General features: G+C 42.8%; 55 protein-coding genes and 1 pseudogene (2 of these 56 cut by a window edge). 46 read left to right on the top strand and 10 right to left on the bottom strand.

Annotation, left to right across the window (positions count from 1 at the left end):
* On the bottom strand, nucleotides 1–335 hold the start of the coding sequence (locus ASG85_RS17670) for a hypothetical protein (RefSeq protein ID WP_060647288.1). It extends 1,651 nt beyond the left edge of the window; only the first 335 of its 1,986 coding nucleotides appear in the window; its start codon is at nucleotides 333–335; its stop codon lies off the left edge, out of view.
* A 672-nt stretch (nucleotides 336–1,007) separates the two neighbouring features.
* On the opposite strand from ASG85_RS17670, the gene ASG85_RS17680 reads away from it, so the two are divergent.
* The 5 genes from ASG85_RS17680 to ASG85_RS17700 all read left to right on the top strand — a co-directional run bounded on the left by ASG85_RS17680 (nucleotide 1,008) and on the right by ASG85_RS17700 (nucleotide 5,108).
* Nucleotides 1,008–1,547, top strand: a complete 540-nt coding sequence (locus tag ASG85_RS17680; protein WP_060647290.1) for an NAD(P)H-dependent oxidoreductase — start codon at nucleotides 1,008–1,010, stop codon at nucleotides 1,545–1,547.
* Nucleotides 1,548–1,644: 97 nt separating this feature from the next.
* A complete protein-coding gene (locus ASG85_RS17685) occupies nucleotides 1,645–2,382 on the top strand; it encodes an SDR family NAD(P)-dependent oxidoreductase (RefSeq protein WP_060647291.1) in 738 nt (245 codons plus the stop codon).
* 368 nt (nucleotides 2,383–2,750) lie between these two features.
* Nucleotides 2,751–3,524, top strand: coding sequence for a pirin family protein (locus ASG85_RS17690; RefSeq protein WP_060647292.1), 774 nt, complete (start codon nucleotides 2,751–2,753; stop codon nucleotides 3,522–3,524).
* Nucleotides 3,525–3,536: 12 nt separating this feature from the next.
* Nucleotides 3,537–4,022, top strand: a complete 486-nt coding sequence (locus tag ASG85_RS17695) for a MarR family winged helix-turn-helix transcriptional regulator (RefSeq protein ID WP_060647293.1) — start codon at nucleotides 3,537–3,539, stop codon at nucleotides 4,020–4,022.
* Nucleotides 4,023–4,064: 42 nt separating this feature from the next.
* On the top strand, nucleotides 4,065–5,108 hold the full coding sequence (locus ASG85_RS17700) for an LLM class flavin-dependent oxidoreductase (RefSeq protein WP_060647294.1): 1,044 nt from the start codon (nucleotides 4,065–4,067) through the stop codon (nucleotides 5,106–5,108).
* 590 nt (nucleotides 5,109–5,698) lie between these two features.
* On the opposite strand, the gene ASG85_RS17705 is transcribed toward ASG85_RS17700, so the two are convergent.
* The gene (locus ASG85_RS17705) at nucleotides 5,699–6,610 is read right to left on the bottom strand and encodes a LysR family transcriptional regulator (protein WP_060647295.1); all 912 of its coding nucleotides are present in this window, start codon (nucleotides 6,608–6,610) and stop codon (nucleotides 5,699–5,701) included.
* A gap of 286 nt (nucleotides 6,611–6,896) precedes the next feature.
* On the opposite strand from ASG85_RS17705, the gene ilvB reads away from it, so the two are divergent.
* The 10 genes from ilvB (at nucleotide 6,897) to ASG85_RS17755 (ending at nucleotide 15,267) form a co-directional block, all read left to right on the top strand.
* The gene (ilvB, locus tag ASG85_RS17710; RefSeq protein ID WP_060647296.1) at nucleotides 6,897–8,642 is read left to right on the top strand and encodes a biosynthetic-type acetolactate synthase large subunit; all 1,746 of its coding nucleotides are present in this window, start codon (nucleotides 6,897–6,899) and stop codon (nucleotides 8,640–8,642) included.
* Nucleotides 8,639–9,157 (top strand): acetolactate synthase small subunit, encoded by a 519-nt coding sequence (gene ilvN, locus ASG85_RS17715; RefSeq protein ID WP_057302154.1) that lies wholly within the window; start codon nucleotides 8,639–8,641, stop codon nucleotides 9,155–9,157. The genes ilvB and ilvN overlap by 4 nt, the downstream gene beginning before the upstream one ends.
* A gap of 57 nt (nucleotides 9,158–9,214) precedes the next feature.
* The gene (locus ASG85_RS17720; RefSeq protein ID WP_057302153.1) at nucleotides 9,215–9,421 is read left to right on the top strand and encodes a hypothetical protein; all 207 of its coding nucleotides are present in this window, start codon (nucleotides 9,215–9,217) and stop codon (nucleotides 9,419–9,421) included.
* A gap of 317 nt (nucleotides 9,422–9,738) precedes the next feature.
* Nucleotides 9,739–10,722, top strand: coding sequence for an SLAC1 anion channel family protein (locus ASG85_RS17725; RefSeq protein ID WP_057302152.1), 984 nt, complete (start codon nucleotides 9,739–9,741; stop codon nucleotides 10,720–10,722).
* Nucleotides 10,723–10,958: 236 nt separating this feature from the next.
* Nucleotides 10,959–11,501, top strand: coding sequence for an NAD(P)H-dependent oxidoreductase (locus ASG85_RS17730; protein ID WP_057302151.1), 543 nt, complete (start codon nucleotides 10,959–10,961; stop codon nucleotides 11,499–11,501).
* A gap of 259 nt (nucleotides 11,502–11,760) precedes the next feature.
* Complete coding sequence (locus ASG85_RS17735; RefSeq protein ID WP_060647297.1) at nucleotides 11,761–12,438, top strand: DUF7002 family protein; 678 nt, start codon at nucleotides 11,761–11,763, stop codon at nucleotides 12,436–12,438.
* 230 nt (nucleotides 12,439–12,668) lie between these two features.
* Complete coding sequence (locus ASG85_RS17740; RefSeq protein ID WP_057302149.1) at nucleotides 12,669–13,586, top strand: hypothetical protein; 918 nt, start codon at nucleotides 12,669–12,671, stop codon at nucleotides 13,584–13,586.
* Nucleotides 13,587–14,037: 451 nt separating this feature from the next.
* Complete coding sequence (locus ASG85_RS17745; protein ID WP_057302148.1) at nucleotides 14,038–14,469, top strand: DoxX family protein; 432 nt, start codon at nucleotides 14,038–14,040, stop codon at nucleotides 14,467–14,469.
* A gap of 55 nt (nucleotides 14,470–14,524) precedes the next feature.
* The gene (locus ASG85_RS17750; protein WP_057302147.1) at nucleotides 14,525–14,854 is read left to right on the top strand and encodes an ArsR/SmtB family transcription factor; all 330 of its coding nucleotides are present in this window, start codon (nucleotides 14,525–14,527) and stop codon (nucleotides 14,852–14,854) included.
* Nucleotides 14,851–15,267: an SRPBCC family protein gene (locus ASG85_RS17755; RefSeq protein WP_060647298.1), complete on the top strand. Its 417-nt coding sequence runs from the start codon at nucleotides 14,851–14,853 to the stop codon at nucleotides 15,265–15,267. The genes ASG85_RS17750 and ASG85_RS17755 overlap by 4 nt, the downstream gene beginning before the upstream one ends.
* A gap of 254 nt (nucleotides 15,268–15,521) precedes the next feature.
* Here ASG85_RS17755 and ASG85_RS17760 read toward each other — a convergent pair whose 3' ends face one another.
* Complete coding sequence (locus tag ASG85_RS17760) at nucleotides 15,522–16,085, bottom strand: CBO0543 family protein (protein WP_057302145.1); 564 nt, start codon at nucleotides 16,083–16,085, stop codon at nucleotides 15,522–15,524.
* Nucleotides 16,086–16,605: 520 nt separating this feature from the next.
* Here ASG85_RS17760 and ppsA point away from each other — a divergent pair.
* The 6 genes from ppsA to ASG85_RS17790 all read left to right on the top strand — a co-directional run bounded on the left by ppsA (nucleotide 16,606) and on the right by ASG85_RS17790 (nucleotide 25,145).
* Nucleotides 16,606–19,200, top strand: coding sequence for a phosphoenolpyruvate synthase (ppsA, locus tag ASG85_RS17765; RefSeq protein WP_057302144.1), 2,595 nt, complete (start codon nucleotides 16,606–16,608; stop codon nucleotides 19,198–19,200).
* Nucleotides 19,201–19,458: 258 nt separating this feature from the next.
* Entirely contained in the window at nucleotides 19,459–20,949 is a 1,491-nt protein-coding gene (locus ASG85_RS17770) for a glycoside hydrolase family 32 protein (RefSeq protein WP_082588133.1), read from the top strand.
* Complete coding sequence (locus ASG85_RS17775; RefSeq protein WP_082588134.1) at nucleotides 20,898–21,788, top strand: hypothetical protein; 891 nt, start codon at nucleotides 20,898–20,900, stop codon at nucleotides 21,786–21,788. The genes ASG85_RS17770 and ASG85_RS17775 overlap by 52 nt, the downstream gene beginning before the upstream one ends.
* Before the next feature lie 50 nt (nucleotides 21,789–21,838).
* The gene (locus tag ASG85_RS17780; RefSeq protein ID WP_060647300.1) at nucleotides 21,839–22,618 is read left to right on the top strand and encodes an SDR family NAD(P)-dependent oxidoreductase; all 780 of its coding nucleotides are present in this window, start codon (nucleotides 21,839–21,841) and stop codon (nucleotides 22,616–22,618) included.
* A 57-nt stretch (nucleotides 22,619–22,675) separates the two neighbouring features.
* On the top strand, nucleotides 22,676–23,878 hold the full coding sequence (locus ASG85_RS17785) for an enolase C-terminal domain-like protein (RefSeq protein WP_060647301.1): 1,203 nt from the start codon (nucleotides 22,676–22,678) through the stop codon (nucleotides 23,876–23,878).
* Between the two features lie 34 nt (nucleotides 23,879–23,912).
* Nucleotides 23,913–25,145, top strand: a complete 1,233-nt coding sequence (locus ASG85_RS17790; protein WP_060647302.1) for an MFS transporter — start codon at nucleotides 23,913–23,915, stop codon at nucleotides 25,143–25,145.
* Nucleotides 25,146–25,325: 180 nt separating this feature from the next.
* On the opposite strand, the gene ASG85_RS17795 is transcribed toward ASG85_RS17790, so the two are convergent.
* A complete protein-coding gene (locus ASG85_RS17795) occupies nucleotides 25,326–25,871 on the bottom strand; it encodes a TetR/AcrR family transcriptional regulator (RefSeq protein WP_060647303.1) in 546 nt (181 codons plus the stop codon).
* Nucleotides 25,872–26,077: 206 nt separating this feature from the next.
* Between ASG85_RS17795 and ASG85_RS39195 the strand changes: the two genes are divergently transcribed.
* Nucleotides 26,078–26,236: a hypothetical protein gene (locus ASG85_RS39195; RefSeq protein ID WP_235550159.1), complete on the top strand. Its 159-nt coding sequence runs from the start codon at nucleotides 26,078–26,080 to the stop codon at nucleotides 26,234–26,236.
* A 49-nt stretch (nucleotides 26,237–26,285) separates the two neighbouring features.
* Nucleotides 26,286–26,993: an SDR family oxidoreductase gene (locus ASG85_RS17800; RefSeq protein WP_060647304.1), complete on the top strand. Its 708-nt coding sequence runs from the start codon at nucleotides 26,286–26,288 to the stop codon at nucleotides 26,991–26,993.
* 174 nt (nucleotides 26,994–27,167) lie between these two features.
* Here ASG85_RS17800 and ASG85_RS39745 read toward each other — a convergent pair.
* Nucleotides 27,168–27,285: pseudogene (locus ASG85_RS39745) on the bottom strand (TetR/AcrR family transcriptional regulator); the annotation flags it as partial.
* Between the two features lie 174 nt (nucleotides 27,286–27,459).
* Here ASG85_RS39745 and ASG85_RS17805 point away from each other — a divergent pair.
* Nucleotides 27,460–28,509 (top strand): NAD(P)-dependent alcohol dehydrogenase, encoded by a 1,050-nt coding sequence (locus ASG85_RS17805; RefSeq protein ID WP_060647305.1) that lies wholly within the window; start codon nucleotides 27,460–27,462, stop codon nucleotides 28,507–28,509.
* Between the two features lie 420 nt (nucleotides 28,510–28,929).
* Nucleotides 28,930–29,325 (top strand): cupin domain-containing protein, encoded by a 396-nt coding sequence (locus tag ASG85_RS17810; RefSeq protein WP_057302136.1) that lies wholly within the window; start codon nucleotides 28,930–28,932, stop codon nucleotides 29,323–29,325.
* A gap of 458 nt (nucleotides 29,326–29,783) precedes the next feature.
* Here ASG85_RS17810 and ASG85_RS17815 read toward each other — a convergent pair whose 3' ends face one another.
* From ASG85_RS17815 to ASG85_RS17825, 3 genes are all read right to left on the bottom strand, one after another.
* Nucleotides 29,784–30,206, bottom strand: a complete 423-nt coding sequence (locus ASG85_RS17815; RefSeq protein WP_057302135.1) for a DUF1259 domain-containing protein — start codon at nucleotides 30,204–30,206, stop codon at nucleotides 29,784–29,786.
* Between the two features lie 47 nt (nucleotides 30,207–30,253).
* Nucleotides 30,254–30,673 carry a DUF1259 domain-containing protein gene (locus ASG85_RS17820; RefSeq protein WP_057302134.1) on the bottom strand — a complete coding sequence of 140 codons (420 nt, stop codon included), beginning with the start codon at nucleotides 30,671–30,673 and terminating at the stop codon, nucleotides 30,254–30,256.
* Nucleotides 30,674–30,847: 174 nt separating this feature from the next.
* Nucleotides 30,848–32,479, bottom strand: a complete 1,632-nt coding sequence (locus ASG85_RS17825) for a GMC family oxidoreductase (RefSeq protein WP_060647306.1) — start codon at nucleotides 32,477–32,479, stop codon at nucleotides 30,848–30,850.
* Nucleotides 32,480–32,591: 112 nt separating this feature from the next.
* Here ASG85_RS17825 and ASG85_RS17830 point away from each other — a divergent pair, with 112 nt between their 5' ends.
* From ASG85_RS17830 to ilvD, 6 genes are all read left to right on the top strand, one after another.
* The gene (locus ASG85_RS17830; protein WP_060647307.1) at nucleotides 32,592–33,068 is read left to right on the top strand and encodes an NUDIX hydrolase; all 477 of its coding nucleotides are present in this window, start codon (nucleotides 32,592–32,594) and stop codon (nucleotides 33,066–33,068) included.
* Nucleotides 33,069–33,181: 113 nt separating this feature from the next.
* Nucleotides 33,182–33,661, top strand: coding sequence for a DUF4362 domain-containing protein (locus tag ASG85_RS17835; RefSeq protein ID WP_082588135.1), 480 nt, complete (start codon nucleotides 33,182–33,184; stop codon nucleotides 33,659–33,661).
* 22 nt (nucleotides 33,662–33,683) lie between these two features.
* Nucleotides 33,684–33,851, top strand: coding sequence for a hypothetical protein (locus ASG85_RS37975; protein ID WP_156396660.1), 168 nt, complete (start codon nucleotides 33,684–33,686; stop codon nucleotides 33,849–33,851).
* On the top strand, nucleotides 33,820–34,578 hold the full coding sequence (locus tag ASG85_RS17840; protein ID WP_060647309.1) for a cyclase family protein: 759 nt from the start codon (nucleotides 33,820–33,822) through the stop codon (nucleotides 34,576–34,578). The genes ASG85_RS37975 and ASG85_RS17840 overlap by 32 nt, the downstream gene beginning before the upstream one ends.
* Nucleotides 34,579–34,964: 386 nt before the next feature.
* The gene (locus ASG85_RS17845) at nucleotides 34,965–35,630 is read left to right on the top strand and encodes a GntR family transcriptional regulator (protein WP_057302130.1); all 666 of its coding nucleotides are present in this window, start codon (nucleotides 34,965–34,967) and stop codon (nucleotides 35,628–35,630) included.
* Nucleotides 35,631–35,650: 20 nt separating this feature from the next.
* A complete protein-coding gene (gene ilvD, locus ASG85_RS17850) occupies nucleotides 35,651–37,339 on the top strand; it encodes a dihydroxy-acid dehydratase (RefSeq protein ID WP_060647310.1) in 1,689 nt (562 codons plus the stop codon).
* 160 nt (nucleotides 37,340–37,499) lie between these two features.
* Here ilvD and ASG85_RS17855 read toward each other — a convergent pair whose 3' ends face one another.
* Complete coding sequence (locus ASG85_RS17855; RefSeq protein WP_060647311.1) at nucleotides 37,500–39,197, bottom strand: methyl-accepting chemotaxis protein; 1,698 nt, start codon at nucleotides 39,195–39,197, stop codon at nucleotides 37,500–37,502.
* 256 nt (nucleotides 39,198–39,453) lie between these two features.
* Here ASG85_RS17855 and ASG85_RS17860 point away from each other — a divergent pair, with 256 nt between their 5' ends.
* The 10 genes from ASG85_RS17860 to ASG85_RS17905 all read left to right on the top strand — a co-directional run bounded on the left by ASG85_RS17860 (nucleotide 39,454) and on the right by ASG85_RS17905 (nucleotide 52,060).
* On the top strand, nucleotides 39,454–41,055 hold the full coding sequence (locus ASG85_RS17860) for a response regulator (protein WP_060647312.1): 1,602 nt from the start codon (nucleotides 39,454–39,456) through the stop codon (nucleotides 41,053–41,055).
* A 21-nt stretch (nucleotides 41,056–41,076) separates the two neighbouring features.
* A complete protein-coding gene (locus ASG85_RS17865) occupies nucleotides 41,077–42,855 on the top strand; it encodes a sensor histidine kinase (RefSeq protein WP_060647313.1) in 1,779 nt (592 codons plus the stop codon).
* Between the two features lie 201 nt (nucleotides 42,856–43,056).
* Nucleotides 43,057–44,460: an ABC transporter substrate-binding protein gene (locus ASG85_RS17870; protein ID WP_060647314.1), complete on the top strand. Its 1,404-nt coding sequence runs from the start codon at nucleotides 43,057–43,059 to the stop codon at nucleotides 44,458–44,460.
* 137 nt (nucleotides 44,461–44,597) lie between these two features.
* Nucleotides 44,598–45,551 (top strand): carbohydrate ABC transporter permease, encoded by a 954-nt coding sequence (locus ASG85_RS17875; RefSeq protein WP_235550160.1) that lies wholly within the window; start codon nucleotides 44,598–44,600, stop codon nucleotides 45,549–45,551.
* Between the two features lie 14 nt (nucleotides 45,552–45,565).
* Nucleotides 45,566–46,399 carry a carbohydrate ABC transporter permease gene (locus ASG85_RS17880; RefSeq protein ID WP_057302124.1) on the top strand — a complete coding sequence of 278 codons (834 nt, stop codon included), beginning with the start codon at nucleotides 45,566–45,568 and terminating at the stop codon, nucleotides 46,397–46,399.
* Nucleotides 46,400–46,505: 106 nt separating this feature from the next.
* Complete coding sequence (locus tag ASG85_RS17885; RefSeq protein WP_057302123.1) at nucleotides 46,506–47,375, top strand: sugar phosphate isomerase/epimerase family protein; 870 nt, start codon at nucleotides 46,506–46,508, stop codon at nucleotides 47,373–47,375.
* 170 nt (nucleotides 47,376–47,545) lie between these two features.
* On the top strand, nucleotides 47,546–48,535 hold the full coding sequence (locus ASG85_RS17890; RefSeq protein ID WP_060647315.1) for a Gfo/Idh/MocA family protein: 990 nt from the start codon (nucleotides 47,546–47,548) through the stop codon (nucleotides 48,533–48,535).
* Between the two features lie 355 nt (nucleotides 48,536–48,890).
* Nucleotides 48,891–50,930 (top strand): Na+/H+ antiporter, encoded by a 2,040-nt coding sequence (locus ASG85_RS17895; protein ID WP_060647316.1) that lies wholly within the window; start codon nucleotides 48,891–48,893, stop codon nucleotides 50,928–50,930.
* A gap of 2 nt (nucleotides 50,931–50,932) precedes the next feature.
* Nucleotides 50,933–51,268, top strand: coding sequence for a hypothetical protein (locus ASG85_RS17900; RefSeq protein WP_060647317.1), 336 nt, complete (start codon nucleotides 50,933–50,935; stop codon nucleotides 51,266–51,268).
* A 135-nt stretch (nucleotides 51,269–51,403) separates the two neighbouring features.
* On the top strand, nucleotides 51,404–52,060 hold the full coding sequence (locus ASG85_RS17905) for a DJ-1/PfpI family protein (RefSeq protein WP_060647318.1): 657 nt from the start codon (nucleotides 51,404–51,406) through the stop codon (nucleotides 52,058–52,060).
* Between the two features lie 210 nt (nucleotides 52,061–52,270).
* Here ASG85_RS17905 and ASG85_RS17910 read toward each other — a convergent pair whose 3' ends face one another.
* A complete protein-coding gene (locus ASG85_RS17910) occupies nucleotides 52,271–52,918 on the bottom strand; it encodes a hypothetical protein (protein WP_057302118.1) in 648 nt (215 codons plus the stop codon).
* A 508-nt stretch (nucleotides 52,919–53,426) separates the two neighbouring features.
* Here ASG85_RS17910 and ASG85_RS17915 point away from each other — a divergent pair.
* The 5 genes from ASG85_RS17915 to ASG85_RS17935 form a co-directional block, all read left to right on the top strand.
* The gene (locus ASG85_RS17915; protein WP_057302117.1) at nucleotides 53,427–54,128 is read left to right on the top strand and encodes a response regulator transcription factor; all 702 of its coding nucleotides are present in this window, start codon (nucleotides 53,427–53,429) and stop codon (nucleotides 54,126–54,128) included.
* Nucleotides 54,125–55,942 (top strand): ATP-binding protein, encoded by a 1,818-nt coding sequence (locus ASG85_RS17920; RefSeq protein ID WP_057302116.1) that lies wholly within the window; start codon nucleotides 54,125–54,127, stop codon nucleotides 55,940–55,942. The genes ASG85_RS17915 and ASG85_RS17920 overlap by 4 nt, the downstream gene beginning before the upstream one ends.
* A 172-nt stretch (nucleotides 55,943–56,114) precedes the next feature.
* A complete protein-coding gene (locus ASG85_RS17925) occupies nucleotides 56,115–56,606 on the top strand; it encodes an N-acetylmuramoyl-L-alanine amidase family protein (protein WP_060647319.1) in 492 nt (163 codons plus the stop codon).
* Between the two features lie 118 nt (nucleotides 56,607–56,724).
* Nucleotides 56,725–57,396, top strand: coding sequence for a response regulator transcription factor (locus ASG85_RS17930; protein ID WP_060647320.1), 672 nt, complete (start codon nucleotides 56,725–56,727; stop codon nucleotides 57,394–57,396).
* Nucleotides 57,384–57,671 carry the beginning of a sensor histidine kinase gene (locus ASG85_RS17935; protein WP_060647321.1) on the top strand. It continues 819 nt past the right edge of the window, so only the first 288 of its 1,107 coding nucleotides appear in the window; its start codon is at nucleotides 57,384–57,386; its stop codon lies off the right edge, out of view. The genes ASG85_RS17930 and ASG85_RS17935 overlap by 13 nt, the downstream gene beginning before the upstream one ends.

Genomic DNA, 57,671 nt, shown 5'->3' on the forward strand with positions numbered 1-57,671 from the left:
GGCGGGACTTCAATTTGCCATGGAGCGGTTTTGATCCAGCGGTCGCCGATGTCCGTATGTATTTTCCACCAATTTCCTGATGTCATCCAATTGGCCTCGGCTTCAACGACTTCAACCGTTTGCGGCGCGAATGTACCTTCTGGCTGATTACGCAGCGTATTCGGGATGACGTAGTAGGGCATGTTTTCAATAAACGTAAGCTGCTTCGGAATAAAAATTCCATCCACCGGCTCCGTAGGCGTATCCGCATATTCATAGGCGCTTCCTGTTGCGGTTAGCAAACCGAGCTGCATGCCGACTCCGAGCAGTACAAGGATTGAAGCTTTTTTCCACATAAGGTCTACTCCTTCGTTCCTTTATTTTCTATGTCTAGTATATTCTACTAAGAAATAGATCGGAAGTTGTGCTTTCGGCCTCAAATAAGGCTACATTCACCTGTTAGATTTCCTGCAATTTGGATTTAGGTATCTTGTTTTCAGATATAAATTATCATTATTCTGTATTATGCATGATATGTCGAATGTAGTAATATGAACGGGAATGATAGTAACAAAAGCAAAAATACATTAGAAATTAAATAGGGTACGACTCCGTCCGAAGGCGGTATTTTTTAAATATAAAACCTACCTATTAATCGATAAATAAAAGTAGGATGGAGGCAGGAGTTTACAATGTAAGGTGTACGTGATTAAAGGTGGAAGCAGCGGTATTCGATAGAAATTTCAATTTATTAGTAGGAGGAGGTGAAGTGGAGTTGTACGAGCTGTGAATGTATCATGTGAATCCTGGCAATGCGAGCAATTCAAGTTCGGTTCAAAGATCATGTTATCAACTTATTTATAAAGCATGGCATGAAAATGACGCATTTTTGGGAAGATATCGATGGACCATTAGTGAACAACAAGAAAGTATATTTATGAAAAACGTATCATTTTCATTAATAATAGAAATCGTACTAGAAACAGTCATAAATAAAAAACCTATAACTATAAAAAGGAGTAGCTAAAATGAAAACATTAGTAATCGTAACTCACCCGAACATGGAAGCATCCCGCGTGAATAAAGCATGGGTGGAGGAATTGCCAAAGCACGGTGATGTTACAATTCATGAATTATACAAGGTCTACCCTGATGAAAATATAGATGTTTCTAAAGAGCAGCAATTGGTAGAGGCACATGATCGGATTATTTTCCAATTTCCACTTTTTTGGTACAGCACGCCTGCATTACTAAAAAAATGGTTCGATACCGTATTACAATACGGTTGGGCTTATGGGCCTGAAGGAGCCAAAACAGCAGGTAAGGAAATTGGCGTAGCTGTCTCGACGTATGGTTCCGAAGAATCTTATCAACCAACTGGATCCAATCGTTTTACACTGCAAGAAATATTGCGTCCAATTGAAGCTATAGCTCATTTTATCAGTGCTTCTTATCTGCCTCACTTTACACTGAACGATATTTCTAACCTTAACGATCAACGATTGGCACAAAGCAAAGTCGATTACATTCAACATATTAAAAATGTAAAGCCAGTGGTTATTGGTTAATAATGACTTGATAATTGACGTTTTTATAGATACGAGTTGCCCCTGATTTCGCATGGGGGTCATTTATTACCATAAATTAAAAAAAGGGGAGAAATAAATGAGTAACCAAGGAAAAGTATTTGTGATAACTGGCGGAAGCAGCGGTCTTGGGAAAGCTATGGCGATTGAGCTGGTGAATCGAGGAGCGAATGTAGTCATCAATGGACGGCGCGAACAAGCGTTGGTTGAAGCCGCAAAAGAAATTGATTCCACAGGAAAACAAGTTCGTTATGTTGCAGGTGATATTGCAGATCCTAAGATTGCGCAGCGTCTAATCGATGAAGTTTTGGCTAGCTATGGGCGCATCGATACTCTAATTAATAATGCCGGTATCTTCATGTCTAAACCATTCACGGAGTATACAGAAGAGGACTTTACAACATATTTAACTACGAATGTCGTCGGTTTCTTTCACGTTACCCAGCGTGCGGTGGCTGCAATGCTGAAACAAGGAACGGGGCACATCATTAACATTACGACGAGTCTGGTTGACCAACCGTCAGTTGACGTTCCTTCCGTACTTGCCTCATTGACAAAGGGCGGTCTGAAAGCTGCAACAAAATCACTTGCAATTGAGTATGCTTCCAGTGGTATCCGTGTGAATGCCGTTTCACCAGGGGTAATTAAAACACCCATGCATCCAGTTGAAGCTCACGATGCTCTAGCTAAACTGCATCCTATGGGAAGGATGGGCGAGTCGCATGATATCGTAGAAGCAGTTATATATCTGGATTCAGCTAACTTTGTAACTGGTGAAATCTTATATGTTGATGGCGGACAGAATGCTGGTCACTAAGCAAATGCAGCAGCAGATATGAGAATATCGATGTGAAAATTAATTATTGTGATATAAAAGCTCTCCCAATAGGGTGGCAGCCCATTCATGGCTGCTGCCCTATTGGCATGTTTATAACTTGCGAGCAAACAGTTGAAGGACCCCTTGTTGTAGGGGGATTTGGTTTGCGTTCTTTTCGCAGATGTCCTACTTTTTACAGCTTGACACATATAAATACTAATATTATAATAACTAAAGTTAGGATAAATAATTATAGGAATAGTATTAATAAGATATCTTTTCTTTCGACCCGATTGCTGCAGTTTGGTGAATCTGCGGTTATTGTCCATTTGATTTGGAGCAAACCTTTAAGAAAAGGAGTTTTTCAAATGAATATTCAAATATTAGAACCTGAATATCAAGCTAAAGAAGAATTTGACCGCGGCAAAATTCAAGTTCAGAAACCTCTAGGTTTCTCGGGGCAAGGGGCAGCTACGGTCAGGCTCGGTCCTCTTTTTTACTGGTCTTGGGCGCATGCTGCCGCAAAAGGAGGGATCGGGCTTCATCCTCACCAGGGGTTTGAGATTATTTCATATGGTATTGCCGGTCAAGGCTTTCACAAAGACACACTAGGCACCGAAAGCATTCTTGAACAGGGTGATATTCAAGTGATGCAAGCAGGCTCGGGTATTCAACACGCGGAAAGCGTCGAAGCGGGTTACGAGGGTTTTCAAATTTGGCTTGAGCCCTACTTGAATGAAGCAGTAAGACGACAACCGACCTATTCGCTGTTCAAGCACGAGAAGTTTCCTCAGTCAGGTAAGGATGGGGTAAACGTAAAGACGATATTAGGCGAAGGCTCGCCGGTCCTTCACCTGGTAACTGATGCGCGGATGTACGACGTCGAGATTCAGCCAGGAGCATCATTTGCCCATAGGCTATTGCCAAACCGGATACTTGCAGGGTTGTCGATTAGAGGTACAGGTGGTTCCATCTGGGTATCCGGCCAAGAACCAACCTCATTCAAGAATAAAGACTTTGCGATCATTCAATCTGAACAAGAAGAATTAATTAACATACGCGCTTCAGGTGAAAAGCTTCGAATGTTTCTAATTGAAGTTCCTACTGAGGTTGAATATCCTTTGTATGATAAGGCCAGATAAGGGGGATGGAGAATGACTGAACGCGATGCTGAAGGTGAGGAACTTGATTTAAAATTAATACGAGTAATAAGAAACATGGTGAAAGAGTTGTACGGGTGCTTAGAACGTGACATTGAAGGCTATGGCCTCAGTGGGGAGACCTTTCAAATTTTGGAGTTTCTTTATAATAAAGGACCGCAGCCCATCCAGAAAATAAGCGATACCTTCTCGATTCCAAGCGGGAGTATCACCTACGTGGTTGATAAGCTTGAGAAGAAGGGCCTCGTGGAGCGACACCCTATCCCGGGTGATCGACGAAAAACGAATGTGACATTGACTACTGAAGGGCGAAGCTACTTTGATAATATCTTCCCAAGGCATGTTCAAACGATCTCCGATAATTTGTCCTTCGCAACGGACGGAGAGAAGCTCGAACTTATTCACGTGCTGAAGAAAATTGGGTATGGTATCAAGAATCGAGAAGGCAATGCAAAAATGATGGATCAGATGCTTTTTTAAAGAAGGATTTTACTTAAATTAAGTATGTAGGGGGATTTGAAAATGGAAATAGGTATAGATACATTTGTCGAAACAACGCCGGATGTTAAAACGGGCAAGACAATAAGTCACGCGGAGCGGTTGCGTGAGGTAGTTGAAGAAATCGTCCTTGCTGATCAGGTTGGGTTGGATATATTTGGGGTTGGCGAGCATCATCGTAAGGAATTTGCGGATTCCGCTACTGTCGTTGTGCTGGCTGCAGCGGCGTCCATGACCAAAAGGATACGCTTAACCAGTTCGGTTACCGTGCTCTCTGCTGTTGATCCAGTACGTTTGTTTCAGCAATTTGCCACGCTTGATGGTATTTCAAATGGTCGTGCTGAGATTATCGCGGGTCGAGGCTCTATGGTCGATGCGTTTCCATTGTTTGGTTATGATTTAAAAGACTATGATGAGCTTTACGCGGAAAAATTGGAACTATTATTAAAATTAAGGGACTCGGAAAAGATAACCTGGAAAGGAAAGCATCGACCTGCCCTTACGAATCTGGGTGTGTATCCGCGTCCAGTTCAGAACCCTTTACCCGTATGGCTTGGCAGTGGGGGTAATGCGCAATCGGTCATACGAGCAGGGGAAATGGGACTGCCTCTTGTTTTGGCGATCATTGGCGGGAGCCCCTTGCAATTTGCTCCGCTCGTGCCACTCTATAAGGAAGCTGCTACTCGTGCAGGACATGATGCATCGAAATTAAAGATAGCCGTACACTCACTTGGGTTCGTTGCAGAGAGTACCTCTCTTGCGGCCGAAAAGTATTTCCCTCCAACTCAGGCAGTGTTTAATTCAATGAGTAAAGAGCGTGGTTGGGGACATTATAGCCGTTCACAATTCGATGCTTCATGCAGCCCAGAAGGCGCATTCTACGTAGGCGATCCCGAAACGGTGGCCAATAAAATTATTTATATGCAAAAACATTTAGGCTTCTCACGATTTTTTCTACATTTACCAGCTGGCAGCATGCCACATGAGGATGTTATGAAATCCATTGAACTATTGGGTAAGGAAGTCGCACCGCGAGTTCGGGAAGAGGTCGCAAGATGGGAAGCTTGACAAGAAGGTAGTGCTGATCACTGGCACAGGAGGAGGTATGGTCGCGTTTCGGCTCTGACCTTTGCGCGAGAAGGAGCAATGGTCATCGGGTGCGACGACATCCAGTCTGATGCTAACAACGAGACGGTCGAACTCGTACGTCGCGCGGCGGTGAGATGACGGGCATCGCGCCAATCAATCTCACGGACCCCGAACAGGCGCGGCAAGTCGTTGAGGAAGCAGGTTGCCGCCTACGGCGGGCTCGACGTACTCTATAACAACGCAGCCATGCAACGCTTCGGTCATGCGAATATAAATATGTAAGAAGAGGCTGTCCTGAATCTTAAAAATTCGGGTCGGCCTCTTTATAATGGATTTTGAGAAAGAGTTATTCTCCAGCCATTCTTCGATATAAGCGGAATCTATTACACCGACTACCTCGGACTAGATCCTCCTGAGATTCATTGATACCGTAATTCCAACGTTTAGGTAGCGCTTTCAACATGTTATTACACGAATTGGAAGGGAAATTCGTTTAAAGCTGGAAATTTAAGGTGGGTGGGTAATCACACAAAAATGCCTACATAAACCAATTCGAAAAAGCTTGAAAATCAAGCTTTTTCAGGATCGGTCTGAAAAGAGTAATGATCCAATACGAATGACTTAAACATTTGGGCTGGAAAGTTTAAATTCCTATCTTTATTTACGATAATTCCATGGGTGGAAAAAATCCCTGAGCTTAAAGGCAACGATCGGAAAACTCCTTCATCTATTTCTTTTTTCGCTGCTATTTTAGGAATTAGTGCAAAACCTATACCACACTTTACAGCATTTTTTATCATTTCGATACTTGGATATTGAATGGCATTACTTACTTCTATTCCGGCCTCCTCTAGAACCTTGTTGGCTTGAGTATGATACAAACAACTGTTTCCATAGCTGATTACAGCTTCATTGTTTAGTACTTTCAAACCATTAGTCTCAACATTTCTTGTCAATTCATCTGAGGCAATAAAAATCAACTCTTCCTCAATCATGGGGTAAAAATTAATGTCATCACGTTGGGGATTTCGAGGAAGAAATCCGAGATCAACAACATGCTGCGAAACATCATCAATTACATTATGATGATATCCTGTTTCTACTCTAAATTTAACATTCGGAAATTTGAGATGAAACTGTTGTATAAGCGGAGACATTCTCGTAACAAAAAAAGATTCATGCATACTTAGGTAAATCGTTCCTTTTGGTTGGTTCGATTCATTCATAGCTTCTTCTAATGTCAGCCCCAAATGTACAAATTGATGGGCAAATTTAGCGAGTTTTAGACCAGCTTCAGTCGGTTTTACTCCTCTTGATAAACGATGAAACAGCTTTTGACCACATGCTCGTTCCAATAATTGAATATGATTTGTAACAGTAGATTGAACATATCCCAATTTTTCCGACGCACGATTAAAGCTCTTTTCCTCTATTACTGCAAGGAATGTCTTGAAAAATCTCCCTTCTAACAAGTCAATCATAATTCTAACATCCCCTTAGTTATCGATTTTTGGAATAACGGGTATTGAATCTTTCCATAACTGAAATAGATACCTTTATGATAACATATCCTGAAAGCAATCAAGAAGCTTTTAAATAATTACTTGAAGTCAAAGAGTTTACTTAGACTCTATGAGGCTAGAAATAATGGGATTTCCGGTGAATTTGGGTGGTACCCTCAAATGTTCCTTTCGTCCCTAATTGTTGTATACATCGAATTTGGGCTGAAAGGAGTTTTAATTTTTTGGAAAATAGGAGGAAAAAATAATGAAAATGATTGAGGGACAACACTTGGAGCATGAATGGCTTAATAGGCTTATGAAGAACGATATGGTAACAGGATCGGAGGCACTTGTTAGAAGCTTGCTGATTGAAGGTGTGGAAAGTGTCTTTGGGATTCCAGGAGGAAGTGTCTTGAACATTTACGACGCCATTCATGATATTCCAGAGTTTAAACATATTTTAGCTCGTCATGAGCAGGGGGCAATTCATGCTGCAGACGGCTATGCACGCGCTACAGGAAAAGTTGGGGTTTGCTTTGCTACATCGGGCCCCGGGGCGACTAATCTTGTTACAGGTATCGCCACTGCTAATATGGACTCTGTTCCATTAGTTGTGATTACAGGAAATGTTCCGACGCCGCTACTTGGTACTGATGCGTTTCAGGAAGCGGATATTACCGGCATCACAATGCCTATTTCCAAGCACAACTTTTTAGTTCGTGATGTCAATGAGTTACCAAAGATCATTCATGAGGCATTTTATATAGCTTCCACGGGACGAAAGGGGCCGGTTTTGATCGATATTCCAAAGGATGTGTCGAGCCAAAAGATGATCTTTCAATATCCGTTAGATAATCCTAAGATTCGGGGGTACCACCCGGATATTCATCCAAATCTAATACAAATTGAAAAGTTACTCATGGCTATCAAAGAAGCTGAACGTCCAGTCATTCTGGCTGGCGGGGGCGTGATATACTCGGACGCATCCAAGGAATTACTCGAATTTGTAGAAAAAACCCGGATACCAGTTACGACGACATTACTTGGTTTAGGAGCATTTCCAAGTGCACATGAATTATGGATGGGCATGCCGGGGATGCACGGAACATACACAGCGAATAAAGCCTTACAAAATTGCGATCTTCTCATCAGTATTGGAGCACGCTTTGACGATAGAGTAACGATGAAAACTAGCGGATTTGCTCCTAAGGCGAAAACTATTGCGCATATCGATATCGATCCAGCAGAAATTGCGAAAATCGTTCAAACGGCGATCCCTTGTATTGGCGATGTGAAATCCGTGCTTCAACAGGCTAACGTTCATGCGAAACCAGCAAAATCAGAAGCATGGCTGACTGAAATTCAAGAAAACAAAAGAAACTATCCTCTTCGTTACACGGATTCGGAAATAACTTTAAAGCCACAATTCGTTATTGAATTGATCAGCGAAACAACCAATGGCGAAGCGATCGTCACTACGGACGTAGGTCAGCATCAAATGTGGGCTGCTCAGTTTCATAAGTTTAAGCATCCGCGTTCGTTCATTACCTCGGGTGGACTTGGAACAATGGGCTTTGGTTTACCTTCGGCAATAGGGGCACAAGTAGGTTGCCCAGACCGACTCGTGGTGTCCGTGAATGGCGACGGAGGGATTCAAATGAATGCACAAGAGCTTGCGATTTGCGCTATTCATAACATTCCGGTGAAGATCGTTATTCTGAATAATCAGGTCCTAGGCATGATACGGCAATGGCAAGAAATCATTTACGATAGTCGTTTTAGTCATATGGACCTCTCTGGTAGTCCAGATTTCGTAAAACTGGCAGAAGCCTATGGTGTTAAAGGGCTCAGGGCAACAAACAAAGAAGAGGCTCGTAAGGTGTGGAAAAATGCTTTGGAAACACCAGGCCCTGTACTTATTGATTTTGTTGTTACTCAGGATGAGAATGTTTTTCCAATGGTTGCCCCGGGTTCCACGATAGATGAAATGATTATGGGGGATGAAAGATGAAACGCCACACTATATCTGTTCTTGTAAACAACCATCCGGGTGTTTTACAGAGAGTTGCTGGATTATTCGGACGCCGCGGTTTCAACATTGACAGTATAACTGTAGGTCAGTCAGAAGAACCTGGATTGTCCCGAATGATCATTGTGACATCCGGAGATGATAAAACGCTCGAACAAGTACAAAAGCAGCTTAATAAACTAATCGACGTTATTCAAATTGTTGAATTAACCGCTTATCCGCTGGTTGACCGCGAGCTATCACTTATCAAAGTAAGTGCTGTGTCTAAAGTGAAACCGGTTATTTTAAGTATTGTTGAACCCTTTCGTGCTTCTATAGTCGATTTAGGATTGGAAAGTCTAATCATTCAAGTTGTTGGAGATCAAGATAAAATTAATTCATTAATTGAGCTGCTGAGACCCTATGGCATCTTGGAACTAACACGTACAGGTTTGACGGCTATGACTCGTGGAGAAGTCGTAGGTGATTTACTACCTAATACAACATTAACATGTTAACCAACGAGTTAAATTCATTCGTTAAGTAGACAATTAAAAATGGAAGGAAGAGATAACATGAAATCACTTCATCATGACACTGAGTTAGACAATGCCATTTTTTTTAGCCATTATGTAATGGTCATGAAGGACGGAAGAATGATCGGAGGGGGTACTATAGAAGCTTACACTGACGATGAGGTACAGGTGGGTAACAGACAGTATTCACGTACAGAATCAACCTTTATTGTTTCACCAGCTCCTCAAATCTCAATTAATTTCTAATTGAACTACCTTTTAATAGGTAAATTAGGGGGCAATAAAAATGAGTTTTCAAGGTAAAGTTGTAGTAATTACCGGTGAAAGCAGCGAAATTTGAAAAGCTGCGGCAATTGAAATGGTGAAACGAGGAGCAAACGTAATTATAAATGGCTGCCTTGAACAAGCATTAGCTTAAGGATGTGAATTGCCATTGTTTTGCTTATTGCGGCATACGGGAGAGATTTGTAAAAAACGTTTAAAAGCATGATAAATTAGGTTTAGTTCGGAAATTGGCCAAGCGGGTCAATATAAATTATTAAAGAAAGTAGTGACTATCATCCATGCAAACCATAACTGCCGTACAGAAACAAAAAAGCATCGGTTCAATTCAATTCTTACCCGTTAACCTATTTGCGTCGGTTATGGGAATTTCAGGTCTATCATTGGCTTGGAGAGAAGCAAGCAAGCTATTCGGCACTTCCACCGTCATTGCTGATATTATAGGAATTGTTGCATTTGTGATTTTTATCGCGTTAAGCATAGGTTATATTTCAAAATGGGTTTTATACCCTCAGAAAGTCAAAAGTGAATTTATGCATCCCATTGTGGGAAATTTTTTCGGTACGATCACGATTGCCATACTCTTGCTTTCCTCCGTGATCGGCATCTACAGTCAAATATCGGGGCAAGTGATTTGGATCATCGGAGCAGTATTGGCATTAGCGCTTTGTTTTGTTTTCGTTGCACGCTTGCTGAACGGGAATCACGAGCCGCTTAACAAGGTTCCGGCTTCTCTGGTACCTGTGGTAGGGACCCTTGATATTTCGGTTGCCGGGGGGACAATGCCGTTCCCATGGGCGCATGAATTTAATTTATTTTCCCTTGCAATCGGTGGAACCGTGGCTTTAGTATACTTCACGTTGATCCTATCCAGATTGATTCATCACGCTCCAATGCCAGCAGGGTTAACGCCTTCTATGATAATCATGATTGCACCGTTTGAGGTTGGTTTTCTTGGCTATACGAACTTTGAACACGGAATTGATCAGTTCGCCTCCATTTTGTTCTACTTTGGTCTGTTCTTGTTCACTGTCTTGTTCTTCAAAGTATTCAAAAAGTCCATCCCGTTTGGCGCTTCCTGGTGGGGTGTAAGCTTTCCGATAGCTGCTCTCAGCAATGCTGCTTTAAAATATGCGATGTTCGTGGATTCGTGGCTGTTAATCACCATTTCCGCGATTATTCTGGCTTTACTCAGTATCGTTGTGGTCGTTCTCTTTATTCGAACAATAAAGGTGCTACTTAATGGGAGTCTGCTTAAAGGATAATCATGAATTGCTCCACATGCAATCGCTGAGTGATAGATAGTTCAGATCTTATTAGTGGTGAGAGATTTCAAATCAACGTTCAAAGTCAGCCTGTAAATAAGCTAATGTACAAGCCCATCAATTTCTAGCTGGTATTGAATAGTTGGGGGCTTCTTTTTAGATAATAATAAGGTAAATACGACCTCCTTAGTTTTAAAAATATTCCAAAATAAATGATATGAAATGGAGCGAACAAAATGAAAACTTTAGTAATTGTTACTCACCCGAACATCGAAGCATCTAACTGGAATAAAGCATGGGTGGAGGAGTTACAAAAACATGATGATATCACCATTCATGAGTTATATAAAACGTACCCTGATGAAAATATAGATGTTTCTAAAGAGCAGCAATTGATTGAGTCGCATGATCGAATTATTTTTCAATATCCGCTTTACTGGTACAGTACGCCACCATTACTCAAAAAGTGGTTTGACCAAGTATTACTTTATGGTTGGGCCTATGGACCGGAAGCAACTAAGATAAAAGGTAAAGAAATAGGTGTTGCAATTTCAACATATGGTTCTGAAGCATCGTATCAAGCAACCGGGTCTAATCGCTTTACACTTCAAGAAATATTGCGACCAGTAGAAGCACTTGCTCATTTTATTAGTGCCACTTATCTGCCTCACTTTTCACTAAACGACTCCTCAGACGTCACGGAAGAGCGACTAGCAAAGAGCAGTAAAGATTATATTCAGCATATTAGAACTGTGAAGCCAGCAGTAGTACATTCATGAAAGATTTAATCAGTCTTTTCCATTGATTGAGAAGATATAAACGACTTATTTTGAAGATGGTATTAACGGTGGGCAAAAACTAAAAATTATCGTTACACCGTCGAAAAACCAAACAACAGTCCAAAGATTTTCGAATAAATCTTTGGACTGTTGTTTATTTCTACATTGGTCTTACTTATAAAAGACTCAGGGGAGAGGTCATAATTTAATTTAATTTAACTCCGTTTTATTGCAATGAGAGGAAAAGGGAGATCATGGTATGAACGATTCAATTGTAAAAAAAATAACGAACAGCTCAAAAAGGAAGTCACTATTTCATTTTACGAGAGTCCGCAACTTGCCTTCAATTGCACACCTTGATGCTTTGTATTCATGTAATCAAGTTGATCCTAACTTATCAAATGAAAGACGGATAGTTAGGAGAGAAATTCATTTTCACGGAAATGTTTTTGTAGCAAACGCACATCTACGAATTGCAGATCAAGTTATGGATGCAAAAACAACTCATCAGCAATTTCATAATTATCTGGATCAGCACGTATTTTTTTGGCCGACGCAAAGAGATTGTCAAAAAATGCTGGAGATTTATTCAAGAAGAGAACCAGATGAAGCATTTGCTATTTTTCAATTGGATGCACATTCATTGCTTTGTGACTTCTATGACACTGTTAAGTTGTCTAAGTACGATTCGGGAAGCTCACCTCGTTACCCAACGCGTTGTTCCTATAAAAAAAGTTTGCAAATGTTTTTGCCGCTAGACCAATTCGAGATTGTGCGGGAAAATGATGTGCCTTCAAAACCTTCTGAAATCCGCGAGGTCCTTGTGGAAAAGAAAGTAACGAACTTGTCCTGTTATTTACAGGCCATTTATTGTAAAAATAATAAGGAGATTCCCGAAGGATGGAGGAATTATGCACAATCTATTCAAGGATTTTAAGAATCGAGTCATTACAACTGGCCGGTAATTTATTGAGTTCGATTACTTTGGTAGGAGTTGATAACAGTCGGGAGTCTACTTAATATCGGAAAGAATGAGTTGTTATACAAAGGGTATAAAATGCATTCTTAAACGGATAATATTTAGGAATGAATTGTTATCTCAGTGAGAAAGGAACCATTACAGATCCGTCATGTAGTGGCCTTGTGTCGAAAAGGAGAACGATTGAAATGATTTGGAATATTCTAAAATCCAGAAGTTTTTTGTCAGCATACATTTTAGTCATTCTCATGCTTGTTGCTGCTGTTGTTCTACAACAAAAGGATATTGTTTTCCCGGAAATTGCTGGTATGGCCATGGGGGTTATGGTGTTTCCTGTACCGCATTGGGTGAAGAAGCCGGTTCATCTGTGGCTTTCCCCAACATTAGGTGCATTCATTGGCACCTCTTTGAACGATTTGTCCCTAATGCCGCTGCCGAAAATATTGTTTGGTCTTATGATTATTGTCATTTTAATGCATATATTTCGCGTCAATTTTGGACCAACGATTCCTGCAACATTGTTGCCGATCTTTTTAGGTCTACATGACTATGTTTTTGCAATCACAACTGCTGTCTTTACGTTTGTGATTATGTTGGCTGCTTTTAGATTGAGAAATCCAGAAAAGTTGCCTGGTGGTCCGGACAATTTTCGAAAGAAAACGGATACGGTTATCATAACCATTGTTTTAGCTCTTTGGATTGGGCTGGCATTCACAACAAGACTAGAAGTTTTAGTCGTTCCACCAGTATTTGCCCTGATTTTTGAGGTGTTTCATGCTGAGAAATTCACTTGGAAATTGATTCCACCCCGTTTAGCAGTATTGACGATAACAGCCATTCTTTCAGTCGGAGTCTATCATTTGTTGGCAGGTTCGATCATTTGGGTTGGTGTCGTTAATGTTTTGATTACACTCATTCTTTGTAATTTGTTTAAAACACCTATTCCTGTTGCATTTGGTGTCTCGTTGATGCCACTTATTTTCCCCGTATGGGGGAGTTGGGGTTTTCCAGTAGGTGTCTTTGTCACAACAGGAGTTTTGATGTGTATTTCTGCAGCATTCAGTCAGTTCAGAAACAAACAAGCGATACGAGACATAGCTGAGTAAACAGAAAGTTACCATCATAGATGTTCATAGCCCCTACCAAGTAATCAGATGAAAGCCAGAGTATGGTGAATGGAGGACCGGGTAGGAAGAGAACCATGGCATAAATAGCTTCAGCGCGTTCGGTGCCTGAAGGTCCAAACGATGGACGGCCGGAACAGTTGTGCAAGGGTGACAAGAATATATATGGATAAGAAGCCGCTCAGTTGCGGCTTTTTTCATTTTAACGAGATATGTTCTTGTCAAAGGCCAGTGACAAGTACATATCTCGGTTTCCGAATCAGGACAAGAACATGTATTGCTTCTCATAAGCTCCCTGTAATTTTCTAAGCAAAATCCGCTTGACATGACACCAAATGGTGACCTATAATCAAAGTGTCACCAAATGGTGTCCAATTGGAATGTTTGGAACCTGAATAAGTTTCGCTTGAAACAATTATGAGGAGGAAACAAAATGAGTAAAATTATCCATGCGGAAATAACCGCGAAACTAGAAACCCAGTCCCGAGGAAATTTGATTGCTTATTGGTCAGTTACCATTCTACTCGCAGTAGCTATTGTGTTAAGTGGTATCGGGCAGCTGATGCAATATGGGGGAAACATCGAGTTAGTGAAAAATCTTGGTTACCCATTATACGTCTTGACCATTCTCGGGATTTGGAAAGTGCTTGGAGCCATCGCTCTCGTCGTGCCAGGTTTTCCTCGGCTTAAAGAATGGGTTCACGCTGGAATCTTCTTTTTAATGACCGGTGCGGCTTTATCTCATGCGTTTGCTAACGATTATGGTGATTACGGGTTTCATATTATCCTTCCGCTTTCATATGCTGCACTAAATATCGCCTCGTGGGCGCTACGTCCGAAGAGCCGTAAACTTTACCACCAATAGATTTCTACTAAAGTATCTGATTGAGGAGTAAACAAAAAGCGTAGGAGGGGGCGTTATGAGCGAGAACAACCAATTGCGGGATGTTTTTGACGCGATTGCAGATCCGACTAGGCGCCGACTAATTCGTCTGTTAGCAGAGGCAGAGGAGATACCGCTTCATGAATTAACGGCACAGTTTCAAATGGGCCGTACAGCGGTATCCAAGCATTTGACAATCCTTAAAGAAGCTGGACTGGTACTTGAACGAAAAGTCGGCAGAGAAACGAGATATAGGCTAAACGCCTCTCCACTCAGAGAAATTCAAGATTGGGTGGCTTTCTACGACAAGTTCTGGAGTATAAATATGTTGCGCTTGAACCAACTATTAGAGGAGGAAGAAGAATGAGTTTAGTATTAACCTTGGATTTCCAGTACAAGACATCGATTGAGAAACTTTGGTCCGCCTTAACCGATTCAAGCAAGCTTGGCAAGTGGGTGGTCAACATCCACACCGGTCAAGCGATGGAAAATGATTTTAAGCCCGTCGTAGGACATCGTTTTCAGTTTCGTACTCAGCCGACCGAATGGTGGGATGGAATTGTTGACGGCGAAGTGCTTATCGTGGACGCACCAAACCGGTTGTCCTATACTCGGGCCAGTGGAGGAGAGATGCACACGGTCACCTGGACGCTGCAGGATTTAGGGGACGCAAAGGTTAACCTTCATCTCGAACATTCCGGAATCTCAAATGCTCAAGCACTGGGTGGAGCTAAATATGGCTGGGGTAAATGGTGCGGCGAGCTTGAAACAGCGGTCTAGGACTTTATTTTTAAGTTCTAAGCTGCTGTTGTTTTATTATGCTGTCTTAGTCTAATGCTGAGTAATCAGCAAATTTTTAGCAGTCCTTTTTATATATGATAAGGATCACCATAGTTGTATCTAAACTCAAAGTATACCTTGACCATATAAAGCCACTTCTCTGACAACGAGGTGGTTTCTTTATAAAACTTCTCTTTTATTTCATCTGTTGCATCCTTTAATTGCTTCATATCTTTCGTCTGTCCAAGGGTTGTTTAAGCACGCTCTTGTGCAAGTTTGAATAAGTCGGTCACCCATTTACTAACAAAGCCTCCTGCTAGGTAAAATAAGAAAAGGTAGCCATAACTTGCTCTCACTAAATGAAACAATCCAATGGAGGAAAGAAAGGGCTTAAATCCAAATGCGAAAGCTATAGCTAATAAACCAATATATAAATAGTAGTTTTTGCGATGATTAACCGTCCATTGGTACAATAACATATAAGTAACAGGTATTAGAGAAGCGTCCAAACCAAAACTTGATGGTGAAAAAGGTGTTAATGTGTAAGGGTATTCCCATAACTTTTGTGTTGTGCCGTACATGTCACTATAAATAGCAAATACGTGAACGACTAGACCATAAAAGCCAATCCGAAAGGCTTTTTTTCTGTCAATCATAAATACTAAGGCAATCAAAGGCACGATAAAAAATGTTATCATTACCCAAAATTGCCATGTATCTATATTTGAGTATGTTTTCCAGTACGTCGACCAATCATTTGTTACTGATGATATACGGTCTGACAACTCCTTGAGTGCTTCCTTTTGCTCATCCGACATAGCGCTGTTGCCCCCTTTATGGATAGGCTTTCACAAAATCAAGTTTATATACTCATATCCTACCAATTTTTTGTCGGTAGTCGGCAGCCTTTTGAAGTAAACGGGCAGTATAACGCAATTGAGAATGGAACTTATATTGAAATTATATTGTAAATATATGGTGTAATTGGTTCGAGAGAAGAGAAGTTGAAGAGGAAATGTATAGTAATAATTGAAAGGTTGGTCGATGCAACTTCAGGATTTGCATAGGCTGCATAGGACCGCTAGGGAATTATGCAGTGACGGAGTTCCGCTCGAACTAAGGTTTTTGATGTGACTAATGATGCGGGGAATCAAAAAAGAACCTGAGTAGCTTTATCAGGTTCTTTTTATTGCATATAAACAGACACGATGATATAATCAGATTACGACTTTGACAAGTTAATTGGACATAATTATTTCATCTTACAATTTTATTTTACCATGCCGATGAACTCTTGTCAAATGTTTTTTTCAATTTAATGGATAGGAGAGATATTGAATGAGTTCTTTGGTTCTCGGTTTTCAGGAAATGGAAAAAACGCAGCTTTTACTCGTTGGCGGAAAAGGATTAAATTTAGGGGAATTATCAAAAATTGAAGGAATACAAGTACCAGAAGGATTTTGTGTTACAACAGTGGGATATCAAAAGGCCATCGAACAAAACGAAACGTATCATGCTTTGTTGGATCGACTAACATTGCTAAAAGTAGAAGATCGAGATCAGATTGGTGAAATCAGCAGGAAGATTCGACAAATCATTATGGAAGTAGAAATTCCTTCCGATGTTGTGAAAGCAGTTACTCACTATCACTCCCAGTTTGGTGATGAACATGCTTATGCCGTTCGTTCTAGTGCAACTGCAGAAGATTTACCACATGCCTCTTTTGCTGGTCAACAAGACACCTATTTAAATATCATCGGCGTCGATACCATCTTGCAGCATATCAGCAAATGTTGGGCTTCCCTATTTACGGATCGCGCGGTAATCTACCGGATGCAAAATGGATTTGACCACAGCCAAGTTTATATATCTGTTATCGTTCAAAGGATGGTTTTCCCAAAGGCATCAGGAATTTTATTTACCGCTGATCCAATTACTTCCAACCGAAAGTTGCTATCCATCGATGCCAGTTTTGGACTTGGAGAAGCGCTGGTCTCTGGATTGGTATCTGCCGATAGTTATAAAGTACAGGAAGGGGAAATCGTCAATAAGAGGATAGCAACCAAAAAATTGGCTATTTATGGACTAAAAGAAGGCGGAACAGAGACAATTCAGCTCGATCCTGATCAGCAAATGAGTCAAACACTTACTGAACAACAAATTTTACAACTGGCACGTATCGGAAGACAGATCGAAGCTTATTTTGGTTACCCACAAGATATCGAATGGTGTTCGGTTGATGATACATTTTATATTGTCCAGAGTCGGCCAATCACTACTTTATACCCGATCCCTGAAGCGAATGATCAAGAAAATCACGTCTATGTATCTGTTGGTCATCAACAAATGATGACTGATCCTATAAAACCACTGGGAATATCTTTTTACCTGTTAATAACTCCAGCACCTATGCGTAAAGCTGGTGGAAGGTTATTTGTTGATGTTGCACCTAGGCTGGCTAAACCTGCCGACCGGGAAGCTTTATTAAATACTGTGGGATCCGATCCGCTCTTAAAAGGCGCACTCATGACCATTATAGAGCGAGATTTTATTAAATTGTTACCAAATGATCAAACAGCACCGATTCCAGGCAGAAGTAATACAGATATGCTGGAACAAATTGAAAGCAACCCGAACATCGTTTCTGATTTGATTGAGAGTAATCGCGCATCGGTAGAAGAGTTAAAACAAAACATCCAGACGAAATCAGGATCGGATTTATTTGATTTTATTCTGGAAGATGTCCAGCAATTAAGGAAGATCTTATTTGACCCACGAAGTACGGCTGTGTTTATGGCCGCCATAAATGCTTCATTATGGATCAATGAAAAAATGAACGAGTGGTTAGGTGAAAAAAACGCAGCAGATACGCTTTCCCATTCGGTTCCCAACAATATTACTTCAGAAATGGGTCTGGCATTAATGGGTGTCGCAGATAGGATTCGTCCTTATCCGGAAGTCATTAATTATTTACAGCATGTAAAAGATGATATCTTTTTGGATGAACTGGTTAAGTTCGAGGGTGGACAGGAAGCTCATGACGCAATCTATGCTTATCTCAATAAATACGGAATGCGATGCGCCGGAGAAATCGATATTTCTAAAACGCGTTGGAGTGAAAAACCAATTACATTGATTCCCATGATTCTGGGTAACATCAAAGCCTTTGAGCCTAATGCCGGCCAGCGAAAATTTGAGCAAGGGCGCCAGGAAGCTTTGGAAAAAGAACAAGAGTTAGTAGCTCGATTACTCCAATTGCCGGATGGTGAACAAAAAGCTGAAGAGACAAAACGAATGATTCGCCGAATTCGGAATTTCATCGGTTACCGTGAATATCCCAAATACGGTTGGATTAGCCGCTATTTCGTTTATAAGCAGGCTTTACTGAAAGAAGCTGAAAGGCTCGTACAGGCGGGCATTATTCATGAAAAAGAAGATATATTCCTTCTCTCTTTTGAAGAACTTCATGAAGTCGTACGCACTAACAAACTTGATGATCAGTTGATCAACAAACGGAAAGAGGATTACAAATTTTTCGAGAAACTAACTCCCCCGCGTGTACTCACGTCAGATGGTGAAATCATTACAGGTACGTATAACCGAGAAAATCTGCCAGTTGATGCAATTGTAGGTCTACCTGTTTCTTCTGGAGTGATAGAAGGACGAGCACGTGTCATCTTAAACATGGAAGAAGCTGATCTAGAAGATGGAGATATATTAGTCACCTCTTTTACTGACCCTGGCTGGACACCATTGTTTGTATCCATTAAAGGACTAGTCACCGAAGTTGGTGGATTGATGACCCATGGAGCAGTTATCGCACGTGAATATGGCTTGCCAGCAGTTGTCGGGGTGGAAAATGTTACCAAACTGATAAAAGATGGGCAACGAATTCGCGTGCATGGAACAGAAGGGTATATCGAAATATTGTAATGGCTGAATACGTCAAGTAAGAGCCTTGGACAAGAAAACTAACGGAAACTATAGTCATCAGGAAAAGGCTGCCTACAGCATAAAACGGCAGCCTTCTTTTCTTCTGGTATATGAAGTGAATCGTTCGAATTCCCACAAATTTTTGATTAATAAACAACAAAATACCACTATTAATTTTGGGATTATGTAGGTTATAATGGAAGTAACAGCCAAGATCCTTCATAATCTTTCGAAAACCCTCAAAAAGGAAGGAGATTGATGATGCTTACATCAGAACACTTGGAAACCCGTCACCTGGAAGCGATCCGAAAAGCGCAGGAATCGATCGATTTGCTAGCAGTAGGGGTATCCAACGATCCTCACCGTCTGGCCTATCACTTTATTTCGCCATCCTGCTGGATAAACGACCCCAACGGAATGATTTATTTTCGTGAGGAATACCACTTGTTCTATCAAATTCATCCTTTTAGTGCTCAAAATGGGTTGAAGCATTGGGGGCATGCAAAAAGCCGAGATCTTGTTCATTGGGAGCATTTGCCTATAGCTCTTGCACCCACCGAAGAGTTCGAACGAAATGGATGTTTCTCAGGCAGTGCGGTTGATAACAATGGAACGATGACGATTATTTATACCGGTAATGTGAATGGCCCGGATAAAGTGCAAGTGCAATGCGTCGCCTCCAGTGAAGACGGTATTTATTTTCGGAAATATGTTGGCAATCCAGTTATCGATAAGTTTCCCGAGGAGGGTTCAAAGGATTTCCGAGATCCAAAGGTATGGATGCATGAGGGTGTCTGGTATATGGCTGTCGGTTCAGGAAAGGATGGGCGTGCAAATGCACTCTTATACAAGTCAGCCGATCTGACGGCTTGGACTTATGTCGGCGTAATGGCCAATGGCCTTGATGGACAAGGGAGAATTTGGAACTGCCCGGATTTCTTCCGGTTGGAGGGAGTGGATGTACTTCTTGCTTCCCCAGCTGTGTCGCCAACAGAGCGGGATATCCGCACCAATATTTACATGATTGGCCAAATGGATTATGAGACGGGAAGATTTACACAAGTTTCAGATGGGGATATAGATCTCGGTCCTGACTTTTATGCACCTCAGACTTTGATTGACGACCTCGGTAGAGTTATCCTGTTCGGTTGGATGGATATGTGGTGGAATCCGATGCCGACACAAGCCTACGGATGGACGGGGGCTATGACCATTCCGCGTGTCGTTACGCTTGACGGGAATGGAAAGCTTGCATTCACGCCAGCGCCAGAGCTTCAGCAACTTCGAAGCAACGAGCTACAATTTGGTGCCTTCCGCTTGTCTCCTGAGCAAACGGATCTGCTCGATGAGGTCAAGGGAGATTGCCTTGAAATAGTTGCGATTATACATATAAATGAAAGCGGTGCCAATCGCTTTGGATTTCGGTTGTGGCGTTCTGCAGACAGCTCACAAGAGACTATTGTTACCTGCTGTCTGACGAACGGTGAACTGATCGTGGATCGAACGAGATCGGGTATTGTAGACGGAGGAATAAGAGTTATTCAGTTGATGCCAGCGGCGAATGGAAAACTGAAGCTGCAAATATTCCTGGATCGTTCCTCTATGGAGCTATTCGCGAATGACGGTCAAACGACGGCTTCCTTCCGTATTTACCCAGATCCGCAAAGCTTAGGAATCAGCGTTTTTGCCGAGGGAGGATGCATCCAGTTCGAATCCTTGGCGATCTGGAAATTAAACGCGATATGGTAGAAGTTGCACCGATCGTGCTGCGCTCCCATAGTCTGGAGGTCACAGTTCAAAAGCCAGGTATCAAATACAACGGTTCGAGATTTGATTGGACCGGTTGGGTCTCTAGCATTACGTTGCATAACCGTCACACTTTTTGTACGGATGAATCGTTGACGCCAGGTGATGGAACGGGTGGTTCTGGACTGTGCAATGAATTTGGCATTTTTCAGCCAATTGGTTACGAGGAAGCGCTTCCAGGAAGGCAGTTCCCGAAGCTGGGTGTCGGTCTCTTGACCCGTCCGGATGAAGCGAGCTATAAATTCTCCCGTCCGTACATGGTTGAACCGTTCTTCATAGAAACAAAGGCAGACGATTCTAAAGTGACGTTCACCGTTCACGCACACCGATGCAATGGATACGCGGCGAAACTCGTTAAAACCTTATCTGTGAAAGATAGCTTGCTTTCCATTGCGTACGAGTTAGTCAATTTGGGTGAAAAAACAATTGTGACGCATGAATACTGCCATAATTTCGTAGCATTAAACGGAAATCCTCTCGGACCAGACTATCGGCTGAAATTGCCAATGACACATACGTTTTCCTGCGAGCCTAGTTCTCCTTTAGATTTCAAAGATGGGGATATAACCTGGGCTTATACGCCGGAACAACCGTTTTACTCACGCTTAAGTGGACCTTTTCTTCCAGGCTTGCAATGGGAATTGACGCATAAGTCCGGTGTGGGGATGCGTGAATCCGTTGATTTTTCCCCTGGATTCATCGCGCTTTGGGGGGACGCTCATGTGATCTCGCCGGAGGTATTTATGGAGATTGCCGCGCTTTCGGGTCAAATGATTCGTTAGGTAAGGCAGTTTGATTTTTTCGAGCACGATATGGAAGGAAGGACGGGCAGATGAGCGGGAAAACAGCACTCGTTACAGGGGGAAGTCGTGGAATCGGTCGCGGCATTGCGCTGGCCATGGCAGCCAGGGGTTATGATCTCGCGATCAGTCATTGGAAGGATGCAGATAACGCTCATCTCACGGCAAGGGAGATTGAAAACCAACTAAACCGCCAATGCGTTGTATTTGAAGGGAACTTAGAGGAGGAGGAGGAACCTCTTAAATTAGCGAAGGAAGCCATTCGAACGCTGGGTCATATCGACGTTCTCGTTAATAATGCCGGTGTTACGATTTTTCAGAATGCGGCCAATATGGAGCTAGAAAAAATCAATCGATTACTCCACCTCGATTTACGTGCTCCATTACTGCTTATGCAGGCGGTGTCCAAACACATGATCGAACAGGGAGTCCGTGGAAGTATACTCAATATCACCTCAACTCGGGGAGAGAGGGCTTATCCGGGAGATGCTGTATACGGCGGTGTCAAGGCGGCGCTGACTCGAGTAACAGCTTCAATTGCACTGGATTTGGCGCCATATGGGATCCGCGTGAACTGCATTGCTCCAGGGGCGATTCAAACAAATGACAATCGAAGTGACTATTATCGCAAGTTCGGTCAGCGAATTCCTCTAGAACGTCCCGGTACACCAGAAGATATAGGAAAGGCCGCTGTATGGCTTACCTCAGAAGAGGCGTCCTATATAACGGGAACGACCATTCGCGTCGATGGCGGACTCATTCTGCCAGGGATGCCAGAAACAGAGGAAGGAATCGGGTGGAGCTGGAGGTGACTTAAACCACTGCAATCAGCTCGTATAAATTTTTCAGAAATGGGAGATACGCCAAACATGTCACAATTACAAATCCGAGATGTACGGACGATTTTGACTGCACCAGATGATGTTAACCTTGTTGTCGTTAAAATAGAAACGAATGAGCCCGGCTTGTACGGTTTGGGCTGTGCAACCTTTACACAGCGTCATTTGGCCGTGGCAACCGCTGTAGATCAATACTTGAAACCATTCCTTATCGGAAAGGATCCACTCCGAATCGAGGACATTTGGCAAACCTCAATGGTCAGTGCCTATTGGCGTAACGGACCGGTGTTGAATAATGCTATTTCAGGCGTGGACATGGCGCTGTGGGATATTAAGGGGAAGCTCGCGAACATGCCCGTGTATGAAATGCTTGGCGGTAAGCTCCGGGAAGCGGCGGTCGTTTACCGGCATACTGACGGTCGGGATGAACAAGAAGTAGAAGAGAATGTATGCAAGTATATCGAACAGGGCTACCGCATCCTACGCTGTCAGATGGGCGGGTATGGCGGGAAAGGCCATAAGTTTCATTCACCGGAGAACGCGCAGCAAGGGTCCTATTTCGATCCAGATACATACACACGAAGTGTGCCGCGGTTGTTTGAGCATTTGCGCAGCAAGCTCGGTAATGAAATTGAGCTGCTGCACGATATTCATGAGCGCCTTGTACCTATCGAAGCGGTACGGTTGGCCAAACAGCTTGAGCCATATCGATTATTTTTCTTAGAAGATGCTCTTCCGCCCGAGCAGCTGGATTGGTTCCGGCAAATCCGCAGTCAATGCGCCACACCGCTCGCTATGGGCGAACTGTTCGTCCATTCAGCGGAATGGATGCCGCTTGTGACAGAAAGATTGATCGATTTCATTCGCTGCCATATCAGTGCCATCGGCGGGCTGACGCCCGCCAAGAAGCTGGCGACGCTATGTGAGGCGTTTGGTATACGAACAGCTTGGCATGGACCGAATGATATCTCTCCGGTGGGTCAGGCCGCTAATATTCATCTTGACTTGAGCAGCCCGAATTTTGGCGTTCAGGAGTGGAGTGAATTTTCCGACAAAATGCACGAAGTGTTTCCGGGCTGTCCAGTGGTCCGAAACGGCTATGTATATCTGAATGAGAAGCCTGGTTTGGGCGTCGATCTGGACGAGAGTAAAGCATCGCTTTATCCCTGCCATAATCGTCTGCCAGAGTGGACGCTTTCTCGCATTCCAGACGGTTCTCCAGTGCGACCATAACACTCAAGTCCTTCGAGTAGGAGTTTAAACCGACATGGCGATTCCCATTTTGTTCAATCGCATATCCCCAGATAAACGTCTGGACAGAGAGGCATCGATCACCTTAGTTCTTCAGTCGCTATTCACCTTCGGTTCATCACTGTCCAGCATTTTTCTGAACCTGTATCTGTGGCGGTTGACGGAAAGTTTATGGATTAACGGGATTTACAACATTGTTTCCAATGCTTTCATTGCCGTATGCTTCGTAATCGGGGGTAAATTGGCAAAGAAATTTGACCGTATGGTCGTGTACCGAATCGGAATCACACTCATTGCTTTGTTTTACCTTTGTATCCTGCTAGCGAAGGAGCATGTAGCCGAATATTATATACTTTTCGCCGTATTCTCCGGGATTGGCAGCGGGTTTTATTGGATAGGATACTGGACACTGCTATACGATGTTTCGAACGATGGGAACCGCATGCGGTTCTTGGGTCTCAGCTCAGCGTTCTCAACTGCTGCTGCGATGTCCGGGCCGCTATTATCGGGGGTGATCTTCAACGCGGTAGGAGGCTTGCGCGGTTACACGATCGTATTTGGAATCGCCTTTGTTGTGTTTTTATTAACAGCTGTCTTGAGTCTGCTGGTGCCGAAAGCTCCAAGCCACCGCAAAGCTTACTATCTCGGGCATATGGGGCTGCTGCTGCGTAAAAACAAAACATGGCGTAAAGCGATATATGGCAATTTAATCACAGGAATTATGCAAGGTGTCTTTTTATTTCTGCCGCAGATCCTATTGATAACAGTCTTTCAAAAAGAGTCTTTCGTCAGTTATTTTGGAGCTTTCCTCTCAATGCTGACTATTTTAATCAATATATTATTCGCCAAACTGGCAAGGGAACGTCACGAGCGAAAATATTTACTTTGGTCTGTCATTGGCTATATGATTGCGGCTTCTCTTCTGTTGTTTAAACTGTCGCCAGTTATTGTAATCAGCTTTATAATCCTGCAAACGCTGTTCGGACCTCTGAAGTCAAACGCATTTGATTCCTATTTTTATCGGTTAATTGGCACCTTACCTCTGAAGGGCAAGCTGCGAATAGAGTCAATGGTCGTCCGTGAAATTTGCTGGGATGCAGGTAGGATTGCGACGGTTTTTCTATTGATTTCTCTTTCTAGCAATTTGAATGCCCCATGGTTGCCTTGGGTCGTCATTGGATCATGTGCATCGCAATTCTTATTATTCTTTCTGATGGATGAATTGGAACAATCTACGAAGAGAAGATGAAATCTCGACTATTGTTCAGAAATTTCATAAAGACGCTATTGGCCTAACCGCTAATGGCGTTTTTTTAATTTTCTTCCAAATGTCTAGGACTTTATTTTTCGGTCCAAGCATGACAGGTAATCTATGCACGACGTCAAGAGCGCCCTGACAATTTAGCAGGACGCTCTTGTTTTACATGGACTACAGGCTTCTCTCTAACAAGGCTCCAACTTGTTTGGCCATTGTTTGAGGTGGGGATGGCATTCCATTTCTAATCCACCATTCTATGACCCCTACATAAGCGATCCCAGTATACTGCAGTATAACGTCTTCGCTTAAATCCGTATTTCTTCCGCTTTCTTTGTCAATCTCACCTTTGAATCCTATCGTAATAAAATCAAAAAGCCGCGTTCTAAAAGAAGGGGCCCCTTGACTCGCTAACATGGTCGAAAAGAACAAATGATTTTTCTCAAAATATTCGAAAAAAGGTAAAAGTGCATTGCTCCAATCCAGTCTGCAAGCCCATTCACCCATCTCCCTTAATTCGTTAATGTGTGCTTCTATGAGTTTGTCTAATAGATCATATTTGTCCTGATAATGAAGATAAATGGTACCACGGTTTATGTTTGCCCGGTCAGCGATATCCTGAATTGTAATATCATCGAAATTTTTTTCAGTCATCAGCTCAATGACAGCCTTTTTCATAGCTTCTTGTGTTTTTAGAATTCTCCGATCCACTGTTGCCATTGTAAATATCCACCAAGCTTTCATAAATAGTTAACATTTTCGATTATTGTGTTGAGAAATCAACATATTACGTTTCTTTAACCATTGAAAATCTAAATCGCACTTATATAATAATAGACGTAAGTTGAATAATCAAATCATATTGGTTAAAGATAAGGTGTTTGTTTCAAAATTATGTAATAAAAATTTGGGAGAGATTTAAGAGAGTGAAGGACGTAAAAACTTGGTTTATTACTGGTGCCGGTTATGGTTTGGGTGTGGATATTGCAAAGGCAGCCTTGTCTGCCGGCTCAAATGGAAGTGGTACGCTCCAAAAGAGGATCGCTATTAAATGCTATATCGATTTTTGTTTACCATTCCATTAAACGATATGATGGATGAAATTATTATTAAATTGGAAGTGGGGGGACTTCAATGTCGCACAATAAACAAGTGGCTCTTGTTACAGGCGCGAATCGAGGAATTGGATATGAGCTTGTCAAACAATTGGCTTTGAATGGTTTTAAGGCCATTTTGGCGAGTCGGGATCTAGAGAAGGGTCACGCATCTGCCCAATACCTTAAGCAGTCAGGTTTGGATGTATCGTTTGTGCGGATGGATGTCGATGATCAAGAAAGCATCCATCAAGCGGCACTTACCGTAAATGAGACATTCGGAAGATTGGACGTTTTGATTAATAATGCCGGCGTGTATCTGGATGAGAATGAAAAATTATTGAAAACGGATCCTGCCATTCTGGAAAAAACGATGTCAACGAATTTCTTCGGCGCCTACCATGTCATCCGTTCCTTTATGCCGCTCATGGAAAAGAGGGGCTATGGGAGAATCATTAATATCTCATCGGAATATGGAATGATGAACGAGATGTCGGAGCGAGGAGTGGGCACCTACAAGTTGTCCAAACTTGCTCTTAATGGATTGACTCGACTGGTAGCTGCGGAAATCCAAGGTGATATCAAAATCAACGCAGTCTGTCCGGGATGGGTAAGAACGGATATGGGTGGTCCAGCAGCCCCTAGAACACCCAAGCAAGCAGCAGAGTCTATCCTTTGGTTAGCTACGATTGGACCCGAGGGACCCCAAGGAGGATTCTTCAGAGATGGACAACCAATCGATTGGTAATGAAATTACGGACGGGCGCTCCAACAAATCTTTTAAGGAAACAACTGCCAAGATAAGGGGCCCCTTATCTTGCTACCATCGTCGAAAAGAATAATTAGGCTCAAAGTATTCCAAAGAGTGTACTGTCGACTGACACAATCCTTTTCAGTTGCCGACCTACGGAATATTCCCCACTGCCCTTTCAGAAAAGTCTTGAATGGTTATGTCATCAAAACTCTTTTTAGACATTAGTTTGATCAGAGCTTTTTATGGCTTCTTGGCTTTTAATTATTCTTCTGTCTACTTTTGGCATCTTTTGTCACCAGAGCCCCTTTAAAAATAATAAACAATTTATATTAATTTGTTTAATAAACGACGAATTACGCTCTTTTAACTATTGATAGCATCTTGAATTGATTTATAATTATAGACAGGTGTTGATTAATTTTGTGTTTTTATTTTAATCATAAACTATAGGAGGTTATATATGATTACTACTCATGCACGCGCTACATTCAGTCCGGAAGGTCCGTTCAAACTAACCACGATCGAGCGAAGGGACCTTCAGCCGCATGATGTCCTCATTGAAATAAAGTACGCTGGTATTTGCCACTCCGACATTCACACTGCTCGTGGCGAGTGGGGGCCGGTTAACTATCCTCTCGTTCCAGGTCACGAGATCGCCGGAATTGTCAACCAGGTTGGTTCGGAAGTCACCAAGTATGCAGTTGGGGATCGAGTAGGAGTAGGCTGTATGGTTGACTCCTGCAGAGAGTGTGATAATTGCAATAAGGGAGAGGAGCAGTACTGCCTCAATGGAATGACGGGCACCTATGGTGCTATTGATCGGTATGGGCAATATACGCAAGGTGGTTATTCCACCCACATCGTCGTAACCGAGGATTTCGTGGTTCGAATTCCTGACGGTATTGAGCTTGACGCCGCCGCACCACTCTTGTGTGCCGGTATCACAACGTACTCGCCGCTGCGCCATTGGGGAGTGGCCCCTGGCAAGAAGGTAGCGGTTGTCGGACTAGGCGGGCTTGGACACATGGCGGTGAAGATCGCTCATGCCATGGGGGCGGAGGTAACGGTATTATCACAGTCACTAAAGAAGAAAGAAGACGGTTTGCGGCTTGGCGCGGACCAATATTATGCCACAAGCGATCCGGAGACGTTTAAGAAGCTGGCTGGTTCGTTTGACCTCATCGTGAACACCGTGAGCGCGAAGATCGATATCAGTGCCTACCTTTCGCTGCTGGCGTTGGACGGTACAATGGTCAACGTCGGTGCGCCGGCGGAGCCGTTGTCTGTTAACGTATTCTCCCTTATCGGTCATCGTCGCTCATTTGCTGGGTCGATGATCGGTGGAATTCGCGAAACGCAGGAAATGCTTGATTTCTGCGCTGAACACGACATCGCTCCTGAGATCGAAGTTATTTCCGCCAAGCAAATTGATGAAGCCTGGGAGCGCGTGCTAGCTTCAGATGTCCGGTATCGATTTGTAATCGACATCAGCACAATGGGAAATGAATAAATATTAATCCTAGTAAAATTGAAGGGGCACGCCTACATCGGTGTGCCTCTTTACCAGCTGCAGGACAACTGATCACCGTATTCGCGATCGCTAATGCGATCGGTTCGCCCATTTTCACTTATTAATGCTTTCGCTCGTAATAGTGGTATTCGGCAGTCTTTTGACAGTTACCTTACCAGGCTTCGGATTTCTCATCGTTTCTCGTATTGTCTTGCTATAGGAGGCGGCGTTTTTGTTATCGGCGCGAAGACCGTCGCGGCGAAACTGGCGGCGCCAGGCAAGCAAGCTGCAAATCAAAGCGCATGTGCGGGGCAACCTGAATATGTGTAATGACAAGGATACGTAGGTATAGAAGAGATGACTATTCGTCCCACAGCTCAATTGGTTACTAATAAAAACAAAAGAAAGTAGGGAGTAAAAATGAAAAACGAACACTTAAGCAATAGCACCATCTTTCCGTTGGGTCAAAAAGTAGGACAATACTTTATAGGTGACGCCTACTTACAAATGGTGTTTACCGACCCAACCCCACTCAATACCGCTATCGGGAATGTAACCTTTGCTCCAGGTGCCCGTAATAACTGGCACTCTCATCATGCGGGGCAAGTGTTGTTAGTAACTGCCGGTGAGGGTTGGTATCAAGTAGAAGGAAAACGAGCCCAATTACTTAAAACAGGTGACGTGGTAAATATACCACCAAACCAAAAACATTGGCATGGAGCAACGAAAGATAGCTGGTTTGTACACTTAGCTCTTACACCAGGACAAACAGATTGGTTAGAACCCGTAACCGATGAAGAATATAACAATCTCTAGTAAATGAAAAATAACGTACAGAAACGGCAGACGTATTAAAAGAACTAAGCAATTTGATTTTGATACGTAAGTTTATTAATTATTGAAAAATCTCAAAGAATATAGACCGATAAGAATCCACATAAACTGAGGATTTTTTATTTCTCGAGACAATCACTTGTCATAACCTAGAAAACTGATTAGATGTACCAATTAAGATGGTAATTTACTTAAATGGAAATCACTCGGTCCTTATGGGAACGGGTTTAAACAAAAATGTATAGATATTAAAACCCGCCAATAGAAATTCTGCAAAAGCAGTAATAATTCAAAATGACAAAATGATAACGGCTTTATCATCCATGAAAACCACAAGGGCAGCTGAAGCTTGATCTTCTGAATATTCAAACAGCGGTAAGCCTTCCTTTCTAAAAGCTAAAAAAACATCGAAATAATATTTCGATGTTTTTTTATAATTGCTAACCCAGAAAAGCGATAGAACGTTTTACTTTCTTTGCAAATTCAATAGGGTTATCAATGGACTCCCAGTGAATATACATAAGACGCGGGTTCTCGAACAGCCAGTGATTATGGACTGCTGTTACTTTAATCCCGTTATTGCGAAGATTTGAGAGCAATCGATTTACTTGGTTCTGGAAGAGAGCCGTTTCCCCCAAACAGAGTGCGCGCCCCGACTTGTCCAATGATTCAAACGAAAACAGTTGATAACGGACTAAAGGAGATGTTGTACGTCTTCCTAAAATAGTTGCGTTTACTCTCCTATTTCTAGTAACAAAACAAACCGGACCTTTTGTAATTTCATGCTCGGTTCCACCTAAAATGGTTGAAAATTGATCACATAGTCTTCTAAAGGCAGGACTTACTTTTACTTGCTCCGCCATATGAAATCATCCTTTCATAATAAGATACGAACAAAACTAAACGGCAATTAACCCAAGAATGCAATGGACTCTTTGGTTCTTTTCGCAAATACGACAGGATTCATGATGGCTTCCCAGTGCATATACATTAATCGAGGATTTTCTTTTAACCAGTGGTTATGAATCGCAGTCACTTTTATCCCGCGTTTACGGAGGTTCGTTATTAAACGATTAACTTGATCTTGATGAACGGCAGTCTCACCCAAGCATAGCGCACGACCCGAGCTATCTAGCGATTCAAACGAGAACATTTGCATTTGAACCAGAGGGGAGCGCGTTCTTCTTCCTAAGATTGTTTCTTTTAAATTCGTCATTCGTGTCACAAAACAAACCGGACCTGCTTCAATTTCCGATTCGCCTCCTAAGATTTTGCCAAATTGCATACAAAGCTTTCTAAATTGCGGACTTACTTTCAGTAGTTGTGCCATATAAATCCTCCTTTAATCATGTTCAACATAGTGTATGATCATAGTAGAATAGAGAATTGGACCAATTACTATTATTTCAAAAATGTTTACAAATTCCATAGACTATTAAAAACACGAAAAAAAAGCACTCTGATCATAGAGTGCCTTTATGAAAACTGAACTAAGAGATTTTAGTTATTCTTCTTCACTATTTTCGAATCTTTCTCGAATCTTCCTCCGTTGTTTCCTTTTATCTATCCATATGACTTGTTTAGCGATCGTATATCCGATTAGATATGCTGCCGCTGAAGTATTTCCATCCACAGTAAATGGGATGATTGAAGCATCTGCCACAATTAAATCTTTTACCCCGTGAACGTTTCCCCGCCGATCAACGACCCCTCCATTTTTTAATGGGGCCATTCGAAGCGAGCTTTGTTGGTGATGATTGTGCTCAAAATTTTCTTTAATAAATTGCTCCAGTTCGGCGTCATTATCAATCGTTTCAGCAGTTGGAGAAATGAGCCGATATATTGGATCTATGGACATTAGCTCAGCAGCTATATTCTTTACATAGATCTTATAAATGTTTTTTACGGCTTCTAAATCATTCGGATTATCTAGAAATCCTTCATCTGCCAGCACAATTTTAAGCGGGTCTTTGTTTTGGATTCTGATGGAACCGCGACTCTTCGGCCGCAAGTAAATCAAACCTAACGTTAACGTATCGCCTTCAGAACCTATACCCAAAATTTGAACCGTTCGACGTTTTCTATCTATTTCTAAAGGGTCAGGCAGGAAAGCCCCGCCGGTATAAAGGGCATTTGGATCATTTGAAGGTAAAGGTCTGTCACTAGGATTCGATTGAAATACAGCAAAGTTAAGTGTGTGGTTTCTTAAGCTTTTCCCCACGTTTGGATTATTAAAGATGCAGCGAATACCAGCTTCTTTAAGTGTTTTTGCAGATCCTATCCCTGATAGCATTAAAAGCTGAGCGCTGTTAATACCTGCTGCAATAATGACTTTTTTCCTTGCGTGTGCGATAATGCGCTTACCATTTTTTAGAATTTCCACTCCACAGGCACGTTTATTATTAAAAATCACCCGTAAAGCGGTAGAATCAGAAAATAATCTTAATTTACGACCATTTACTCCCCGACCATTCAACGTTAAGACATTCGAAGACAAAAATGCAGTGGAGGAACTTTCCCTCCTGCCATTCGGATTCTGATATAATTGCCATCGCGTAAAGGGGCCAATTGTGGTTTTCGGGTTATTATAATCGAGAATTTCAGGGAGGCCGGTAGCTCGCTCGATTGCAGTAACTAATTTTTTTGCCATGGATGTCGGATTTACAGGAGCCTGACGAATGTCAATGGGCCCACGATACCCGCGTGCAGAGGCATTATTTGTTTTCCCATTATAATTTTCTAGTCTTTTGAATCGCAGAACCGCTCGATTAGGAGACCAGAGAGGACCAAGCAGCTTTTCCCATTCTTTTAATACCTCGCCTGTTGGGCGCACGTACTGTTCTCCGTTAATCGATGAACCGCCGCCCAAGAGACGTCCTGTTGTCCATTCAAACGTTTGATCGTCCAGCCCCGCTTGCGGGACACCTTCTCCTTGCCAAAAATACTGAGGGAAGAACTGTTCTTCCAGCTCAGAAGCCATTGTCGAGTCGCTAATCGGTTTGTCTTTATCGTTGTTTCCGCCCGCTTCTAAAACAAGGACGGATGTTCTTTTATCATCGGATAGGGTTTTCGCGATTACCGCTCCTGCGGGTCCTGTACCCACAATAATGTAATCAAAAGTTAATTTTTTTTCCATCAAAACTCTCCTTTAAATAATGAGCTAATGTAGGATATTAGGCTTAGTTGTCTCATGTGTCGAAAAAATAACTTGCCCTGTACCATCCTAATTACATTCGGAGGTAATAAGTATGGCAATGCCAACCCATATTGTAGCTGTAGGCGGTATCGTAGAAAATGAACGAGAGCAAGTCCTTTTAGTGAAGACACAACATGGTGGTTGGGTATTTCCTGGTGGGCAGGTGGAGGTAGGTGAAAACCTAATGGATGCTTTAATTAGAGAAATAAAAGAGGAGAGTGGCATAGACGTGGTTGTTTCTTACTTGATTGGAGTTTATTCAAATACAGGAATTCATAAATGGCATGACGGTGTAACTGATGTTCCAACTAAAGTTATGTTAGACTTTATGTGCACGCCTGTGGGTGGAGAATTGTGTACTTCTGAGGAAACATCTGAAAGTCGCTGGTTTGAAAAGGATAAAGTGCTCGACATAGCACCAGCTATACGTACTCGCTATCAAGCTTATTTGGATTTTGGCGGTAACTCATGTTATATGGAGTATGTAACGAAACCTAACTTTGAAGTAAAGCTGAAACGAACTGTATAAAATATTTTAACAAGCCGTTCAACTGACGAGGAACATTTGCTGAATAAAGACTTAACACTAAAATTAAGCAGCAACCAAAGCATAAATTAACGTCAAGAAATCAAGGGGGTGTGATGATGAATACAAGGCGACAATGTGTGGTCTTCTGTTTAATAACCTTTTTACTAATTTCTTGCAATAAAAATGATGGGCGAAATGTTGTCTCCGATTTTCCAAAGGTATCAAAGCCATACCATTCAGAACAAGCAGTTAAGAATGGAGATGTTGTAAACATCCATGGGACATATTTTAATATCGAAAAATGGAAAACATTCTTGGGAAATCTAGAGAGTAATCAGCCCTCTAAGGTCCGAATTACTCAGTACACCGTCGAAGGAGATCCAATCTTTTATGAGTTAACATATGATGGGAATTTAGTTCACTACACATTCGATAACTCAATGGATGCATTTGGTTCAGATTTGCGCAGACCAAGTACAATTTGCAAAAGTATAGAAAAAAAGAAGGCAGAACAAGGTATGGAGGGTTTTATTCTGAAGGGATGCGACAATTCAAAAACTGGCGATACCTTTTGGTTCGTAGATCAAAAATAGTGCCGGATTGAGGGACGCGGCCATGAATTATGGACGAAGACCAAGGAAAGACCCACTGCTCGAAAAGTGGCCATCGCTCACACCGGTAGACGATCAGCAATTGGAGCAATATGGTATAATGGGCTTGAATCGGGAGAACATAGGAGGAGGAATAAGTGATGAAGCTTATCGACTTAAGCGTTCCGATTAGTCCGCGCATCCGCGAGCCTCTACCGGCGAAGATCGAGTATGCGAACCATGAGGCCGGGGCACTGCAAGCTGCGGCGGCACTCGGGCTTAAGCAGGACGATTTTCCGGAAAGCAAGGCGTGGGCGACGGAAACGGTAACCCTGAATACGCATGCGGGTACTCATATCGACGCGCCATGGCACTACTGGCCGACTTCGGAAGGGAAGCAGGCAAGAACGATTGACGAACTGCCGCTCGAATGGTTTTATTCCGATGGTGTAGTGCTCGATTTCAGTACGAAGCTGCCGGGTTACGAGATTACGACGGACGATCTGATAGCCGAGCTGAAACGGATCGAGTATACGTTGAAACCGTACGATATCGTTCTCATCCGGAGCGATGCGGACAAACGTTTGTACCATGAACATTATGCGTTCCTTCACGCCGGGGTATCTGCCGAAGCTACGCTATGGCTTCTGGATCAAGGCATCAAGGTAGTCGGTACTGACGGCTGGGGCTGGGATATCCCGCTCAACCTGCAAGCTGAAGAGTACAAAAAGCAGCCGAGGGAAGGCGTCCTGTGGGCAGCGCATTATGTCGGCAAGGACCGGGAATATTGCCAGATTGAGAAACTGTCCAATTTAGAAAAAATTCCGAAGCCATTCGGCTTCAAAGTATGTTGCTTTCCGATCAAAGTGGAAAAGGCGAGTGCGGGCTGGACACGTCCGGTCGCAATCGTGGAGGAATGAGACAGAAAAAAACTATAGCTCAAATCAGAAACGAGGCTGCCGCGTAAATGGCAGCCTCCATTACGTTAACTGGCAGGATTACTTGAGTAACTCTGAAGTGAGGAAGAGCTCTGGGTTACTTGGTTATATGTATTTTGGTGGAGATGTAGATGTACTGGGAGAGGATGAACCGGTTAAACCAAGAATCCAGAGTAAGGATATCCGCATGAGTATTAATAAGCTTACACTTAAAACGTAGGACATTGGTCAAATGACTAGCTATATCGATATCCTAGGAAATTCATCGCGTTTAAACTAAGTCAATAAATTATTCTATAAACTCATTGCATTGAACTCTAGAATGCGATATATTGCATATACATGCAATATTAAAGAGGAGATTGCTTATGCCAGTACCTCACAATTTTTCTCCACCAACTCGAGTATCAGCTAAAGAACGAGCATTAACTCAAATCCAAAGATGGATCATTGAGGGTACGCTAGTGCCGGGCGAGAAATTAATTGATGCTGAACTAGCGGAATCTTTGGCTGTTAGTAGAACTCCAATCAGGGAGGCTTTTCAGCTTTTGGAAATGCAAGGACTTGTCTCGATGTTTCCTGGTAAAGAAACGAGAGTAACGAGCATAGAAAAAGAAGATATTCTTAAGATGTACCCAACGCTCGCTGCGCTCTACTCTTTGGCTGCTGAATATGCAGCAAAACTCATTTCACTGGAACAGATCGAGGTCTTGAAAGAAATAAATAAGCAATTCGCCCAAGCCATCCAGAGTGGACAGACTTACCAAGCTATGGAACTTGATGAGCAGTTTCATAATTTAATTGTAGATGTATCGGATAATTCGTATATCGCATCATTTAGTACTTCACTGCAAATTCATATAAGAAGGTTTAAATATGTTTTTCTTAAGCAGCCAGTCACAGGAACACTTACCTCTGTGGAAGAGCACGCATCTATCATATTAGCTTTGGAGCAGAAAGACACTGAAACAGCTTCAGCACATATGAAACAAAACTTAATTAGACCTATGCATGAACTGTATACCCTAATCTAATAGTGAAAGGATGAATGAGTATGTCTGGTCATAAAGATTTAAGAATTCGGAGCAAAGTTATAAGTGAGGGAGTTAATCGCGTCCCTAATCGCGCTATGCTGAGGGCTGTCGGTTTTAAAGACGAGGATTTCAAGAAGCCGATGATTGGCGTGGCGAGTACGTGGAGTGAAGTAACCCCATGCAACATGCATATTGATTCCTTAGCGCTTGCAGCGAAAAAGGGAATTCAGCTTCATGGCGGCGCTCCTCTGATTTTTAACACCATTACGGTTTCAGATGGAATTTCGATGGGGCATGACGGGATGTTGTACTCATTACCAAGCCGTGAAGCTATAGCAGACTCCATTGAGATTGTTACGAACGCAGAGCGTTTCGATGCGCTTGTTGCTGTAGGCGGATGCGATAAAAATACACCAGCGTGTTTAATGGCTATCGGCCGACTTAATTTGCCTGCGGTATATGTATATGGCGGAACAATTCAGCCTGGGAAGTTAGACGGTAAAGACGTAGATATTGTCAGTGCTTTTGAAGCAGTAGGGCTGTATCATGATGGAAAAATAAGTGATGAGGAGCTTCACAAGGTAGAGTGCAACGCTTGCCCTGGGGCCGGAGCTTGCGGAGGAATGTATACAGCTAACACAATGGCATCTGCTGCAGAAGCATTAGGCATGAGTCTTCCTGGTTCATCCTCAACCTCAGCGATATCACCTCAAAAAGCATTGGAATGCGAAGAAGCAGGTGAGCGAGTACTCGAACTACTTGAGAAGGAAATTTATCCGCGCGATATAATGACAAAGAAAGCATTTGAGAATGCGATTACACTTGTAATGGCATTGGGGGGCTCTACCAATGCCTTCCTGCACCTTATTGCGATTGCACACTCTGTCCAAGTAGAGTTAACCTATGATGATTTCGAACGCATTCGTGTAAAAGTGCCGCACATTGCAGATCTTAAGCCAAGCGGAAAGTATGTCATGCAGGATCTAAGTGATATTGGTGGGGTTCCCGGCGTGATGAAGCTTCTTCTTGAGCAGGGTCTTCTCCATGGTGATTGTATGACGATTACCGGTAAAACTTTAGCAGAAAATTTGGCAGCATCAGAACCATTACTTGAAAATCAAGACATTATTCGCCCGTTTAATAATCCCTTAAAGACGAGTGGGCCGTTAGTCGTTCTTAAGGGCAATCTGGCTCCAGAAGGCGCAATCGCCAAAATGTCGGGGATGAAAAAGTCTCGTTTCACTGGTCCTGCACGCGTATATGATAGCGAGGCAGCGGCTACTGAGGCAATATTACAAAATCAGATCCGCAAAGGAGATGTGTTAGTTATACGGTATTGCGGACCGAAGGGCGGACCAGGTATGCCAGAAATGCTTTCAGTTACCGCTTTAATCGTCGGGAAAGGGTTTGGTGGAGAAGTTGCTCTCATAACTGATGGTAGATTTTCAGGTGGCTCACATGGTTTTGTAGTTGGTCATGTTGCACCAGAAGCACAAGTAGGTGGACCAATAGCTCTTCTGCAAGAGGGTGACATCATTACCATTGATAGTGAAACGCAAGAAATTTGCTTTGAAATTTCGCAAGTAGAGTTAGCGAAACGAAAGAATGAATGGGTTCAACCACAATTGAAATTTACTACAGGTGTTCTTAGTAAATACGCGAGATTAGTTTCATCTGCTTCCAAAGGGGCCGTTACAGATTTATTTTAGTAGGTTGTAAACTCAGTTATGACAAGTCAATGATTGAGAAGGGTCATTACAAACGAAAAACGATAGTTCAATAAAACAGCGGTAGTCTAAGCTTTTATTTTCTCGTCCAAGGCTACCGCTGTTTGGTATGTTGGGTCAGTCCGAGATTTTTTAGTCAAACTTACATTACTTTAAACTTCTGAATTATTCTCTCCATTTTTTCCGCTTCTTTACTAAGTGAATCTGACAGTGAAGATACTTCTTTTACCAAATTAGTCTGTATGATTGTTTTATCATTCACTATTTTCACCCCATTTAGCGATTCTTGAGATACATGTGCCATCTCAGATACGGAGGCCGAAATTTCTTCGGAGCCAGCAGCCATTTGTTCTGAAACGGCTGACAACTCCTGGATTTGGACAGAAATACCTTTTGCGGAATGTAGGATTTTTTGAAAGGAGTCTCTTGCGTATAGGACTTTTTGATTTCCAAGCACCACTTCTTCAGATACTCTATGCATAGCTTTTACAGTTTCCGTAGAATCGCTTCTAATTTGTTTTAATAAATCTGATATCTCCGATGCCGAAGAAGCTGATCCTTCAGCTAACTTTCTAATTTCCGATGCGACAACTGAAAAACCCTTTCCATGCTCGCCCGCCCGAGCAGCTTCAATTGAAGCATTTAAGGATAGCAAGTTGGTTTGATTGGCTATCTCCATAATAGCTCCAACGATTTTTTCAATATGTGATGACCGTTCACTAAGCTTGGTGACAATGTTTAGGGAAGATTTAAGGGAATCATCTATCGAATGCATTTGCTGCTGTGCTTGTTCCATATGTCCAAAACCTTCTATAGCTTCACTTTCAGTGTCTCCCGCAGATTCAGATAGCTCATTAGCAGATTCTGCTATTCTCTGTACACCTTTGGCCATTTCTTCTATTGCTCGCGCTCCGTCTAATGTATTTTGTACGGAAGTTGTTGCTCCTTGTTGGATTCCTTCTATACTTCTGGCAATTTCCACTGTTGAAGTTGTGGTTTCTTGGGTATTTAAAGTTAATTTTTCTGAGGATTGAAACACATGCTTTGAAGCTTGGGATATATCTAGAACCATGGCCAACAAACTATCCAGCATAGCGTTTAATGAGGAAGCGATTTCTCCGATTTCGTCCTTAGAAGTTACGGATAGCCTTGTCGTAAGATCTCCACCCTGACTTGCTAATTCCGCTATTTTTTCATTCACCGTTTTTAAAGGTTTCAGCCTAACAATGATGAAATAAAGCATTGCGAAGAATGTTATGAATGTGATGATTAACAATGTAACTGCGAGGTTCAACATGCTGCTTGCCTGTTGTCTTGCTTGAATTACTTCTTTTTCAGCCCTTGCATTCATTTTTGTCTGAAATTCATCAATCGGATCCATAATGATCTTCTTATTATCATCATAATTTTTGTCAAACATTAGCTTTCTGGCTCTATCGAAGTCTTTACTCGCAACTGCTTTCATGGCTTCATCTTCTGTTTTTATTAATGCATCTGAGTTTTGCTTTGCTTTTTCTATGAGATCCAATTCTACCTCTGGAGCATTTAATTCCTTTAATTTCATGACAACATGATCTCGTGTCTTAGTCTCATTAACTTCTTTCCAATAATTATTAAAATACTCTTTTTCCCCGAATTGCACGTATCTTCTGGCTTCATTCGTCAAATAATCTGAAGCATTAGCCAGATCTATACCCAGTTGTTTAAATTCTGATTGTCTCTGCAAGGACTGCCGTTCTTGTTTAATGTCTTTTTGCAGTAAGTACACGCTAATGCCATTTAAGACAGACAGCAATAGAAAAATAACACACATCAGCTTTAAGATCATTGAAATTCTCATTGTCACAACCCCTTTTGACTGTTATTCATTCATAATTCGACGCAAATCGACATGTATTCCTTTTATTTTCGCGCTCTTTCGATAAAAGGAAATGCTAAGATCCACAACATTTCTCTCGCTATCCAGCCAATCCAGCTTTCCGCATTCAAGATTCTGTTTCTTGCAAATCCAGTATAATATACTTATAAAGTAGGGTAGAAGACAAGATATGCATATGGAATGAAACTCTTATGTATTAAACAAGAGGAGAGTGCTTATGTATTCTTTATTGATCGTTGACGATGAAAGATGGGTTCGTCAAGGTTTACGTTCAACCATTGATTGGGAAGCAGAAGGTATCGAAGTGCTTGGTGAAGCGGAGGATGGAGAAGAGGCTTTAAAATTAATTCAAACCCGGACACCGGATATAATCATCACGGATATCAAAATGCCCCGAATGGACGGTCTTGTTTTAATTGAAACGATCAAGAATCGCAATCTGCCGTCGAAGATTATTATTATTAGTGGATATAGTGATTTTAGTTCCGCCCAGAAGGCCCTGAGATACGGGGCGTCCGACTACGTACTTAAACCAATTGAAGAAACGCAGATGCTGGACGTTGTGCGTAAATGTATCACACAAATCAAGCGCGAGAATGAAGATCATCGTCAATATGTTCAGATGTCAGAACGTATTCGAGAAAGCTTACCTTTGGCCCGACAGAGGTATCTTGAAACGCTGTTAATGAATGAAAGCGCTTCGAATCATTATTTGAGGACTCTTTGGGATCGGCTTAACATCCATTTGGATCCCAATCGGCTGAAAGTGATATGTGTAAAAGTATATGATTGGGGGCCGCATTCAAATAATCCGAAGGAGCACTATTTGCTTCGTTATGCCATAGGTAATATAGCTAAAGGAATAGGAAATGCAGCGGGAAAATCGATAACGTGCCCTTTGGATCATCATGAAGATACGGATCTCGTTATATTACAGACCCCATTCTATGAGAGGGACGACGGAAGCAAACAAGGTATGGAATCCTTCGTTGAAGCTTGCCGAAGGCACTTGGGGATCGGGATCAATATTGGGATAAGCAAATTGAGCGAAAGCGTAAACCTTCATGCATCTTTCCAAGAGGCTGTTCACGCTGGCGCTTACGCATTTTATGACGGTTACGGGAAGGTTTACGAAGCAGAGCGATTGGAGCAGCTTCAATCTTTGCAGGTTCAGGTATATACAGGGCCTAACGGTTGGGATAATCGGTTCGTGCATGTGGTGAAATTGGGCGATGATGCGGCGCTTAGTGAATTGATTGATGAGCTGATTGCACATTTGCAAACGTGTCGACAGAAATATCCACCTCATCAGTTGCGAGACGGATTGGCAGCTCTGCTTAATGAAATTGAAAAAAAGCTGGAGTCAAGTCACCCCTCAGAGCAAACCTCAAGCAGAAATAGACTCTTCATTCCTTACTGTACTTTGTCCGAAATGAAAGACGAACTGTTGATGGTTGTCCGCCAATACCAACAAGCCCACAACGCCTACGGAAATCGAAAAAAGTCCATCGAACAGGCAATCAAGTATTTGGAAGTGCATTGTACGGAAGCGATTACCATGAACCAGGTTGCCAGACATCTATTTTTGAATCCGTCTTATTTCAGTAAAATATTCCATGAGAAAACAGGTGAAACTTTCAGCAAATATTTAATTCGTCTCAGGATGGAAAAGGCCAAGAACCTTCTTAAAGTTTCGACGCTTAAAATATACGAGGTCGCTGAACAGGTAGGTTACCAGGATTTCCGGCATTTTGCCAAGCTGTTTAAGGACCAGGAGGGGATGACCCCTGCCCAATACAGGGATTTGGGCGTACTGTAACCTGACCGAGGGGGAGCCGGTTTGAATCTTCATGCACATTTAAAATGGCGTTCAGTAGGCTACAAATTGTTTATTATATTTTTTGTCAGCATGTCAATTTCCATTATGATCATGGGTTATCTGTCCTATCATAAAGCCAATGTCATTATTAGTTCCAAAGTATCGCAGGTTGCTTTGCAAACCGTTCAGCAGGCTAACAGACGTCTCGAATTGTTATTGAACGAGTATGCTAACCGGTCTCTAATCGTTTTCAGTAATAGGGAAATCCAGAAAGGCATTCTCGGAGAATATCGTGAAAGCTACGATCAAAGCTACAACAATCAGCAAATCGCCAAGTTTTTGTCCAACTTGGTTAACGTGAAAAACGACACTCTGAATATTTATATTATGGGTGAAGGCAGCGCTTCCTATCGGTTGTCAAGCAATGGCTTTGCGGAGCTTCCAATGGTTAGTAAAGATGATCAAGCTCAAGAATGGTACAAGCAAATTATAGCTGCGGACGGTCAGGTGGTATGGTACGGAATTCGCCCGACTTTTATAAAACAAAATAACAATGAAGATAATAAACCGGTTTTTGTGCTCGGTAGGGCGCTCAAAAATTTCGACCATATAAATCAGAACATAGGTGTACTCATCATGGAGTTTGATCCTGAACCGATGCAGCTTTTTATGTCCGAGGTCGATTTTCAAGCGCAAGGCACTACGTTTATCGTCGATCAAAACAACACGGTTGTAGCCGATTCGAACGCTTCCCGTCTCATGCAGCCTTCCGGGCTGAATCTTCCATCCGAACAAAGTGGTTTTTTAAGCGACGTGGTGGATGGCAAAGAAATGATGGTGGTCTTCGATAAATCGAAGACCACCGATTGGAAGTTTGTCGGAATGGCACCGATCCAAAACCTGGTCAGCGATTCGAGAGAAATCGGTTACTATACCGTCTATCTTGTCATTGGATTTAGCGTTGTGGCCATCGGGCTTGCCCTAGTGTTTGCCAAGTATATGCACAAACCTGTCAGGGTGCTGTTCTGGTCCATGCGCAGAGCGAGAGAAGGAGACTTCGACGTACAAATTACGGATGTGCGAAACGACGAATTTGGCATGTTATTTCACAGTTTTAATACGATGGTCACGAGGATCAAAAATTTAATCGATGAAGTGTACATTCAGAAGCTATTAAAAAAAGAAACCCAATTGAAGATGATGGCGTCTCAAATTAACGCTCATTTTTTGTACAATACACTGGATTCGATTCACTGGATTTCCCGCATTTATAAAGTTGATGAGATCAGTACGATGATCTTCGGTTTGTCCAAATATCTCCGGATCAGTTTAAGTGAGGGAAACGATTTTGTTACCGTAAAGGAAAGCGCCGAATTGCTGGAAAGTTATTTGTCCATACAAAAGGTGAGGTATCAGGACAAATTCATGGTCAACATGAAGATGGATCCGACGATTATGCACTACCGGGTATTGAAATTCGTCTTTCAGCCGCTGGTGGAGAACGCGATTTATCACGGTTTGGAAAATAAACGGGGGAGCGGCCGGTTGGACATAAGTTGGAGAATGGAAGAACAAATTCTTTATTTCGAAGTTGAGGACGACGGCATCGGGATTGAATCCGAAAAAATGGCGGAGCTGACGGAAGTGTTGGAAATCGACGAGGTAGTAGGGGAACAAAATTTTGCGCTGAGAAATATTAATACACAAATCAAATTAGCCTACGGTAAGGAGTACGGGCTCTTCATAGAAAGCACTCTTGGTGTCGGTACTAAAGTCACGTTGGTCATTCCACTTAGATAACGAAATTAAACACCTCTCTTTGGTTAGATGGTTGCTTGTCATTTCCTATTACCAAATAAGAGAGGTGTTTTTTGCTGTTATCAGATAAACACACAAAAATAACACACTAAAAACAAAAATCCCCTCGTTTCGGGAGACGAATGAAAACGGATACAATAAGGGTGTGCTCAGAAAGAGTATAAGAAAAGAGGAGGTTAAAATATGAACAATGAAAAGATACGGATAGGCTGGCAAAGCAAAAAGCTTGTTGTACTACCTCTGGCGGCAACACTTGCGATGGCTTTAACGGCAGTCGGCTGCAGTTCGACTAACACCGCAACCAGCAGCACTAACAGCAAAGGAACGGATGCCAAAAGTACGGATAACAACAGTTCTAAAGGTTCTACCAATTCGGGCGGGCCCGTTACGATCGATTTCTGGTTTCCGTGGGGCGGAGACTACCAAAAAGATTTCAAAGCTAATGTTGTCGACGTTTTCGAGAAGCAGCATCCTGACATAAAAGTGAAAATGACATTCGTGGAAACGACAGGCCAGACACAGGCCTCCGATAAATTGCTTACAGCCATCGCAGGCGGCAATCCTCCTGACGTTGCTTTGTTCGACCGATTCTTGATCGGTTCCTGGGCGGCGAAAGGCTCCCTGACGGATTTGACGGCCTATGTGAAGAACAGCGGAATTTCTGCGGATGATTATTATAAAGGGCTTTGGGCCGAAACCGTCTATAAAGACAAGGTATACGCATTGCCATGGGGTACCGACAATCGTGGTATGTTTTACAACAAGACGTTGATGAAAGAAGCGGGACTTGATCCGAACAAGCCGCCACAGACCATTCAAGAATTGGATCAAATGGCCGAGAAAATTTTCAAAAAAGGAAGCAATAACAAATATTCTCAAATAGGATTCATTCCATGGATGAACCAGGGATTTCTCTATACGCAGGCTTGGAACTGGGGAGGCAAATGGGAGGATGGCAATCATAATTTGACTCCCAACGATCCGCAGAATGTGAAGGCACTTGCTTGGATGGCCGGTTACGCCAAAAAGTATGATATTGGCAACTTGACTAGCTTCTCTGACGCCATGGGACAAACGGGGATGAATCCATTCTGGACGGGAAAAGTTGGTTTCGAGTTCGACGGCAACTGGATCCTGAACGATTTGGCGAAGTACAAGCTTAACTTCGATTGGGGCGTAGCTCCGATGCCGGCGGCTGATGGTAATAAATCGGTGACATGGGCGGGCGGTTGGTCGTATGTCGTTCCGAAGGGCTCGAAGCATGAGAAAGAAGCTTGGGAATTTGTTAAATTCGTAGCTCATAAGGAAGGTACATTGCTTTGGGCGAAACGACCGAATGCCGGTAATGATATAACGGCTTTGCCGGCCGTTAACGAACAATTGAAACTTGCCGATAATGCAAATCTGAAAGTTTTCTTGGATCTAATGCCGACAGCTTTCACCAGACCGGTTTCACCGGCAGGTGCCTTTCTTTGGAACGAAACGATGCGCGTACAAGATTTGGCGATTCATGGTAAAGGGGACGCACAAGCGCTTCTCGATGAAGTGAAAAAGAATGTAGATGCGGAATTGGCTAAGCAGAACTGATTCCTATAACAAGTATTAAAGTAAAAATAAAGAGGGTTAGGGTGGATAGCTTTGCCCTCCCTCTTTTACTACATCTTCAAAAGACCTCGATAGAGGTTTATCTCATAGAATAGACATGCAAAGAGGAGGTAATAGAATTGCCTGCAATCGAAACTTCCGAAAAAAAAATGACAGTTGTAGTTGATGTGGTAAAGAAAAGGAAAACCCGATTCGAGAAAAAGATCAGCCTGTTCGGTCTCATCTTCGCGTTGCCCTGGATTGTCGGTTTGCTTCTTTTTCACGCCTTTCCGTTATTCATGTCAGCTTACTATAGTTTAACCTCCTACAGCATCCTAGAGCCGGGGGAATTCGTAGGGTTCAGCAACTACGCGACACTTTTTCAAGATAAGGTCTTCTGGATCAGTATTTATAATACCTTGTACTATACGGTGATTTTTGTCCCGCTGAGTATAGCGATGGGTGTAGGACTGGCCCTCCTTCTGAATTTGAAAATACGCGGTCAAGGCATTTATAGAACGTTATTTTTTATCCCCAGCTTGGTTCCTCCCGTAGCGACGACGATTATTTGGCTCTGGCTGTTAAACCCGCAATTCGGGCTTGTGAACTATTGGTTGGATCAGATCGGTATCTCCGGACCGCCATGGATCGGAAGTGAATCTTGGTCTAAGCCATCCTTAATTCTAATGAGTTTGTGGGGGACAGGGCAAGCGGTCGTTATTTATTTAGCAGGTCTGCAGGATATCCCCCAAGATTACTATGATGCCGCCCAAGTGGATGGAGCTAATGCATGGCAGCGGACGAAGACCATCACGTTGCCCCTGTTAACACCTGTCATCTTTTTCAACTTGATTATGGGCACTATCGGCGCTCTGCAAAATTTTGTTCTGCCGTACACACTCTCGAACGGTCAGGGTACACCAGCCAATTCAATGATGTTTTACGTGATGTATTTATACACGAACGGGTTTGGCTATCTAAAGATGGGATATGCTTCTGCCATGGCCTGGATTCTCTTCTTACTCGTGATCATTTTAACGGCGTTAATCTTTGTCTCTCAGAAACGCTGGGTTCATTATCAAGGAAAAGAATAGGGAGGGGAATCGTCTTGGGAGGCACTGGATTTGGAACTGTTCAAAAAGTATTTGCTCATGTCGTGTTAATTGTGATTGGCACCTTTTTTCTGTCGCCGTTTCTATGGATGGTTTCCACTTCACTCAAGGCGAACAGCGAATTGTTTCTCTGGCCGCCTGTGTGGATTCCAAGCGTTATGGAATGGAGCAATTATCCTAAAGCGATTGACTATATTCCTTTTTTTAAATATTTATCGAATACGGTTACGATTGCAGGTCTGGCGACTGTGGCGGTTTTATTTTCCTGCCCACTTGTCGCTTATAGTTTAGCTAGAATTCCATGGAAAGGTGCCAAGCCGCTTTTTGCGATTACGCTCATTGTCATGATGCTACCTTACCAGGTGACGATGATTCCTATTTTTATTGCATTCAAAAATTTTGGCTGGGTAGGGACCAATATTCCGCTATGGCTGCCGGCATTTTTCGGTGCTCCGTTCTTTATCTTTCTGCTCCGGCAGTTTTTCATGGGGTTACCGAGGGAGCTAGAAGATGCCTCCCGGATTGACGGTGCCTCTGAGTTTAGGATTTATTGGCAAATCATGCTTCCGCTATGCCGTCCCGCTTTATTGACGATTGCACTATTTCAATTCATGGGCAGTTGGACGGACTATCAGGGACCGCTGATTTACTTGTCGGATGAGAGCCAGTATACACTGATGCTCGGTATGCAGGCGTTCAAGTCCCAACACGGAGCCGAATGGCAGATGATGATGGCTACGCTGGTCATGATAACGCTGCCGATTATCCTTCTTTATTTCCTCGTTCAAAAGGCGTTTATCCGAGGAATTACTTTCTCAGGAATTAAATAAATCAGGAGGGGAAGCAGCATGATGAAGTTTAATGAAATGATCTATCGAGCGACTGGATATAAACCTTATTGAATAGAAGGATGAACCAACAAAAGGAGAGAACAAAATGAACGTACAAATCGGAATGCGTATTCCGCCGAAGATCGGCGCTGAAGGAATGGAAAAAGTAGCCGCATGGGCCGTTAGTGCAGGTCTGGGTGTGCTTGATGTCCCGAAACTGAATCCGGAAGTCAAGCAAGTGTGCGACATAGCGGGAATCGGCATTGGCTCCGTCGATGCGGCACATACTGCCGCGTTGTTGAGTAAAAATGAAGCCCGACGGGAGACAGCAGCGGAAGCGGTCAAGCAGCAGATGACTGACATGGCTGCGCTCGGCGCAAGGGTGATGTTCATGTGCCTTGTGCCTGAGGATCATACGACTCCTCGCACGGAGAGCTTCGCCATTTGGAAGGACACCTTCCCAGCGCTTGTTCGTCACGCCGAACGCCAGGGGGTCTACATCGCCATCGAGGGCTGGCCGGGACCCGCTCCCCACTATCCGACAATCGGATGTACGCCGGAGATGTGGCGGTCTATGTTTGAAGCGATACCTTCCAAGCATTTCGGCCTCAATTACGATCCTTCCCATTTGGTGCGGCTCGGTATCGATTATTTAAGAGCTTTGACAGAATTCGGTGAGCGTATCAACCATTGCCACGGGAAAGATACGGAGATTCTGCATGACGAGTTGTACGAATGCGGCGTCTTACCGACGACTTTCGGCGCAAAATATGGATTCTCCGAAGGCTCGTGGCGGTATACGATTCCCGGACACGGCGCGGTGGAATGGAGTAAAGTCGCCGTGAGACTTGACCGTCTGGGCTATCAAGGAGCAGTCAGCATTGAGCTAGAGGATCACAGGTTCTGGGGGACGCTGGAGAAGGAGCGGGAAGGAATCGTCAAGGCAGCGGAGCATTTGGCTCTGTATTTCAAATAACGGCTGGAGATAAGGGAAAGCAGCATTAATTACAGGCGGCGCTCGAGGACAGGGGTTTGGAATTTGTGCATACCTTGTCCATTGCAGGAGCCCATGCAAACCTAGCTTTTGCCATATCGAAATTTAGTATGTCGAATAGACATTTCAATACTTTTGTGGAGGGAAATTCCATGGGAAAAGTTCGTTTCTTAATAATTGGTGTGGGTGGAATGGGAAGAGAGCACGTTCGAAGATTGCTGCAAGTTCCCGAAGCAGAAATTGTAGCGTTGGCGGATCCTTCCGCTGCAGCAATCGAACAAGTGACTGAGCGTTTTACCGAGTTGAAGACTGTAGCGGTTTATACGGACTACCGGGAGGCTATCTCACAGGCAAAAGCAGATGCAGCCATTATTATCTCGCCGCACAGTATGCATTATGAGCAAGGAATGGCATGCTTGGACGGCGGCTTACACGTACTGATGGAGAAGCCGTTTGTCGACGGATCCGAGAACGCGGAACGCATCATTGCCCATGCGGCAAGTGTAAACAAGCATCTCGCTGTTGCCTATCAGCGTCACTTGATGGGCCCATACATCTATATTCGCGAGTTGATCCAAAGTGGAGAACTGGGAAAAATCAATTACATTTGCGCTTATCAGGCACAAAGTTGGCTGAAAGGTACGACAGGTTCCTGGAGGCAAAACCCTGTATTATCCTGTGGGGGGCAGCTAAATGATTCCGGAAGCCATCTTCTTGACGTTGTGCTTTGGGTTACCGGTCTCGAACCGGCAAACGTGTCTGCTTTCATCGACAACCGTGGATCGCAAGTCGATATCGACTCGGCCGTAACCGTTCGCTTTCGGGAAGGCGCAATTGCGACTTTCAATATTGTCGGCAGCGCCAGCATCGGTTGGCATGAGGATGTGTCTATTCACGGCGATCAGGGAACCGTATTGTACCGTAATAACAAAATATTCGTCGCCAAGGAAGGGCAAAGAGAACTTGTCGAAGTATCGGAAGAGCTTCCGGCTTCCAGTGATCCAAATCGCGATTTTGTTGATCTCATCCTCGGCAGGGTGAACGAAGCCGCTGCGCCATCCAGCTGCGGTTTAAGAATTGCGCGTTTGACGGAAGCGGCTTGGAAGAGCGCAGCTAACGGAGGTCAAGTTATCCATATGTAATCATTGATCTCCGATGAAGTCAATGTTAGCAGAGCGTAATGTTACTGTAAACAAACACTGCCAAACGAAAAAATGGCAGTGTTTGTTTTTTATTGTCAGGTGACATATCCATTCCCGATTTTGACAAGAACACATCTCTTTCCCATAAGTTTAAAGCGCTATTAGATTATCATCTAAAGTAATCCTTCCCGAACAGCAGTCGGTCTATGGATCGGTTGTCGTTGTTGCATGGATGGAGAAGGATTCTTTTGGGAAATATTGAAATATTACAAAAGTACATCGTATACTGATAGCAAGCATGTCCATAGTGATTTCTTAGAAATCTATTGAACTATTCGGGGAAGGAGATAACCGCTTGAACGTTTTTATTATTATTCTTATACTATTGGTTCTGATCGGCGTATCGAATGTCGTGAACCGCTTCGTTCCGTTCATTCCCGTCCCCCTTATCCAGATTACATTAGGCGCAATACTGGTGGTCGTGCCTCTTGGCATTCACTTGCAGCTGGAACCGGAATTGTTCTTCCTTTTATTTATTGCCCCGTTGTTGTATAACGATGGAAAGCATACACCGCGAGATGAGCTTTGGAAATTGCGCGCTCCGATTCTTCTTTTGTCGGTGGGTCTAGTTTTCATAACGGTGTGCGTCGTCGGATATGTCGTTCACTGGTTGATTCCTTCGATCCCTCTTGCAGCCGCTTTCGGGTTAGCCGCCATCCTGTCTCCAACAGATGCCGTAGCAGTCAGCTCTTTAGCCGGGCGGATTCATTTGCCTAAAAGCTTGAAGCGGCTGTTAGAAGGAGAAGCCTTGATGAACGATGCATCGGGTCTCGTTGCCTTTAAGTTCGCCATAGCCGCGGCGGTCACCGGTGTTTTTTCTTTACCGAAGGCAGGTCTAAGCTTTCTCGTCATCTCCATTGGGGGCTTAATGATCGGAGCTCTGGTCGCTTTTCTTATCATCGGCATTCGTCAGCTGCTGCGCCGAGCGGGACTTGAGGATGAGACGATGCACATGCTGCTGCAAATTTTGACGCCTTTTCTGCTCTATTTGATTGCCGAGGAACTTGGAGTATCAGGAATTTTGGCGGCTGTAGCGGGAGGTCTGGTGCATGCTATCGAGAACGAACGTATGGCGTTTACGATGCCGACTCTCCAAAATGTATCTAATGCAACTTGGTCTGTCATTTTGTTTGTTCTAAATGGATTGGTCTTTGTCCTTTTGGGTCTGCAAATCCCAGGCGTATCCCGGACGATTCTAAGCGACCCGAATTTCGATAATTTCAAAGTCATCGGTTATGCAATTCTCATTTTTGTACTGTTGTTGCTGCTGCGTTTTGTATGGACGCTTCTGTTCGCTAGAGGAGGGCGCTGGTTTGGGAATCAGAATCAAGAGGTGCCCAGCCTGCGTATGCTAACATTAACAGCTATTTCCGGTGTGCGTGGAGCGGTGACGTTGGCCGGTGCGTTCTCCATTCCGCTTGTCCTTCAAAATGGCGCTCCCTTTCCTCAGAGAGATCTCATTATTTTTCTTGCGGCGACCGTCATTCTATTCTCGCTGTTGACGGCGAGTATCGTTCTGCCGCTTCTTGCAAAGAAGAAAAGCACAGCGGGTGATGCCGAGAGAGAACGTATGGAGCGTGAGTGGCAAATCGAGGTCATGGCTGCCGCTGTGCGGGCACTCCAGAAGACCAGCACCGAGAAGAACGAGGTCGCTGTAGACACAGTGATTGGCGACTATAAACTCATGATGCAGCAGCTTGGACAAAAGGATGGCAAATGGAAACGACTCCCGCGCTTTCAGCAGGAAGAAGCAGGGATACGCCTGCTGGCGCTGGATATAGAGCGCAAATATGTGAACGAACGTTTGGAGAACGGGCAAGTTAGCCGTGAACAGGCAAAGTATTATTTGAACATGCTGGAGCAAGTAGAGCTCATTCTAGCCAATAAACTGGATCTAGGCAAAGTCATCGTCAAGAACATCTGGCGACGCTTAAAAATGCTGATGACGTCCATCTCCCAGCCTCATCTGGTGACTAATTACATCGAACCTGATATCACTGCGATTCGCACGCTGAAAATGCAATGCAGCCAAGCTGTCGTCGATGAATTCTCCAAACGCTGCGCCCTCCAAAGCGATGATGCAACCGAAGGCGTGCTGGACTATTACCAGCAAATGCTGGATAGGCTTCGCAGATTCACCTTCGGCTCGCGGCGTAAGGATGCATCATTCAACGATTGCCGACGCGAGCTCCACTGGATTGCCATACAGGCGGAGCGCGATGCGGTGCAAGTGTTTTTCGAGCGGGGAGACATCACGCGTGATATAGCATCCTTGCTGCGGCGAATTATTCGCAACAGGGAAGCATCGCTGTATGAGCTTGAGGAGATTGGTTGATCATGAACGGTAAGAGAATGCCTGAGCAATCAGGCATTTTTTGTTTTTTAAAGTGCCAACAACTCTCTGTAATACCTGAAAGACATAGAAATAAAGACGATGAGCATCTAAGAATTATAAACAAGAATACTATAGTCCAGGAAATGCAAATTACTATATGGGCGATTTGGACGCGGTTTTTTTATTTTAAGGATACAAGTTCTTATCTTATTCGCGTAATGGAGGTAATAAATCATGACAGACTTCATCCTTTTCATCTTCTTCATGCTGACATTGTGTTTATGCATCGTTTTAAACTCACTGTTGTTCATCAACAAACACATGGTTGCCATAAATAAGAACCTTCGGTGTTGAGATCCACTCATGACCAGAACGCCGAGCAGTGTATTCACATTATCGACATACCCATACCCCCTATGAGTATGTTATAGTTTGCTTGTAAAAATAAATCCCACTCCAAAGGAGAGATCATCTTGAAAATCGCAATCATGCTTTTCGATGGAATCACAGCATTAGATGCAATTGGTCCATACGATGTATTTGCTGCTACACTGAAATGTGAAGTGAAGTTTGTCGCTAAGAAAAAAGGGTTAATTAAACTGGACTCAACTATGGGTTATTTGCATGCCGATTACAGTTTTTCTGAAGTTACTTCAGCTGATATTCTCGTTGTTCCAGGTTGCAGTCCGCCAAATTATAAAACTCAAATGAATGACGAAGAAACGTTAAATTGGATTCGCCAAGTACATGAAACTACGAAATGGACCACGTCGGTTTGTAACGGCTCTCTGATTTTGAGCGCCGCTGGCTTGTTAAATGGAACCGTAGCCACCAGTCATTGGGGATCCTTCGACCTGCTTCAATCTCTTGGAACAATTCCAACCGATGAAAGAGTAGTTCGTCAGGGTAAAATCGTTACAGCAGCCGGTGTCTCCTCTGGTATCGATATGGCACTTCAATTAATAGCATGGGAATTGGGAGAAGATATGAGTAAAGGAGTCCAGCTGATTTTGGAATACGATCCTCAGCCTCCGTTTGATACGGGTTCCCCAAAGAAAGCGCCTGCGTTATTGGTAGAACAAATAAGAGGGATGTTACAAGAGTTTGCAAAACGGGAGCCCAATTTATAAAACACAAATAATTCAGCATATTCTAAATAGCGTTATTCCTTCATATATGCTTAAACCAATACAAAAAGTTTACTTTAAGGTTAAGTTAAGAAGCTAACGGGAACGTTAGCTTCTTAACACCGGAAAGACGTATAGCAGCATGCAAATGGCGAATACAGAGCATGGCGGGAAACCACCGTTGCTCTGTATTTGTTATGCCATCCAATCCACTTAGAAACCACACTGTATGATACAAACCGTCTGCGCGGTGAAACAGATCGGAGCGCATAAGGCAGCGAAGATGCCGCATGCGGCCCGGCAATTGTTTCCAATCTGAACACATCTTGCTCTGCAATCGGGATCGGCAGCTGCGCCTCTCCGTCTACGCGGAATCAGCTTCTTTAGTTCACGCTCAAGCTTCGTGAATAGTCGCTTCAGGGCAAACTCGACCGATTTGTCGATGGAGATATTCAACGTTGTGCCGTCTTTGAATCGTACTTTTTTCGTACCCGTGCAAGAGCACCCGTTTTGACAGCCGCAATGAAATTTAATGGGAACGATGGCTTTTTTATTAATAAATCCTCTAGCGGTGAGCTTACCGTTCTTATCTTGGAGAAGGATGTTGGCGCTGGAGATGCCCTTCACTGGTTTACCGAAGGAAGCGATGAGTCTGCTGCTTGTGCGCGTCAGTGATTGGATTTTGATCGTTGCGAGGTTGCATGCATTCTGTGTAATGTTCAGGAAGAAGTCCGAGACGCCACGGCTGGCATTCGTGACCAATTCGATGTTAGCGCTTAAAATGCCTGCTTGCTTGGATCTCAAGCTTGCCGTTGCGAAAAGGGTGGTCGTTCCGTTGACTGTGCGTAACAGTCCGGGCATAGCTATCACTCCCTCAATACGAATAATGTGTGATCTCCCACAACATATTCGGAACCGATAGACTTGGAGTGTGTGATTAACTAGAGGGCTTCAGTAAATTAGGCCTTCTTGGCTGTATTCAGGATGTGGAATTTGGGCGACATAGTTATTTGTCCACTCCGAACACTCCTTAGCCGAATATCTTCATGGTGTATTCTCCTTCAAAGGGCTGAAGGAGCATAGATCATGCCGGGTTTATTTCGAACGATCAGTGGAACGACTGTTGGGACTGGTGGTTAATTTTATTTTTGTAGATATAAACTGCATTGGTTCGCCCCATGTCTCATAAAAGCGAAATGAAATAAACTTACTTCTTTTTTCATGAACGAAATATGTAGAATATCTTTACACAATCTTTATCTGACTATGTTACAAATATTAGATGCGCAATCTTTATAAAAATTTCCAGTAGGTAAATACTATTGTAAATATTCGATGAGAATGTTGACCACAGCGGGGGAGACGATACATGCAGAAAACGATATTAGTTGTAGAAGATGAAGACATTCTACGTGAAATTAGTAAAGATTATCTACTGAATGAAGGTTATCAGGTTCTAGAAGCAGCAGATGGGAAACAAGCATTAACTTTATTCCATGATCATGACGTTGATTTAATCATTCTGGATATCATGCTTCCGGAGTTAGACGGGTGGTCGGTTTGTAGACGAATTAGGAAATCATCCAACGTGCCAATCGTCATGCTCACAGCTAGAGTAGATGAGGATGATACGTTACTGGGATTTGAGCTAGGTGCAGATGATTATGTGACCAAGCCGTATAGTCCAGCTGTCTTACTGGCTAGAGCCAAGCGACTAATCGAGAGCAGGATGAGGGAAGAACGACAAACGACAACTTCTGATTCTTCCAATAGCGATACCATATCAGCAAAAGGACTTCAGATTCATATCCCCTCAAGGGCATTAACGGTTGATGGCGAACCTGTATACCTGACTTATACGGAATTCCAAATATTAGCTTACCTCATGCAAAATAACGGCATTGTCATTACCAGAGAGCAGCTCATTCTGAAAATTTGGGGATATGAGTATGAGGGGGATGATCGTACCGTGAATACGCATATTCGAAATTTAAGAAGTAAGCTCGGGGATAAATCGAAGCTGATCACAACCATTATTAGAACTGGTTATAAATTCGAGGCTAAAGTATGAAAATCAGTATTGTCATCAAACTATTTACGTTGACAACGATGTTATGCCTTTTCATACTAGCGACTATTTATATAGGACAAACGATATTTTTTAAACAATATTACGAGAACAGAAAGGTCAATGAAATTCAGACGAATATCCAAATATTTAAGAATGAGTATGTAAAAGATACAGGAAACTTACTGGCTATTCAGAAGCTAGAGCAAGATTTTTATCGGCAAAATAATACATGGATTACAACCTTAGATAGCCAAGGAAATTTGAGAAATGCAAATGATTTTTATGTAGAGGTAAAAATAGATTCGACTAAAGCGAACAATGCGTATGCTGGAAAAACGATCATGGTACCTCTTTATCAAATGATTAACATTAATGAAGTATTAAATAAAACAAACGGTCAAATGATTGCTATGTTGATTCCCAATGCTCGTGTCCTTATTTCGTTGTATAAACGAGATTCGCAATTAATTCCCTATCGGTTGCAAATGGAAAAGAGCAATGTATTTTGGGTAAATGAGAAAATGACCAAAAAGCTAGATGAGCTCACGCTAGATATTAAGAATTATAAGAAGGTAAATGTAGATTTTCCAGGGATTACACTTAATGGAGCGATTACCAAAGTCCAATTGCCTAACGGGAATGAATCTTCCAGCTATATTTATACAAATAGTTTATTTCTGGACCGAATAAAAGACTTTCAAGCGAACTTGTTGTTTAATGAGTCAAAGACTAATTTGGATAGCCCGCAAATTCTTGATTTCACTCAGAATGACGTCAAGTATAAGCTCTTTATTGACCCGATTAATGATCAGACTGGCATTACCGGCTATATTTTTTCCATGACCTCCTTACAGCCTGTCGATGAAGCTGTTCAAATGCTTAAAGATTATTATGTGTACATGATAGCTTTAGTTGTAATACTGATAATTCTTGCTGCCTTGTACTACTCGAGAAAGATTGCTAGACCCTTATTGAAAATGAATGAAACAACGAAACGAATTGCGAAGTTAGATTTTTCGGAAACGATACCGATTCGATCCAATGATGAAATTGGTGAATTATCGCGCAATATCAACTCACTTTCCCTAACGCTTCACTCCTATATTGGCAAGCTGCAGCAGGACATTGAGAAAGAGAAACAATTGGAACGGACAAGGAAAGAGTTTATCTCGGGGGTATCTCATGAGTTAAAGACGCCGCTTAGTGTGATGAAGAGCTGTATTTCTATTCTTCAAGATGGCGTTGCCGTACAGAAAACAGATCATTATTTCGAAGCTATGAATAAAGAAGTCGATAAGATGAATATCTTGATCGTGGACATGCTGGAGCTTGCTAAGTTCGAGTCCGGTACGTATAAAATGGAGATGGATGCGTTCTGCATCGATAAGCTTATCGAGGAGATCTGTGAGAAGCTATCGTTAGCATTCAACAGTAAACGGCTTCATGTTCATAGGGAGCTTGACTCCGTTGAAGTCATAGCCAATCAGCTCCGAATAGAGCAGGTTATCACCAATTTTTTAACTAATGCCATTCGTTATTCGCCAGAAGATGAACATATTTATGTGACTGTACATGAAGAGCTTAAGAACGTTAAGGTTTGTATCGAAAATAAAGGAGCACATATCCTCGAGGATCAATTGGCGAAAGTCTGGGATCGTTTCTACCGCGGTGATTCGGCTCGCCATCGTTCACAAGGTGGAACAGGTTTAGGGCTTGCCATTTCCAAGAATATCTTGGAGTTACATGGCGTAGAGTTTGGTGCTGCGAATACAGGAGACGGTGTTTTGTTCTACTTTTATTTAAACAAAGCTTGAAATAACCACTTTTCATGACGTGAGGTTTTACGTCTTGGAAGGTGGTTTTTGTCATGTCTTGATCTCATCTTTATCTCATTTCCGCTTTATTTTCATCTGCCTCTTGTAAGCTAACTCTATGAAATAAAAGTTTCAACCAGCTAGAGTTTGTATAATGAGAGGAACACCATCTATGAAAAAGAATGTAACTATTGCCCTTACTTCAATGAGTACACTTATATCCGGCCTTATTTTATATAACGTACAGGCTAGCAGCCTATTTAAGAATGGAACTGCTCAGACAGTTGTACATTCTGCTACTAGCAAATCTATGAATAAAGAAAGCCGTATTTTAGAAGGGAAAACGATCGTCATTGATGCAGGACATGGTGGAAAAGATGTAGGTGCAACAGGCCAATCAGGCGTCCATGAGAAAGATCTAGCGCTGCAGACAGCATTAAATATTAAGCAGGAATTAGCTCGAAAAACGGGTGCGAAGATTGTTTTGACTCGTGAGCAGGATGAGTTTTTGACGCTTGCGGAGCGAGTGGAGATCGCCGAGAAGAATGCTGCCGATCTATTTATAAGTATCCATTTTGATGCATTTACAAGTCATGACGTAGCTGGTATTACGACTTATTACAATAAATCAGCAGATATAAGCAATAAACTTGTTTCCCTTTGATGATATCCGTCAATGAGAGACATCATGAATGAGCTTGTCAGCAAGGCAGAAACAGGTGAAAAATTCGAACTTGGTAGTATAATAATGGGAGTAAATATTTGGGAAGCAGGATATGTAAATGAAAAAGATATTGATAATTGATGATGAAGCAGGTCTTCGAAAACTGCTGGCGGATTATTTTGAAGTTAACGGGTATCTTGTATTGACGGCAAAGGACGGCAATGAGGCATTGCGGCAAGTAGAAAAACAACCTGATATTATTTTGCTGGATATCAATATGCCTGAGATTAACGGTCTTGACGTATGCAGGAAGATCCGAAGTTTTGTGTCCTGCCCCATTTTATTTCTTACCGCACGTGTAGAAGATGCAGATAAAATATCCGGTTTTCAGGCTGGAGGAGATGATTACATTCAAAAGCCGTTCAGCATTCATGAACTGGGCGCCAGAGTGGATGCCCATTTACGAAGAGAAATGCGAAATCAAAAGAAAGCTTCGGTAAAATTTAGCGACGATCTGGTCATAGATTATTCAGAGCGAGCGCTTTACTGTAACGACATACAAATTTCTTTTGCTAAAAAGGAGTTTGATATCATAGAGCTTCTGTCCACACATCCTGGAATGGTTTTTGATAAAGAACGCATTTATGAACGGGTATGGGGAACGGAGGAAGAAGGTGACAGCTCCGTGATCGCTGAGCATATCAGGCGCATTCGATCTAAAATGAAAGAGCATGGCTGCGAAAAAAAGGTAGAAACCGTCTGGGGTGTAGGATATAAATGGCGAAAATAATAAGCTATCTTCGACTGAAGAATATGACCATGCTGCAATCCTTCGTCGCATTAAATTGCGTGTATTTAGTTGCCGTTTTAACAGCCATTGTGTTCGAATTCGATTGGGCCGATCGGATTCGGCGACGCTTTGCCGATCATCCTTTCGGAAACGATTGGGTTATAACTGCTCAGATTATCGCGATGCTGTTGACGATAGGAATCGGATTAGTCTTGATAGCCGGCCTTTTTTATAAACTGAAATTGAAAAAACCTTTGGAAATCTTGATGAGCGCA

This window comes from Paenibacillus sp. Soil724D2 (assembly GCF_001427935.1).
In the GTDB taxonomy this organism is placed as follows: domain Bacteria; phylum Bacillota; class Bacilli; order Paenibacillales; family NBRC-103111; genus Paenibacillus_E.

Coding starts and splice junctions, on each gene's coding strand:
- ASG85_RS17835 (WP_082588135.1), top strand. CDS start 33,182: ATGATGAATACAAGGCGACAATGTGTGGTCTTCTGTTTAATAACCTTT.
- ASG85_RS17845 (WP_057302130.1), top strand. CDS start 34,965: ATGCCAGTACCTCACAATTTTTCTCCACCAACTCGAGTATCAGCTAAA.
- ASG85_RS17760 (WP_057302145.1), bottom strand. CDS start 16,085: ATGTCGGATGAGCAAAAGGAAGCACTCAAGGAGTTGTCAGACCGTATA.
- ASG85_RS17700 (WP_060647294.1), top strand. CDS start 4,065: ATGGAAATAGGTATAGATACATTTGTCGAAACAACGCCGGATGTTAAA.
- ASG85_RS17800 (WP_060647304.1), top strand. CDS start 26,286: ATGTCGCACAATAAACAAGTGGCTCTTGTTACAGGCGCGAATCGAGGA.
- ASG85_RS17755 (WP_060647298.1), top strand. CDS start 14,851: ATGAGTTTAGTATTAACCTTGGATTTCCAGTACAAGACATCGATTGAG.
- ASG85_RS17775 (WP_082588134.1), top strand. CDS start 20,898: ATGCATCCAGTTCGAATCCTTGGCGATCTGGAAATTAAACGCGATATG.
- ASG85_RS17890 (WP_060647315.1), top strand. CDS start 47,546: ATGGGAAAAGTTCGTTTCTTAATAATTGGTGTGGGTGGAATGGGAAGA.
- ASG85_RS17685 (WP_060647291.1), top strand. CDS start 1,645: ATGAGTAACCAAGGAAAAGTATTTGTGATAACTGGCGGAAGCAGCGGT.
- ASG85_RS17705 (WP_060647295.1), bottom strand. CDS start 6,610: ATGATTGACTTGTTAGAAGGGAGATTTTTCAAGACATTCCTTGCAGTA.
- ASG85_RS17920 (WP_057302116.1), top strand. CDS start 54,125: ATGAAAATCAGTATTGTCATCAAACTATTTACGTTGACAACGATGTTA.
- ASG85_RS17805 (WP_060647305.1), top strand. CDS start 27,460: ATGATTACTACTCATGCACGCGCTACATTCAGTCCGGAAGGTCCGTTC.
- ASG85_RS17750 (WP_057302147.1), top strand. CDS start 14,525: ATGAGCGAGAACAACCAATTGCGGGATGTTTTTGACGCGATTGCAGAT.
- ASG85_RS37975 (WP_156396660.1), top strand. CDS start 33,684: ATGAATTATGGACGAAGACCAAGGAAAGACCCACTGCTCGAAAAGTGG.
- ASG85_RS17690 (WP_060647292.1), top strand. CDS start 2,751: ATGAATATTCAAATATTAGAACCTGAATATCAAGCTAAAGAAGAATTT.
- ASG85_RS17840 (WP_060647309.1), top strand. CDS start 33,820: ATGAAGCTTATCGACTTAAGCGTTCCGATTAGTCCGCGCATCCGCGAG.
- ASG85_RS17820 (WP_057302134.1), bottom strand. CDS start 30,673: ATGGCACAACTACTGAAAGTAAGTCCGCAATTTAGAAAGCTTTGTATG.
- ASG85_RS17785 (WP_060647301.1), top strand. CDS start 22,676: ATGTCACAATTACAAATCCGAGATGTACGGACGATTTTGACTGCACCA.
- ASG85_RS17770 (WP_082588133.1), top strand. CDS start 19,459: ATGATGCTTACATCAGAACACTTGGAAACCCGTCACCTGGAAGCGATC.
- ppsA (WP_057302144.1), top strand. CDS start 16,606: ATGAGTTCTTTGGTTCTCGGTTTTCAGGAAATGGAAAAAACGCAGCTT.
- ASG85_RS17725 (WP_057302152.1), top strand. CDS start 9,739: ATGCAAACCATAACTGCCGTACAGAAACAAAAAAGCATCGGTTCAATT.
- ASG85_RS17825 (WP_060647306.1), bottom strand. CDS start 32,479: ATGGAAAAAAAATTAACTTTTGATTACATTATTGTGGGTACAGGACCC.
- ASG85_RS17790 (WP_060647302.1), top strand. CDS start 23,913: ATGGCGATTCCCATTTTGTTCAATCGCATATCCCCAGATAAACGTCTG.
- ASG85_RS17830 (WP_060647307.1), top strand. CDS start 32,592: ATGGCAATGCCAACCCATATTGTAGCTGTAGGCGGTATCGTAGAAAAT.
- ASG85_RS17810 (WP_057302136.1), top strand. CDS start 28,930: ATGAAAAACGAACACTTAAGCAATAGCACCATCTTTCCGTTGGGTCAA.
- ASG85_RS17720 (WP_057302153.1), top strand. CDS start 9,215: ATGAAATCACTTCATCATGACACTGAGTTAGACAATGCCATTTTTTTT.
- ASG85_RS17680 (WP_060647290.1), top strand. CDS start 1,008: ATGAAAACATTAGTAATCGTAACTCACCCGAACATGGAAGCATCCCGC.
- ASG85_RS17860 (WP_060647312.1), top strand. CDS start 39,454: ATGTATTCTTTATTGATCGTTGACGATGAAAGATGGGTTCGTCAAGGT.
- ASG85_RS17885 (WP_057302123.1), top strand. CDS start 46,506: ATGAACGTACAAATCGGAATGCGTATTCCGCCGAAGATCGGCGCTGAA.
- ASG85_RS17795 (WP_060647303.1), bottom strand. CDS start 25,871: ATGGCAACAGTGGATCGGAGAATTCTAAAAACACAAGAAGCTATGAAA.
- ilvD (WP_060647310.1), top strand. CDS start 35,651: ATGTCTGGTCATAAAGATTTAAGAATTCGGAGCAAAGTTATAAGTGAG.
- ASG85_RS17815 (WP_057302135.1), bottom strand. CDS start 30,206: ATGGCGGAGCAAGTAAAAGTAAGTCCTGCCTTTAGAAGACTATGTGAT.
- ASG85_RS17900 (WP_060647317.1), top strand. CDS start 50,933: ATGAACGGTAAGAGAATGCCTGAGCAATCAGGCATTTTTTGTTTTTTA.
- ASG85_RS17930 (WP_060647320.1), top strand. CDS start 56,725: ATGAAAAAGATATTGATAATTGATGATGAAGCAGGTCTTCGAAAACTG.
- ASG85_RS17695 (WP_060647293.1), top strand. CDS start 3,537: ATGACTGAACGCGATGCTGAAGGTGAGGAACTTGATTTAAAATTAATA.
- ilvB (WP_060647296.1), top strand. CDS start 6,897: ATGAAAATGATTGAGGGACAACACTTGGAGCATGAATGGCTTAATAGG.
- ASG85_RS17855 (WP_060647311.1), bottom strand. CDS start 39,197: ATGAGAATTTCAATGATCTTAAAGCTGATGTGTGTTATTTTTCTATTG.
- ASG85_RS17735 (WP_060647297.1), top strand. CDS start 11,761: ATGAACGATTCAATTGTAAAAAAAATAACGAACAGCTCAAAAAGGAAG.
- ASG85_RS17915 (WP_057302117.1), top strand. CDS start 53,427: ATGCAGAAAACGATATTAGTTGTAGAAGATGAAGACATTCTACGTGAA.
- ASG85_RS17925 (WP_060647319.1), top strand. CDS start 56,115: ATGAAAAAGAATGTAACTATTGCCCTTACTTCAATGAGTACACTTATA.
- ASG85_RS17740 (WP_057302149.1), top strand. CDS start 12,669: ATGATTTGGAATATTCTAAAATCCAGAAGTTTTTTGTCAGCATACATT.
- ASG85_RS17910 (WP_057302118.1), bottom strand. CDS start 52,918: ATGCCCGGACTGTTACGCACAGTCAACGGAACGACCACCCTTTTCGCA.
- ASG85_RS17870 (WP_060647314.1), top strand. CDS start 43,057: ATGAACAATGAAAAGATACGGATAGGCTGGCAAAGCAAAAAGCTTGTT.
- ASG85_RS17745 (WP_057302148.1), top strand. CDS start 14,038: ATGAGTAAAATTATCCATGCGGAAATAACCGCGAAACTAGAAACCCAG.
- ASG85_RS17730 (WP_057302151.1), top strand. CDS start 10,959: ATGAAAACTTTAGTAATTGTTACTCACCCGAACATCGAAGCATCTAAC.
- ASG85_RS17780 (WP_060647300.1), top strand. CDS start 21,839: ATGAGCGGGAAAACAGCACTCGTTACAGGGGGAAGTCGTGGAATCGGT.
- ilvN (WP_057302154.1), top strand. CDS start 8,639: ATGAAACGCCACACTATATCTGTTCTTGTAAACAACCATCCGGGTGTT.